Origin of the sequence: Methylobacterium platani, from assembly GCF_001653715.1 — a bacterium.
Lineage (GTDB): Bacteria > Pseudomonadota > Alphaproteobacteria > Rhizobiales > Beijerinckiaceae > Methylobacterium > Methylobacterium platani.
Genome location: NZ_LWHQ01000028.1, coordinates 1 through 56536, shown reverse-complemented (window position 1 = coordinate 56536; position 56536 = coordinate 1). Strand labels below are relative to the sequence as shown.

Genomic DNA, 56536 nt, shown 5'->3' with positions numbered 1-56536 from the left:
AGATCAGCGTGGCCAGAAACACCACTGCATTATTTTGACGGTTCATCGAGAGACCTTCTAAAAACCCACTCTATCATGTTTTGGCATGAAAGGGTGGCGGCTGGATTCCGACGCCGTTGCGGGTTTTCGGCCCGTCGGGACCACGACGCCCAAATGCCTGCAACCACCGCGAATGCCGCGATGGGAGGGAGCGACCGGCCTATGCCCCTGCCGGGGGCCGGTTGTCGCTTCGATGATCGGGTTCCAGTCCGGCGAACGGAAAAGCTCTTTGTTCGTGCTGTACAGATCGCCCATTCGTGTCATGGATCGTTCGCGTGCAGCCACGTGAACCGGAGACGCGAGCCGACCCGCGTTCAGGGAGAGCGCGACCCTGCCGTCCCCCCGGAGACACGCGATGCGCATCCACGTCGGCTGTGAAATGACCTACGACTTCGTGCAGGACACGCCGGTCGTCACGATGCTCAACGTCCACGCGTCGCGGTTCTCCGATCTCGAGCGACCGGATTATCTGCTGACGGTGCCGGCCGTGCCCCTGGAGGGCTATCGGGACACGTTCGGGAATTGGTGCAACCGGCTCGTCGCGCCGGCCGGGCGTTTCACGCTCAAGACCGACACGGTCGTCCGCGATCACGGCAACGGGGACATGACCGACACGGCCGCACGACAGGAGGAGGTGCGCAGCCTGCCCGTCGACACGCTGCTCTACCTGCTCGGGAGCCGGTACTGCGAGACCGATCGCCTGTCGCAGACTGCCTGGGACCTGTTCGGCGCCATGGCACCGGGATGGGCGCGGGTGCAGGCGATCTGCGACTACGTTCACGATCGCATCGCCTTCGGCTACGAGCATTCCCGGCCCACCCGGACGGCGCTGGAGGCCTTCGAGGAACGTCGCGGTGTCTGTCGCGACTACGCCCATCTCGCGATCGCGTTCTGCCGCTGCCTCAACATCCCGGCTCGCTACTGCACCGGTTATGTCAGCGACATCGGTCTGCCGTTGCCGCATGCTCCGGGAGATTTCGCGGCCTGGATGGAGGTCTTCCTGGGCGGCCGCTGGCACACCTTCGATCCGCGCAACAACAGCTCGCGAATCGGCAGGATCCTAATCGCCTACGGACGCGACGCCGCCGACGTGCCCCTGACGCTCACGTTCGGGCCGAACACCCTCGTGGATTTCCGGGTGACGACCGAGGAGGCGACGCCGCTCACGGCATGAGACGATCCGGCCCGGCCCGTCGGCTCGCGGGCTCGCGCAGGTCGCCCCTTGGTCACGGGGCGGCTTGCAGGGCTGCGCTGCGTTTCGGGGCCGGATCAATCCTCCATCGCGGCGGGTTGACGCCGTGCCGCATCTGCCGCGGTGCGGAGCGAGACATGATCAACCTGTTGCTGTCCTCGATGATGCTCGCGATCGAAGCCCAGAAGGTCGTCGAGCTGCGAATGGTCCGGCTGGCCTGGGGCGGTCCCGAGGGGTGGGCCGAGGCTCAGTCCATGGTGACGGAGAAAGTCTCGGCGGCCGGCGAGGCGATGGTGACGCTCTCGTCCGGCGGGTCGCCCGAGATGGTGGTCGCCCGCTACCGCGAGCACGTGGCGGCGAACACCAAGCGGCTCGCGGCGCCATGACCGCCTCGGGAGTGTCCGCTTCAGGGGTGACCGCAACGAGCGTCGCGATGAACGCGCAGCGCCTGGTGGAGACCGAGCACCGACTGGCCCTCGCCGATCGCGCGTGGCGGGCCGAGGTGCAGCGGCTCCATGGGCCCGACGGCGTCCTGCTCCACGGCTACGGCCCCCTCGGCAGGGGTGAGCCAGGGACGCCGCAGCGTATGGTGTACGAGGCCCGACGAGCCGCCGTAGCGGCTTGGCGGCAGGTCAGGGCCCGCGGGATCTCCGCGGCATGATCGCCGGACGAACTCGTACACTCGCCCTTCCTCCGGCATCCGTCGCCGTGCGAACGAGCCTGGCAGGGTCGCTTGCAGACCCTCGGAGCGTCCGGACCTCGGGTGGTCGACCGCCGGACGGTCGTCCGTGGAATCTCCAGGGATGTATCCTGACACCCTCACTCGGCGTATGCCGCGTTCTCCGGTACTCCCGACATACCGTTCGCGAGCACCCACGAGGGACCGGAAGGACCGCCGCCGTGCCGGGCGGCGGTCTCCACCGGCCCCAAGGAACCTGGACCCTCCGCGATGACCGAACCCGCAACGCGCCGGACGCCCGGCAAGGAGCCCCGGATCTCGACCGGCGTCCCCGGTCTCGACGACGTTCTCTGCGGCGGCCTGACCCCGAGCCGGCTCTATCTGCTGGAGGGCACCCCGGGCACGGGCAAGACCACCATCGCGCTCCAGTTCCTCCGCGAGGGGGCGGCCCGCGGTGAACGGGCGCTCTACGTCACCTTGTCCGAGACCTCGGACGAACTCCGCGCCGCCGCCGCGACGCACGGATGGTCGCTCGACGGCATCGACGTCTACGAGCTCGTCGACGAGATGGGCCTCGATCCCGACAGCGAGCAATCGATCCTGCATCCCTCCGAACTCGAACTCGGCGAGACCGTCAAGGACGTCATTGCCCGCGTCGGCGAGACGAAGCCCGACAGGGTCGTGTTCGACAGTCTCTCGGAGCTGCGCCTGCTCGCTCAGAACCCGCTGCGCTACCGGCGTCAGATCCTGGCGCTCAAGCGGTTCTTCGCCAAGCGCGCCTGCACGGTGCTGCTTCTCGACGACAAAACCTCGGAGACGGGGGATGTCCAGCTGCACAGCATCGCGCACGGTGTGATCTCTCTGGACCAGATGGCGCGCGAATACGGGTCCGAGCGGCGACGGCTGCGGATCGTGAAGATGCGCGGCATCAAGTTCAGCGGCGGCCACCACGATTTCGCCCTGGAGACCGGCGGCATCCGGGTGTTCCCGCGCCTGATCGCGTCCCAGCACCACGCGGCCTTCGACCCGGTGGCCAAGTCCACCGGGTCTGCCGAACTCGACCTGCTGCTCGGCGGCGGCCTCGTGCCCGGAACCAACATGCTCCTGCTCGGGCCCTCCGGCGTCGGCAAGACCACGACCGCGGTCCGGTGCATGAAGGCGGCGCTGGAGCGCGGCGAGACGGCGACCTACTACCTGTTCGATGAGGGACTCGCGACCCTGATGACCCGGGCGGCCACGCTCGGCATGGATCTCAGACCGCATATCGAATCCGGGCGGCTGACCATCACCCAGATCGACCCCGCCGAGGTTTCGCCGGGCGAGTTCGCCACCATGGCCAGGGAGGCGGTCGAGAAGCGCGGGTCGTCGGTCGTCGTCATCGACAGCCTCAACGCCTACCTGCACGCGATGCCGGGCGAGGAATTCCTGGTCCTACAGATGCACGAGTTGCTGAGCTACCTCAACCAGCAGGGCATCACCACCCTGCTGGTCCTCGGCCAGCACGGCGTTGTCGGCGAAGTCCGAACGGATGTCGACATGAGCTATCTCAGCGACGGCATCCTGCTGTTCCGGTTCTTCGAGGCTCAGGGCATGGTTCGCACCGCCCTCTCGGTAATGAAGAGCCGGGTCAACGCGCATGAGCGCACCATCCGCGAGCTGAAGCTATCCGAGGGCGGCCTCGAGGTCGGCCAGGCGCTTGAGGACTTCGAAGGCGTGCTCACGGGCTTGCCGGCCTACCGGGGCAAGGTGGCGATGTTGACGGGCCAAGCCCCGGCGGGTGGCGAGGCGTGAGCATGCCGGTCGCGCACGAGGAGCGCATCCTGATCCTGGCGCCGCGGGGGCGCGATGCCGCAGTGATCGGGCAGGTGCTCGCCGGGACCGGCACGCCCGCACAAGCTTGTCCCGACCTGACGGGCTGGCTCGACGGCCTGCGGGCCGGCGCTGGTGCCGCCCTCGTCACCGAGGAGGCGCTGGAAGGTGACCTCACCGACCTGTTCGCGTGGCTCGATGCGCAACCGGCCTGGTCGGATTTCCCCTTCATCGTGCTGGCGACCCGCCAGGCCGGCCGCCGCTCCGAGCGTGCGTCGCAGCGGCTCGCCCGGCTCGCCAATGTCGTGCTGCTCGAGCGCCCGGTGAATGCCGAGACGCTCGTCAGCGCCGCGGCCTCCGCCCTTCGGGCGCGCCGCCGCCAGTACCAGGCTCGCGAGCATCTCCTGGAGCGCGAGCGGGCTCAAGCGCAGCTCCGGCTCGCCAACGAGGATCTCGAGCGGCGCGTGGCCGAGCGCACGCGGGAGGTCGAGACCGCTCACGAGACCCTCGCCTTCGCCCTCGACGCCGCCGGCATGGCGTCCTGGGACCTCGATGACCGCATCGGCGCGGCGCGGCGCTCGCCCCGCTTCGACGCCGTCTTCGGGTACGGCGAGGCGGGCCCGCACTGGGACAGAGAGAGCCTGATCGCGCACGTCGTCGAGGAGGACCGCGACATCGCCGAGCGCGCTTTCGCGGCGACCCGCGAGACCGGCACGCTCGACCTCGAGTGCCGCATCCGGCGCGCCGACGGACAGGTGCGCTGGATCGCGCTCAGGGGCCGAGTCCGCGACGAGGGCGATACGGCGACGCGGATCGCCGGCATCCTGATGGACCGCACCGACCAGCGCTCCACCGAGGAGGCTCTGCGCCAAGCCCAGAAAATGGAAGCGATCGGGCAGCTCACCGGCGGCGTGGCGCACGACTTCAACAACCTGCTCACCGTCATCGTCGGCGGGCTCGACATGATGCTGCGTCGGCCCGAGCAGGTCGAGCGCGTGAAGCGCCTGGCCGAGGCGGCCATGGGCGCGGCGAGGCGCGGCGAGCAGCTGACCCAGCAGCTTCTCGCCTTCTCCCGGCGCCAGATGCTGCGGCCGCAGACGCTCAACCCGAACCGGCTGCTCCTGGACTTCAAGCCACTCGCCGAGCGGGCGGCCGGCGGAGCCGTCGCGCTGGCCTTCGACCTCGATCCCGCGATCGATCCGATCCGCATCGATCCGGCCCAATTCGAAGCGGCGGTGCTCAACCTCGTCGTCAACGCGCGAGATGCGATGGAGGGACGGGACGGCCCCGCCCGCATCGCCGTGACGAGCCGGAACGTCCACCTCGGTACCTCGGCCGTCGCCGACAAGGGGGTGCCGCCCGGTCCCTACGTGACGGTGTCGGTCACCGACACCGGCAGCGGCATCCCGTCCGACGCGCTCGCGCGCGTGTTCGAGCCCTTCTTCACCACGAAGGAGGTCGGCAAGGGAACGGGGTTGGGCTTGAGCCAGGTCTACGGCTTCACGCGCAGCGCCAACGGCTTCGCACGCATCGAGTCCGAGGTCGGGCGGGGCACGACGGTCAGCCTGTGCTTCCCACGCTCGACCGATCCAGCCGGCGAGGAGCCTGGAACCGGGCCGGTCAGCGCCATTCCGCTCCGCCGAGCCGGCGCGGGCGAGACGGTGCTGCTCGTGGAAGACGACGAGCCGGTGCTCGCCATGGCCGTCGAGAGCCTGGAGGAGCTGCGCTACCGGGTGGTCGTCGCACGCAACGCCGCGGAGGCGCTGGAGCACCTCAGGGGGGTGGAGCGCATCGACATCCTGTTCTCGGACGTGGTGATGCCAGGCGGCATGAACGGCTCGCAGCTCGCCGTCGAGGCGCAACGGCTCCGTCCCGGCATCAAGGTCCTGCTCACTTCGGGCTATGTCGCCAATCTCGACGAGGGGCAGGTCATCGGGCGCGGCGAGCTGCCGGTGCTGAGCAAGCCCTATCGCCGCGACGAACTCGCCCGCTCGCTCCGGCTGGTGCTCGGCGGCGAAGGACGCTGAAGGCGTCGCCAACGGCGATCCGGTGCCAGCCTTCGGAGACGTTTTCACGGCCGCCATCCAATCATTTTCCGAAATATTATCCTATTCTGTGAAAACCGCAAAATAATCAATTTATTGGATGAAGCCATGGCCTGTCGACGAAGTCACTCTTAGAAATACCTCAAACAACAGCTAAAATATGACTGAATAAAGATCGGTTCGATCTCATCGCCGGTGTCCAATTGGTCATAAACAATCTACAGTCTCGACATTCCGATTGGCCTACGATCGTTAATACTGCATGATCGTGCCAGGATAGGTAGGAAATTTGGGTCTATCCTCATCATTGCCATTACAGCGCAATTCGACGCCGCCCGTTTCTTTCGATAGGCTACCGAGCTTGTATGACGACATCGATCGGCGGGGCGATCCGCCTCGGCGCGACAGGGCCCGACGAGGCAGGGGGGCCAATCCTGGCATCCTACGTTGAGGCGGACAGCTGCGCGATGAGGCCACCTTTGCAAGATTTCGTATGATAAACCGAACGCGCATAAAGTTTTTTTCCCTGCGCCCTTGCTAATTCGCGCGATCCGAACCATATGAGGAGAGTTGATCATTGGCCGGATTGCCGGGCTTTTCGTTCCGCTTACCCCGGACGTCCGCTCTGTTATTCTCGCAAGATCTGCCAATAGTCGGAGCTTTAGCGACGCTGTGGCGCGCTGAGTTCATGCAGGCACCTGGGAAATATGGAGATGGCGATGAGCGTCGGCACTGTGAAATGGTTCAACGTGCAAAAGGGTTTCGGCTTTATTCAGCCGGATGATGGCACCAAGGATGTCTTTGTCCACATCTCGGCAGTCGAGCGGGCTGGCATGCAGACCCTGACCGATGGACAGAAACTCTCCTATGAAATGGAAACCGATCGCCGCAGCGGCAAGCAGTCTGCCGGGAATCTGCAGTCAGCATAAAATTCACTATATTGCGGTGAGGGCATATTTGTCCTCACTTTCATTGCTTAAAGTTAAGGCGTGGGTAGATTTTTAAGCAAAAAAGCGACTAAAATTTTGATAAAATCTATAATTCTTTCTCTGCGTTGTAGCAATCAAGCTGTCGCCGCTTCTCGGCAATCGATACTCGCAATAGTTTGGCGACCAGCATCGCGGCGTCAACTATCCGATCGCACCTACTGCGATCACTCGGTCCACGAACCGCACTGACACGCCTCAAGCCGGTTTTTGTCCCCAATCCGATCCCTCGTCAGAAACCGAGCCTGAGCCATGGGCAAATGCAATGAAGCGCCTCTGGGTGAAAGGCTGGGTTCCGCCTCCGCGGCACGTCAGGCCTTGCAAGCCTGGTTTCAGGCGGGGAGCGCCGAGAACGACCTGGCCTCTGCGGCCAGGCAAGCCGAACGGCGGGCAATCTTCGCAGCGAGAGCTATTCGTCTGGCCGAGCGAGAGACAGAACGAGCCGCTTGAAAAGCAACTCGGATTATCCAGGAGGCTGGAGCAGAAGCCCAGCAAGTGCGTGAGCGCGAGCTTGCGGCGGCTGGGAAAATGCGGCGTGCTTCCGATGCCGCAGTCGCTAAAGTTAAGCTGTGTGCCGAACAGAAATCCGCGCGAGATGCCCGCGAAGCGCAAGCTCGGATGTGGCTGCAATGCATTTTGGCGGAACTAGCTGATCTTCCCGATCATGAACAAAGGATCAAGCCACGTGTCCCATAAATTCAAGCTGCGCCAACAAGTCCGCATGGTTCAAGGTGGCTTCTCTGACAGGTTGACGAGCAGCGGAGATACTTTCGAAATCGTGCAGCTCATGCCAGAGGATCGGAGTGGGGAAGCGTCGTACCGTATCCGATCTCGCATGGGAGATCGCGCTGTCAGAGAAAGTGAGATTGCCGCTATTTTCTAGTGAATCAAGCCGGCAATGCGGTAGATCATAGCGTTTATAATATATAACTTATCAGGAGAAAATTGTCATGGCAAAGAATTTTATCACTGGTTCAGCGCGCAGTCCTTCCAATGAAGAATTTCGTCGGCGCATTGAAAAATTAACGGAAATGCCGTCATACGCTGGGCTTCCGGCAAATAAGCATAGAAAAAAATCCTGGAAAAAGCCATTTGCATGGCAGCCGCGGGAGCGTCCTTTGGACGGCACCGGATAACCAATTTAACATATCCTGAAAAATGGATGGCTTATTTGTCCTTCTACCCTGCAAGCGCCGTGGTGAAGCTCACCATGCTCTGAAAGTATTCCCATGCCCACTCAGCGCGTCGATGCCTCCCCTGTCGCAACAGGGGCACTCGGCCTCGACACCATTCTGGGGGGCGGCTTCGCGGCCAACCGTGCCCATCTGGTCGAGGGGCGGCCGGGCTCAGGCAAGACCACGCTCGCGCTGCAATTCCTCCGCGACGGGGCGCGGCTCGGCGAGCGCTGCCTCTACATCACGCTCTCGGAGAGCCGGCGCGAGCTCGCCTCCGTCGCCTCCCGCCACGGCTGGTCGCTCGACGGCATCGAGATCTTCGAGCTGGTGCCGCCCGAGTTCTGCATCGACAAGCGCCAGCAGCAAAGCCTCGTCCATTCCTCCGACCTCGAACTCGGCGAGACCGTGCGGCTCGCCATCGCGGAGATCGACCGGATCAAGCCGCAACGGGTGGTGTTCGACAGCCTGTCGGAGATCCGCCTGCTCTCGCAGAGCTCCCTACGCTACCGCCGCCAAGTCCTTGCGTTGCGCAGCTATCTCCTCATCCACGACACCACTGCGCTCCTCCTCGACGACCTCACCGTCGACCAGTACGACCTCAATTTGCACAATCTCTGCCACGCGGTGATCCAGCTCGAACAGCTTGTCCCCCTCTACGGCGGTGAGCGCCGGCGCCTGCGGGTGATCAAGATGCGCGGTACGCATTTCCGCGGCGGCTACCACGACTTCGTCATCCGCCGCGGCGGCCTCTCGGTGTTCCCGCGCTTGGTCGCGGTCGAGCACGGCCATCCCTATGAGGTCGACCGCCTCAGCAGCGGTAATGGCGCCCTCGACGCGCTGCTCGGCGGCGGGCTCGACCGGGGCACCAGCACGATGCTTCTCGGCCCCTCCGGCGTCGGCAAGTCCTCGACCGCGCTCGCCTACGTAACGGCGGGGCTGGCGCGCGGCGAGCGCGGGCTGATCCTGAGCTTCGACGAGCCGACCGGGATCCTGATGCGCCGGGCTGCCGGTCTCGGTATGGATATCACGGCAGCGGTCGCGGAGGGGCGCCTGCGGGTCGAGCAGATCGACCCGGCGGAGGTTTCGCCGGGCGAGCTCGCCGCCATGGTGAGCGACGCTGTCGAGCGCGAGGGCGTGCGGCTCGTGCTGATCGACTCGCTCACCGGCTATCAGAACGCGATGCCGGGCGAGCAGTACCTACTGCCTCAGATGCACGAAATCCTGACCTATCTGAACCAGCAGATGGTGACGACGCTACTCGTGTTGGTCCAGCACGGCTTGGTGGGACAGATTTCGGCCGCGATTGATCCTACCTACCTTGCTGACACCCTACTTTTGTTTCGGTTCTTCGAGGCGGATGGGCACTTGCGCCGGGCGGTGTCGGTGATCAAGAAGAGGATCGGACCGCACGACGACACCATCCGGGAATTCTGGATTGATGCTGATGGACTTCACGTCGGCAGACAACTCATAGATGCATTGTGGCAGTGAGCGTATGTTCGTTGTCGCTTCTCTAGAGTTTTATTTATTAATATATAAAATATATATATTGCTTCGATGATAAATTAAGATGTCGAAATCATACAACCGATGCCTAGGGCTAATATATCGCCTAATGATCCTATTTAATTGATTTAAGCTGCCAAATTTGCCTGAAAGATACAACATTCAGTTATTGAATATTTTTATGCGCAAATGAATGTCTGGTAAAAATGGACACCGGACGTTCCCATACCGAAAGCGAATGTCTGCTTGGGGTCAGCAGTACGCGCACCGTTGGTTCGGCTATGCGCCAGAGGCAGCAGTTCACAACATCGATGCGCCCGAGCGATCCGGCTGGGCCGCACGCATCAGGCCAGCCACTCCGGCGCAGTGACCGGTGCCCGGCCCGAGACGAGTGCATCGGCACAGTCGGTCAGCGTACCGAGGCGCACCGCGCAGCCCGAAAGTCCGGGACCGTAATGGGCATATTTGCCCGAGGTCGTGATCACCGTCCTGGCATGGGCCGGGAACACGGGCCGCAAGATCGAGCACTAGCAGAGGTCGGGGATCATCTCGACGCCCGAGGCCGCAAGGCGCGACCGCGTGCCGTCAGCTTCGGCGGCTGCGAGGACCTGCCGCCCCACCGTGACGATCCCGGCGACGCGGGGATCGCGGCGTCGGCCGCCGCGCGCCTCGACGAGCGCCCGGCACTCGTCGAGCGAGGCATGGGGGCTGCCGATCGCCACGAGGTCGACCTCCTCGGTGGAACTGGGACATGCCCTCAAAGGTCGTGTCGCGGCGGCCACCCTTACTCCCGCAGATCGTTATTCCGCAGATCGATGCTACGCCCGTCGCGCTATCGATCACAACCGTCACGGTGACCGTTCCGATCCTCTGTCCCAGACGTCCCGGCCATATAGCTCGGGACAGCGGGACACCATCGACCCTATGGTCCACGGCTGATGCAGCACGTAGGAGCCCTCGTACGTTCGTACTCGGCCTTCGAGTTGTAGGGCACCATATCGCTGATCCCGTGCTGCCGGTATAGATCAGCATTTTTTATGCCCGCGTCATGCTCGCGGAGCACTGCAATGTTCTGCTTCTCGATAAACCGGCTCTTACGCATGATCCATTGCTATAGTGATGGACGCATTTTACGGATGGCAGGAAATCAGGGGAGCAAGACAGACGATTCGCAGTTTCATGGAGCAAAAGCAGAAATTGGTTCCGCGATTTCGACTTTAGCTGATCGTTTCGGCGCCTCTTGCTGCGAGGCTTGCTCCACCGCGAGCAATTAATTCCGTACCATCAACGAGGAATGGTGAAATTGTTATTCGATGTCACTCGAGCAGTCAATCCTAGTGCACTGACGCCTTCAAAACGTACATAGCTCGTTGCGATTTCTGATGCCTCTGCAAGCAGTTGGCGAGAGCGGGCGTGGTGTGTTCGTCCGCGTCAGTGCACTAGCAACCCTCATCATTGCTCTAAAACGCGGGATTTGTCTCTGAACCCTACGCGTAGCAGGACGTGTGCGCTCTGGTAACTGATCCAGGCGTCATACAGCCCGCAAGCTCGGCGCAGGCAGCGGGAGCCCCATTGCGCCTCCCCTGTAAGCGGGAGTGGCTCTCCCTACCCCCGCCAAGCTTCCCGGTTACCCAATGCTCACGCTTGCACGCTCGATCTGAAAAAGGGGCTTGAAAGCGCACCGGCCACTGACGGATTTCCTGTTGCCGTTTAGAATTTATGATCACGATCGGCAAAAGGCTTGCGAGCGTACAATTTTTATGACATTGGTCCGACCTAACGACGCAATGGCGTTCATGAGCACGGAGAGTGCAACGTGGCAGTATCGCTCGCAAAACCCCTTCCCCTATCAGCAGAAGAGCTGAAGGAAATAGCAACAACTATAGACGGAAAACTAGAATTGCCAGGATGGCAGACTCGACTTGCACGTATTTTAGATGCTAATTCAGAACGATCTGTAATACCTTCACAAATAAGTTTATGGACAAATCCATTAAGTGATCGAAAGCCTCCCTGGTGGGCGACTGGTCCATGCTACCTTGCACTTATAAATACTAGTATTGAATTGCACGATAGAGGCAATCAATGTTTAAAAATTGCGGAGAAGATCAGATTGAATCAACTAAGCAGGATAAAATTTGGGGATATATAGAAGTTATCGGTAAACTTTGTGGAATTTCGCTTTTGAATCCGATGGAGCACGCTTTTCAGATGGTCACAAAAACTGAGCTCGACATGGAACCGGAACGTAAGGATTGTGACTCGGGAGGGATCACTTCGCATCATATGATAAATATTAATCAGGAAGATCTAATGTTACACTTAGAAGAGTGGCATATTTTCAATAATTTTAAATTAGAAAATATCTCAGAATGCCGATCAATTGATTTTGTTGATTTATCTATAACGTATCCGGTCGATGTAGAACAATCAGCTGAGCTACCGAATGAAAAAAACATAGATCAATTTTTAGAACGGTAGAATTAAATGACTTGATTGATGAAGATCTTCCGAAACGCGATTTCGTGCTTCACCCGCTTTTGCCGGAACGTGGTCTCGCAATGCTGTACGCCGGCCGAGGGGTAGGGAAAACGCACGTAGCGCTTGGTAACAGCTACGCGGTTTCCGCAGGAGCCGCGTTCTTGCGGTGGCAAGCCCCGACGGCACGGAGAGTACTCTACGTAGACGGCGAAATGCCACAGCAGACGTTGCAGGAACGGGCAAGGGCTCTTAGAGCGGCCTGCAGTCTAGACATGCCAATAAATCCCCATTTTACGATTCTGTCGATGGATAGACAGAATTTAGGTCAGGATATTAATCTTTCGAACACAGTACATCAAGAGGAAGTGGAATTGTTATTAAATGATGGCGATCTATTGGTAATCGACAATCTTTCTACTTTGGTTAAAGGAGGGAGAGAGAATGATGCGGCAAGCTGGGATGTTATGCAAACTTGGCTTTTAAAGCTTCGCAGGCGAGGTATAAGCGTTTTGTTGGTTCATCATACTGGTAGAGGAGATCAAGCAAGAGGAACATCAAAAAGGGAGGACGTGCTCGACACCATCGTCATGCTAAAACGTCCTGACAACTACAAAATGGAAGAAGGTGCGAGATTTCAAGTCCATCTAACTAAGGCTCGCGGTATAGCCGGAGCAGATGCAGAACCTTTCGAGGCTCAACTACAGATGGCGGAAGGTAAAGCATTATGGACTTGTAGCAATATTGATGATGAAAATGCGTTAAAGATAATCGAACATACGCAGTTAGGAGCCAGTGTCCGCGAGATCGCCGCCTGTCTCGGTTTGAGTAAGTCAGCGGTGCAGCGCGCGCAGGCCGAATTGCGCGCCAACGGAAAGTTGTAAAGGCCCAAAAACAGCTCTCTATCACAAGATGCATGTTTGAGGAACGACATGAAGAGAATAGCAAAAAATTAATTAAAACGTCATCAGACTTACGTGTGTGAGCTGAAGCGGGTTGAGCCTATCCTGCATAAATTCGTTCTACGAGATAACTTATTCGGAGTTTTGAGATATAGAGTATGTAACGGCTATGAACTATTAAATATCGATGGGGTGCCGTACGAAGGTCTTATTCTAGAGTTATACAGCAACGACAAATATACATGCTACCAAACTCAAGGCTGGAATCGCCCCAAATTTCAGTATCGGAATCCTAGAGGTTGGCTAGCGGTATGTAGCAAGGGCTACGTGGTAGGTGATAAAGCTAACGCATCTTACGAAACTATGGCGGCAGCACTATGGGAATTATGCAACTTCAATATAACGTGCAAGCATTAGTTATCGACCTATCAATGATAGGCTGTAAAATATATCTTTAATACAATCGTGAATAATAATAATTCGCGAAAAATTCGTCGTAGGTTGGACTCTGCGTCGCCTTGACGAAAGCGTCTCTTCTCTAGTTGGCATTCAGGCTGTCGGCTGATCGTCTGCCGGGATGAGGTGCCGTAACCTGGAGCGCCTGAGTAAAAAATGATCGATTTTTTTCGATGTTGGTGGCCAGACAAGTCTGTATAGACGCTAAAATTACTGCCCATTGAAACCCCGATATAAAGTTATGATTCGATGCAACCCTGGAGTACACAATGCACGAGAACGACATCACCATGCTCAGCAGCGACCAAATCGCCGCCGAGGTCGCCAGGGCCAACGCGACGATGGAGGCCCTGAGAGCCTCCGGCCAGAACCACAGCGCCTGGATGCGCTCGGCGTTCCAGGGCGCTGACATCGTTTTCGGCTATTGGCAGGACCAGATGGCGCCACGGGGTGGTGTCCGGAGGGCTCTGCTGAAGGGACGGGATCGCCTTCTGCTTATCTCTCAGGGGATGGAGGCAATCCCGCAGCGCATGCTTTACGTCCACTCGTCTTGAGAAGAACTTACCGCTATGTCCCAAATCTGGGGCGACGACCGTACTGGTGCACTGCTTCCGGACACCCACAAAATCTCGTAGCTCTGCTGGCCGAGCCTTCGCCATCCCGCTGGGTGTAGAAGGCGTCGCGGTGGGCAATCTCTCGTGAATGGGGGCATCCGGTACGATTCCGTTGTATCAAAAATCAATGAACCGGAGTTTTAAAAATGAGAACCCGACTTGAATTCACTGTCAGATTCGACAACGGCGGCCGTGGCGAGACGGTTTTTGCTGAAAGCCACCAAGACGCCGCTGAGAGTTTCCTCAGAAGAATTGCTCGACGCGATTTAAATTCTAGAGGATATAGACCGCATGTCCTGCGTGATGGCGTATCAGATAGCGGGGTACACTGGTGGAGGGGTGAGCTATGGCGCCGTGCGCGCGACGGCAATGGCTGGATATCGGACGATTATCGCGCTAATTTCACGACACGAGAGCACACCTCATAATTGGTAAGGAAAGCCAGGGGTGTTACACTTGGCTCAACCGGACCAGGGTCGACCAGAAGAAGTCCTTCAACGACCTCTGCGTTTTCACACAAGCTCAGTAGTCAGCAGCGGTTCGCCGGATGGATGCCGAGCCGCCGGATTGCGCCACATGCCGACATCAATCTCGCGAACTTCGAAGGTCTGGTTCGATTTCGAGAACGGACATAGGCGCGGTGACTGCGGACGCCTCGGAGGTAGCCCGCCGGCACGGTCTGCACTCCAGCTTGCTGTTCCGATAGCGGCGCGTCGTGCTGGCCGAGCACCGGACCTCGGCTGCGGCTGCCCCATCGAACTACATCCCGCTCGCCCTGCCACCTCCAGCTACGGCGACAGCCGAGGTGCCGGCCGGGTCGGGTCTGGTCGAGATCGAGTTGGCCGGCGGGCATCGGGTGCGGGCCGCAACCGGGGCGGACCTGACGCTCCTCAGTGCGCGATCGCCGCGCTGCCTCGGTCGATGATCCCCGTCCCGTCCGGCTCGGGCGTCTGGCTGGCCACCGGGCACACCGACATGCACAAGGGCTTCGACGGGCTGGCCGCCCTCGTTCAGGACCATCTGGCGCGCGATCCCTTCTAGGGCCAGGCCTTGTTCCGCGGCCGGCAGGGCCGCCTGATCACCGATGCTCTCAAAGTCGCAGAGACGACGCGACCAGGAACGAGGCGACAGAGGACGTCGTTCGGCTACCAATGGACATCTACATCGTCGTCGTCGCCGGGTTCGGCGTCATGGTGCTGCTGACGGCGTGGCTGCCGATGGTGCTGCGCCGGTTGCCTCTCTCGCTCCCCATCTGCTGTGTCGGCATCGGTGCCGCCCTGTCGGCCGTTCCGACGCTCTACGACCTGACGCCCCATCCGAGCCTGCACCTCAAGCTCATCGAGCACGCCACCGAGGCCGTGGTGGTCATCTCGCTGATGGGCGCCGGCCTGAAGATCGACCGCATGATCGGCTGGAAGCGCTGGGCCGTGACATGGCGCCTGCTCGCGGTCGGCATGCCTCTCACCATCCTGGCGCTCGCTCTCCTGGGATCGGCCCTGCTCGGGCTCGGAGGCGTCGCGGCCCTGCTCCTCGCCTCGTCGCTGGCCCCGACCGATCCGGTGCTCGCCTCGGACGTTCAGGTGGGTCACCCGGCCGAGGAGCACGAGGACGAGCCGCGCTTCGCACTGACCTCCGAGGCGGGCCTCAACGACGGGCTTGCCTTTCCGTTCGTGAACCTCGCCATCGCCATGGCGGGAACCGGAGGCCTCGCCGGCCTGTCCTGGTCGCATTGGCTGGCGGTCGACGTGGTGTGGAAGATCGTCGTCGGCTTCGTGCTCGGCGCAGTTATCGGCCGGGGGCTCGGCTGGCTGACCTTCCATCTTCCGAACGTCTCGAAGCTGTCCCGCACCGGCGACGGCTTCGTGGCGCTCGGCATCACCTGCATCGCCTATGGCGGCGTCCAGGCAGTCGACGGCTACGGCTTCATCGGCGTGTTCGCCGCCGCCCTCGCCCTTCGTGCCTCGAACCGGGGGCACGACTACCACCGCACGATGCACGACTATGCCGAGGAACTTGAGCGCATCCTGATGATGGTGCTGCTGGTCGGGTTCGGCGCCGTCCTCGTCGGCGGGGGGCTCCTGCACGCCCTGACCTGGCCGGCCGTCGCGTTCGCCCTGCTGGCGCTCCTAGTCGTCCGTCCGCTGAGCGGCTGGATCAGCCTGCTGGGCAGCGCCCGGCGCAGCGAGGAGCGGGCGGTCGTCAGCTTCTTCGGAATCCGCGGGCTGGGCACGGTCTACTACCTGTCCTTCGCCATCGGCCATGCCCCGTTCGAGCAAACGGACCTGCTCTGGGCGACGGCCGGCCTGACCGTGCTGATCTCCATCCTGATGCACGGCATCATGGTCACCCCGGTCCTGTTCGCCCTCGACCGGAAGATGGGACGCCCGGCCGGGCTCCCCTCCCCGGCCGATCCCGCCGCTTCCAGGCCGGCGCAGGCCGATCGATCGAGGGTTTCGTGACGAAATCGAAGGTTTCGTGACGAATGAGACGGACCAGGACCATCAGCTCCGGGATCGTCGCGGCCGATACGAGATTGTGCAGCGCAACCATGTACTTACACCTAAACTATGGATTTTGATGCTTTTTACCGACAAAAATGGCAGTTTAATTATGATGCGCCGCACTTGAAGCTGGCGAATTCGCACCGATATGGATGCAGTGCAGCAAAATACCATCGAAGTTCGCAGCCCCCAGCCGATGCGCCGGGCGGGTGCGGTGGTGCTTCCGGTGCACCTCCACGAAACAACGAGGAAATTCCCATGGGCATCAATCAGAGCGCCACGTCGAACAAGCACGCTGAGCAGACCGACAAGCTCACCGACGCCGTCAAGGCAAGCATGAGCAAGACCAGCGAGCAGGGCACTCAATTCACCGAGGCGGCTCGGGACGGCATGAGCAAGATGGCCGATCTCGGCGCAAAAGCGTCCGACGATGCCAAGCAGATCGTGCAGAAGAACGTCGACACCGCATCCCAGCAGGCCCGGGAGGCTGCCGATCGGTTCACGCGCGTCCTCGGCTTCACCGGGCAGGACAGCGAGCGCCTTGCCCGTCAGTCCCAGCAGAACATCGAGGCGGTCACGCGGTGCGGCACGGTCCTGACCCAGGCGGTGCAGGACGCGTCCCGCAGCTGGTTCGAACTGGGCCAGAAGCAGTGGCAGCGCAACATCGACGGCTTGACCCGTCTGACGCGCGCGTCGTCGGTGCAGGATTTCACGGCGATCCAGAGCGAGCTGGTCCGCGAGGGGTTGCAGCACATGGTGCAGGACAGCCGGGTCATCGCCGAGGGCTCGGTCCGGGCGATCGAGGAGGCCGGTAAGGCGTTCTCCGGCCTGGACCAGACCCCTTCGGTCGTCCGCTGAGAGGTGCCGGAGCCCGGGCGAGACGCCCCGGGATCCTGCCGATCCAGCGAAGGGCCGCCTGACGGCGGCCCTTCTTTTGACACAGCAGTTCACGCCGGGCGGTGCGGAGTTCGCCCTGGGAGGACGCCCACTCCTTCGCTCCTCGGCCTCGCGATGCGCGCTGTCGCCGGCCAGGCCGTCACTCAAGCTTCGGCTCACCGGGGTCGAGACGGTTCAGTAAGTCGGCATCTTGGGCAGTCGCCATGAGGATATTTTTGATTTGATCTAGCATATTTTTGCCAAAGTCGCGATTTTAGCAAAAATCCCCCATCATTTCAGTTCCATTTCTGCTCAATCTGGCTTTGTTCCGATATCGTGTGTCGCATAGACACATAACAGCATAGACATTTTCTGTAAGATAATCTTATCGACGTGGACGATAGCTCACTGGATCGTCCGCGCTTTGGACCAAGGAACATCACAAGACATGAAAATCACTATCGCTTCATTCGCCGTGGCGCTCGTCCTCGGCATTGCCTCGCTCTCATCCGCCATGGCGTTCGAGTCGAGCTCCCCCTCGGACCCGTTCTGGAGCGACGACGTCGTGACGACGGGTTCGATCGGCGGCCGTACCAATACCAGCGTGCCCTTCTACGGCGCCTGCCCGATGAGCTCGGCTTCGGAGGGCAACGCCAACCAGCAGAACTTCCCGGTCAAGCAGTATGGTCAGACCTCGGGCGGGTATCGCTGTTGATTGGGCCGGATGGAATCCAGGCCATGCTCTTGCGTGCCGTCTCCTACGCGATGATCGGGGTACTGGTCGGAGGACTCGTCATGACGGTCGCCGGTACCACCGGTGCCCTGTTGGGCCTGTAACGACGGCAGGGAGGTGCCGCCCGATGGGGCGGCCTTCTCATGTCCGACGGGGAGAAGGGCCGATCCGGCGAAGTTCGGCTGGCGATCGACGTCGAGAAGATAGACCTCTCCACCGACACGGCCGTGCCGCTGGGAGCGCTGCCGCCCTCTCCGTAGGCAAACGGGCGGGTCACAGCCCCTCAAGGCTCTCACGAGTCCGCTCCAGGCTCGCCCAGATCCGCGGCGAGCGTCGCTCCAGATCTGCAAGACCCGTCCCGATTCCTGCTGCCGGCCAGACGACGATGCCGCCGGACCGGAGGTGATCGGCGAGTCGGCGACACGGGGGTTCAGCAGCCCTGCGGAACGTCTCAATATCAGCGTCCGTGAAGTAGGCGGCCGGGTCCATGGCCGGCAACGGCTTGGTCGCGATGCCGACGGCGTTCGGTTCGCCACGCATCTCTGCCGCCTGGCCGCCCAGGCTCTTGCCGATCAGCGTGTCGCCGAACACCCAGAGCGTGTCGGGCTCATCTCGGAGCATCTGGCGGGTGATCTGGTGCTCCCGGCGGATCGGCATGCGCTACTTCCCGTGTTTCCGTTCTGCCATGCCTCGGGGCCGAGGCTCGCGCGACATCGGGCCGAGTTGGCCGAGTGTCCGGCGCGAGGCAGAGCCATGTCGCTCGAGGACAGCGAAACCCGTGCGCGGCCTGGCATTTCTCACGGATAGCGCACGCCTTTGTCCGGCGTGTCGCCCGAAGCGCGAGGGCCGGCGACCGGCTCATTGCCCGTCGAGGCGATGCTGGATCCACGCCTGCGCTTCATCAAGATCGGCGAAGGTGGGCTGGCCCTGGTCATCCACCCGGCCGAAGCCCGCCTCGAGAAACCACCTTCCCTCATCCACCCCGTGATCCTCGGAGAGGCGGACCAGCACAGCGACCAGGAAGCCGTCGGCGGAGACGAGCCGGCTTTCCGCGTCGCGGCTGCCCGTTGCGATCGGGACAGGCTGAAGGTGGAGGCTCATGCTGTCAGTCGGTCCACGTGGAGGTACAAGGGATCAAACTCGCCGATCTTGGCGAGTTCCGGCCAGTTTGAAATATTGAGCCAGCCATTCCTAAGCGCGAGCAAATTTTCCTCGCGCAACTGGCGTAAAACACGATTGATGTGCACGTTCGACAGACCGAGCGCGTCGGCGATGTCGACTTGCATGACGGGCAGCCTGTAGCGATGATTCTCGGCCAGCCCGACGGCCTCGAGTTTGACATACATCTCGCAAAACAGGTGCGCGACCGCCTGGTATGCCGACCGACGGCCCATCCCGACCATCCACTCTCGGAAGATGGCACCGTCGACCAAGGTATCACGCCAGAGCGTCGCCGCGATGCCGGGATACCCGGTCGTCAGGTCGCGAATCGCCTCGTGGGGGACGAACGCCAGCGTGACGGGCGTCAAGGCGCACAGGCTGTGGTCCATGACACGCAGGTGCAAGCTCTGCAGGTCGGGAATGTCGCCCGGAACATGGAACGAGAAGATCTGGCGCCTGCCCTCGGCTAACAACTGGTAGCGGCTCGCCCAGCCATCCAGAATCAGGCAGCACTGCATGGGACGGTCGTGCTCGCATACGATATCATGCCCGCCAGGCAACGGCCTGATCGTCATGGGCAGGCGCATGACGGCGCGGCGCTCTTCGTCGGAGAGGCGCGCAATGCTGCCCAGCTTGCGAACGAGCATGTCTGCCGGGTGGCTCGATGTGGGGACCAAGGCGGCCCTCCCTTCACTTTGCAGGTGGAAGCGCACACCTCTCCCAGCCATCAGCACCTGTAAGAAACAACCGATGACGAGCTTGGAATACAACACAAATTAATCACCAAATACAACATACCACCGTTTTCTTCGATTTTTTCCGGATAATATCTGGTCAGGGTTGCAGCGTAAGGCCGCCTCTCCGAGCGCGAAAGACGATCCCTGCGTGAGATCGTTCAAGCGAGGTCTGTTGCACAGACCGGACGTCACCTGCACCCGCCCCCCTCGGTCTCGCGCGCGCAAGGAGTGCATCCGTTGGCATCGAAGGAGAAGCACCGAATGTCGGATGAGCCGAGACGCATCTGGGTGATCGAAGGCCGGAGCGGCGTCGAGATCTTTTTCAGGAGCACGATCGGCTTCGAGCTCGCGACGGAGGTCGACATCATTGCGATGCTTCAGCGCCTGGCTTGCCGGCACCTGGCGCCCCACGAGGTCCTGAACGCGTCCCTGCGGGACAACGATCGGTCCTACAACTCCCTGCTCGCCATCAGCAAGGACACCGGCGAGGGCCGCGATCTGCTCACGACTCAGCTCGATCCGCACTACACGGCGCGGTCGGAAACCGATCGGGACCTGCCGGACCTCGACGAGGCTCGCCCCCTTCCGCGCGGATGAGGCCGAGGACCGAGGCACGGTCGGCGGCGCCCCTCGCGGGTGGGTTCGACCGCCGCCGGATTCATCGGTGGTGCCGGTCCCCGGACTGGAGCGAGGATACGGCCGGCGGACAGCCAGCGCCTGTGCGGCGAGCCCCGCCGCGCGAGCGCCGATCACCCATGGGGACGCCCCCCGCCCGCGGCCCCGGACACGATCCTTGCGAATGCCGCCGCCGTCGCCGCTATCGGCCGACAGTGACATGCCGGCCACCGGTCGATGTCGCGGAATAGCCGCCCCACCCCTCGGTTGAGACGGGTGTCACGGATTGCCGCTGCGCGACGCGGGTTGCGGGTAGGCCGGGTTGCCGGCGGGCACGCCAGTGGAAGTCGCCGACGTCGCTGCGTTCGACGGCCCGCTCGCCGAACCCGTGCCTTGCTGTCGCGATGCGGTCTGGCTCACGTCTGTCGGCGCATTCGCGCCTTGCCAGGTCAGCAGGGCGACGAACGAGACCAAGGCCAAGCCGAAGCTGGCGATCAAGACATAGAGCACGGGCTTGCCAGGCTTGCCTTGGCGGCTGTCCTGGCCCGATGTGTTTTCCGTCATGTGCATGCTCCGCTAGCGATTTTGCGAGTCGTATGAACGACAACTTGCCGAATATCAGGATGGTTCAGCCACGTGACATTGAAATAATTCGCACCTATAAGGGGATTGTGCGAAAATATCATTTGAATGTCATAGAATTTATTATCGCGAGGCCTGCGCGGAGCCGCTGCCCGGACAATCGCCCGATCATGGTGCGATCGGACGTAGCTCTGGAATCCTTTGATCCGGCCCCCCTTCCGCTGCGGCCCCGGCGGGGATAGGGCTTGATCGTGACGCTCGGCCATGCCGGATCTCCGTTGAAGGTTGATCGATTCCTGGATGCGCTAGGGGCGGCGGACGGGCACCACACACCGGGTCGAATCGCCGACGAGCCTGCGGGCTTCGGTGTCGGCGCTCCCGGATATCGGCCGTTCCGCCGGCGCCGACACCCCGCGAGACGGCATGCGCCCATGCCCGGCAACGCTCGGATACTTATGTCGCTCCCTTAATCGCAGGAGGGGGTATTATCGAAAATCCGACCTGGACACCATTGAATAGCGCCGATTTATATTATTTCATCATATGATCGGGTGCGTCTTTCTCGGGTATGCCAATATCAAGGCGTCGGACATGTGAAGAAACATGGTCGGTGCGATTGCTCCGCCGAGGGGTCGACGGGGCCGCCCGACGCCGCCCGGCACGAGGAATGGGGATCGTCACGCCGTACGGATGCGTGCCTTGCAGAATCCCGTCCCTGGTTTCAACAACCGCCGACGGCCCGTGACGGACCAGTCGGTGCCTCCATCCGCGTGGCGACGTATTTTTCGGTCCTAGTGACGATCTCTTCCGTGCCGATTATCATCCAATGATGATTGTCTCGAATAAGACATACATATGTTATTCGTATATTTCGGCTCGTCCGCCGACTTATCTTCAATAAATCCCTAAAATATTTGGAACTTATGCCACGGACAGATATTTAATAATCGTACCCTCTGCGAAGGTACGGATGGCCATGGCGGCGGGGCCGATCCATCCGATGCCGTAGGCATCCGCCGCTCGATCATGCGGTGCCCTGCAAGCAGGCCAACGGCCTGACGGTCGGCAAGGCCGAAGCCACGGCCGCATTCGACACCCGTCATGTCCACGCGCCCGATGTGGACCTCGCCATTGGATGCGTTCCATCGCCCGTCGCGCGTTCGCGCCGGGACCCGCCGCCTGCCGCAAGCTGGAGCCAACCCATGTCTTTCCTCGCCTGGATCGTCCTCGGCCTGATCGCCGGATTCATCGGCAGCAGGATCGTCAACAGCACCGGCCAGGGGCTGATCGTCGACATCGCACTCGGAATCGTGGGCGCCGTCGTCGGCGGCTTCCTGTTCCATCAGTTCGGCGAGCCCGGCGTCTCGGGACTCAACCTCTACAGCCTGCTCGTCGCCACCGTTGGAGCGGTGGTCGTGCTGTGGCTCTACCACGCCCTCGTGGGCCGCCGGGTCGTCTGATCCGCCGCCCGTCCCATCCCGACATCCAGGAATCCCCAATGCCCACCATCAGCGAAGCCACGCCCGTCGCCCCGGGCCGCCAGCCCGGCCTCGATCCGGCCCCCTCCCAGACGAATGCCGTCGCGCCGGCCGAGGAGGTGCGCACGATGATGCTGAACTCGGTCTCGTGGAGCGCAGTCTTCGCGGGCGCCACGGTCGGGCTCATCGCCCAGGTCATCCTGAACATGCTCGGCCTCGGCATCGGCCTCTCGACGGTCGACCCCCTGGGCGACGGCACCCCGGCGGCGAGTTCGCTCGGCATCGGCGCCGGCCTCTGGTTCGTCCTCTCCGGGATCCTCGCCGCGGGGGCCGGCGGATACTTCGCCGGCCGGCTCTCGGGCAAGCCGTCGCCCGCCACGGCAGGGCATCACGGCCTGCTCGCCTGGGCGGTCTCGACCCTCGTCGTTCTGTACATGCTGTCGTCGGCAGCCAGCGGCATCGTCAGTGGCGCCCTCGGCACGGCCACCTCGGCCATCGGCGGGGTCGGCAACGCGATGGGCGGATCGGTCTCGACCCTGGCGCAGGCGGCGGCGCCGTCCCTGAGCAAGGTCACGGACCCGTTCTCAGGGATCGAGGCCGGAATCCGGGGCGGATCCGGATCCGATCCGGCCGCGCTGAAGGACACCGCGGTGACCGCCATGCGGGCCGCCGTCTCGGGCGACGGAGCCCAGCAGGCCGCCGCGCAGGACAAGGCCGCCCAGGCCCTGGCGAAGGCCCAGAACATCCCCGTCGAGCAGGCCCGGACCCAGGTCGCCCAATACGTGCAGCAGTTCAAGGAGACCCTCGCCTCGGCCAAGGAGCAGTCGAAGGAGGTTGCCGACGCCGCTGCCCGTCGGGTGTCCCAGGGAGCCCTCTCCGGGGCGCTGGCCCTGATCTTCGGTGCGCTCGCCGCCTTCTTCGCCGGTCGCAGCGCGGCCGTCGCGCCGGTCGTCACCCGCATCTCCTCCCACGCACCGGCGCCGCGCCGCGTGTGACGTCCTTGCGGGCCGCGCCTGCGAGCCCCGCATCACTCCGGGCCTCCTCGGCTCTCCTCCCGTGAAAGGCCGGTGCCGTGATCCAGCTTCTCGTCCTGTTCGCGATCGCAGCATCGGCCATGCCCTCCCGCCACGCGGGCGGCGGAAGATCGGTCCCGTGAGGCGCTGCGGCCGTTCCGGCAACGGCCGCAGCGAAGCCCGCGACGCGCCGCCGGGCATGACGGAGCGGGCCGAGGCGTCGGACGACCGTCCGGAAACCCGGCGGTTGGGGCCGACCGACGACGACCCCACCAACCCGACGACCGGCCGACCCGGACGGGCCTTCATGCGGGTGGCACGGCGGACGGGCGGACCAGCCGGTTCCGCCCGGCGGCGGCCCCCGACCCGACGACGACAGGAGAACGAGATGGACGAGAACAGCATCGCCGGCGCCGCCAGGGAGTTCGGCGGCAAGGTCCAGGGCGCGGCCGGCACCGTAGCCGGGAACGACGAGACCAGGGCGGAGGGCAAGCGGGACGAGGTCGGAGGCGCCACCGAGACCCGCGTCGGGCAGGCAAGCGACACCGTGCGCGACGTGGCGGGCGAGGCCGGCGACCTCGCCGACCGGGCGATCGACACGGGTCGCGACGTCCTTCCGGAGGCCGGAGCCGCCCCCCGACGGGGCGGCGACACGCTCACCCAGTATGCCAAGGAATTCCCGCTCGCGTTCGCCGCGATGGCCGGTGCCCTCGGCTACCTCCTCGCCGTGGCGATCCGCAGACGCCGCTGATGGGAACGCCACGGACCAACTCCGATCGGGCTTTTTCGCCCCTGCATCGCCCACCGCCGGACCCACGACGGCGTCGGAGGATGGCGCGAAGCGGCGGCGCTCCTGCCCGGTCCCAAGCCGCTTCCGGGCAAGGATCGCCCCGGGATCCGACCCGTTTCCTCCACGCTCACGAGACCACCATGGCCATCGATCCCCGTTCGGAACGCCGCGGGCCGCTTCCGTTCCGCCTCGCGATGGCGGACGCTTTCCTGGACCGGCCCGTCGTCTGCACCCAAGTGAGAACCGGCGCCACGGGACCCAGCGTCGAGGGACCCGTCGCCGCGCCGAGGTCCGGGCCGGTGACGCAGGCTCCTCTCCGCCGCCTCGGACCGTCGCTGCTCGCCGTCGTCGGGATCCTGTGCCTCGGCGCGGTCGCGCTGTCGTGGCGCAGGCGACGGGACGCGGTCCCCGCACAGAGGCGATCATTCGGAGCCGCCGATCCCGCCGACCGACCCGGGACCGGCCTGCCTCCTCGCCCCGACACCGGACCCGATCCGATGACCGCACCGACCGACCTCGCACCGCACCGCGCACCTCGCACCCTCTCGCTGGCACTCCAGGGCGGCGGCTCGTTCGGCGCCTTCACCTGGGGCGTCCTCGACCGGCTGCTGGAGGAGGACGATCTCGTCATCGACGCCGTCAGCAGCACGAATGCCGGGTCGGTCAACGCCGTCGTGATGGCGGCCGGCCTGATCGCCGGTGGCCGGCCGGAGGCGCGGCGCCACCTCGACCGCTTCTGGAAGCGCATCAGCGAGACCGCGCCGCCTCAGCTCGGGCCCGCCGTGACCGTCTTCACCGACATCACGTCCCGCTGGCTCTCGCCCTACCAGTCGAATCCCTTCAACCACGATGCCCTCGACCGGCTGCTCGCCGACGCGGTCGATTTCGACGCCCTTCGCGCCGCGCCTCCGTTCAAGCTCCTGGTCGCCGCGACCGCGGTCCCGGATGGCGCGACCCGGATCTTTCGCGAGACCGAACTCGTGCGCAAGATGGTCCTCGCCTCGGGCTGCATCCCCCTGAAGTCCCAGGCGGTCGAGATCGAGGGCCGGCGCTACTGGGACGGGGGCTACTCGGCCAACCCGCCGTTGATCCGCCTCATCGAGGCGTCCGACGCCCCGGCGATCCTGCTGGTTCAGATCGTGCCAAGTCTCGGCCAGGGGGCGCCCTGCAGCGCGCCCGACATCGTCCGGCGACTGGAGCAGATCACCTTCGATGGCGTGCTCCAGCGCGAGCTGTCCGCGTTGCGCACGATGGTGGACCTGTCGTGGTCCGGCGGGGGCCGCAGCGCCCTGGCGGCGAAGCTCCGCGCCCTGGCGCTGCACCGCGTCTCGGCGGAGGACCACCACCCGGCGCTCCAGGACGAGAGCAGCACCGATCTCGGCTGGCGTTTCCTGCTGCGGCTGCGCGCGGCCGGGCGCAGCGCGGCGGAGGCCTGGCTCGCCGAAGGCACCCGCCTACCAGCCGGGCGCGCCCCGCCCCTGCGGTCAATCGGATGACCGCGCGCCCCGGACGTGGCCGGCGCGACGGATCGGCCCGGCCGGCGGGTGCTCCGACGAACCAAGGATGACCGCATGACCAACCCACTGCACGACCTCGCGGCGAACGGGGTCGCCGTCTGGCTCGACGACCTGAGCCGCCCCTGCATCGAATCCGGCAACGCGCCGGCGGCGGCCCCCGACACGTCCCGCACAGGAGCCGCCGCATGAGCATGCCCGCGCCAGTCCCGCCCATCGATCCGGCCGACGACATCCGGTCGAAGGCCGTCCAGGCCAAGGCGATCGCGCTCGGCAAGCTCGCGATTCGGGCCACCACCTCGGCCGGGAGCGGGCACCCCACCACCGCGCTGTCGCTCGCCCACCTCGTCACGGTGCTGATGTACGGGGTGATGCGCTGGGACCCGGCCCGACCCGACGCCCCCGGTTCCGACCGCCTCGTCCTCTCCGAGGGCCATGCGGTGCCCATCGTCTACGCGGCCTGCACCGATCTCGGCGTGACGGTCCGCCCCGGCGGCGCGGCGCGGCCGATGACGCTGGACGATCTCCTCGCCCTGCGCAGCATCGACAGCTTCGTCGACGGCCACCCCAACCCGATGCTCGGGTTTCCGTTCTTCGACGCGGCGACCGGGTCGCTCGGACAGGGGCTCTCCGTCGCGGCGGGGCTTGCCGCGGCCGCCCGGATCGATGGCAGCGCGAAGGCGATCTACTGCATCATCGGCGACGGCGAGGCGCGAGAGGGCCAGATCTGGGAGGCGATGGACTTCATCGCCGATCACGGGCTCTCGTCCGTCGTCGCCCTCTTCAACTGCAACGCCCTCGGGCAGAGCGACCGGGTCTCCCCGGCCCAGGACTGGCAGTCCCTGGCACGCAAGGCGGAGGCGTTCGGCTGGGAGGCGGTCGTGGTCGACGGCCACGATCCCGTCGCGATCGAGCAGGTCCTGCGGGCGCGGCCGACCTCGCGGGAGGCGAGGCCCCTCTGCGTGATCGCCCTGACCGTCAAGGGCTGGGGCGTGCCCGACCTCGGCGGCATGGGTCATCACGGCACCCCCGTCACGGCAGGCGGGCTCGACGCCGCCCTCGCCGCCCTCGATGCGCGCGCCCGGGCGCTAGGCGTCGCCGGCATCGACCCCGGCGCGAGCGCGGCGGTCCTCACGATCGCGCCGCCTCCCGCGCCGCCGGCCTCGACGCCTGCGACCGAGCCGGTCGGGTTCATGGCGGCGGTCGGCCGCAACCCGACGGTCGCCGCAGCTGTGAAGGAGACGCGCGCCCTCTCGCCGCGCCGGGCCTACGGGCTCGCCTTGGAGGCTCTCGGCGCCGCGAATCCCGCCGTCGTGGCGCTCGATGCCGACGTGAAGAACTCGACCTACGCCGACGGCTTCGCGAAGGCCTTTCCCGAGCGCTACTTCGAGGCGCGCATCGCCGAGCAGAACATGGTCTCGGCGGCCGCGGGCCTCGCGAGCGGCGGCAAGATCCCGTTCGCCAGCACCTTCGGGCGCTTCCTGGAGCGCGCCTTCGACCAGATCGAGATGGCGGTCATCGGCGGCGCCGGCCTCAAGCTCGTCGGCACCCATGCCGGCGCGACCCTGGCCTCGGACGGGCCGAGCCAGATGGCGCTCGCCGACGTCGCCTTCATGCGCGCCTTCTCGCATGTCGAGGACAAGGCCGGCCGCCCGGCGGTCACGGTGCTGACCCCGAGCGACGCCGTGGGCGCCTACGCGATGGTGCTCGCCATGGCGTACTCCCCGGGCGCCTTCTACCTGCGGGCGGTGCGGGCGGACCTGCCGATCCTCTACGCGGAGGACGAGCGCTTCCCGTTCGGCGGCCACAAGGTCCTGCGCTGCTCGCCGAACGACGGGCCGCGGATGGTCCTGGTCGCCTCCGGCTACATGGTCCATGGCTGCCTGGAGGCGGTGGAGGTTCTGGCCAAGGCCGGGCACTCGGTGGCGGTGGTCGACGCCTATTCCCTGCCGATGGACACCGCGCCGGTCCTGGCACTCGCCGGCCGCGGCGGCGTGGTCATGACGGTCGAGGACAACTACGTCGGCGGGATCGGCAGCGAACTGGCGGAGGCCGCGGCGGAGGCCGTCGACGCGCCGAGGGTGCACGCCCTCGCGGTCCGGACCATGCCGAAGAGCGGCCGTACGCCTAACGACGTGCTCGCCTATGTCCGTCTCGGGGTGGCCGACATCGTCTCCGCCGTCGAGGCGGCGGCCCGGAATGTCGCCTGAGGCCCGTCTCCCTGTGAGGCCGGACGGGAATGCGGCGGCGATTGCCCCCTCCCCCGTCCCGGCCGACCGGCGCAGGACCGCCGCCCGCCGATGCAAGGCTTGACCCCATGAATACCCAGACGACGCCTCCCGCAGGAATCGCGGCGCGCGACATCGCCCGCCATTGCGCGGCCTACCGGGAGCCGGACGTGCGCAGCGCCCTCGGCCAGATTGCCAATACCGGTCTGCCCTACCTCGTCCTGTGCGCCGCCATGGTCGCCGCGGCGGCGACCGGGCATGGCTGGGTCGTGCCGCTCCTCGCCGTCCCGGCCGGCGGCCTCCTCGTCCGCCTCTTCATCATCCAGCACGATTGCGGGCACGGATCGTTCCTGCCCTCCCGCACCGCCAACGACGGCATCGGCCGCGCCCTCAGCCTGCTGACGCTGACGCCCTACGACAGCTGGAAGCGGGCGCACGCTCTGCACCACGCCTCGACCGGAGACCTGAGCCGACGCGGCACCGGCGACGTCGCGACCCTCACGGTGCGGGAGTACCTCGCCTTGTCGCGCCTGGGCCGGCTCCGGTACCGGCTCTACCGCAATCCGTTCCTGCTGATTGGGCTCGGCTCGCCGCTCAACTTCATGCTGCTCCAGCGCATGCCGTTCGGCATCGGCTTGCCCTGGCGCACCGCTTGGCGCGACGTGCTCGCGCTCGACGCGGCTCTCGCCGTGCTCGTCGGCCTGCTGGCTGTCGCGGCGGGCGGGGTGATGCCGGTGCTCGTCGCGCTCGTTCCGACGACGTGCGTGGCGGCCTGGATCGGCGGATGGCTGTTCTACGTCCAGCACCAGTACGAGGCCACGGTCTGGGACGGTCCCGAGACCTGGGACTTCCACACCGCCGCTCTCGGTGGAAGCTCGCACTACGTGCTGCCGGCGGTGCTGCAATGGTTCACCGGCAATGTCGGCCTGCACCACGTCCATCACCTCAACAGCCGTATCCCGAACTACCGCCTCCAGGAATGCATGGACGACCACGCGATGCTCGGGCAGGTGGGCCGCCTGACGCTGCGCGACAGCCTCCGCTGCCTCGGTCTGGCGCTTTGGGACGAGGATGCCCGCAGGCTGGTCGGGTTCTCGCGCGTGCGGACGCTCGAGGCGGCCTGAAGGACGGCCGGAACGCCACGGCCCCGCCTCACGCCTCGCGATCGGGAGCCGGCGCCGTCCCGAGGCCGGCAATCGGTTCCGACGAGGCAGGCCTGGCCGGCTTTTCATGCTGCAATGCAACATCGCCGAGGCCGGAGGGTTGTCGGAAGGGCGCAGCCGCGCGGACCCGTGCCGACGGCATCGGTCGTTCCTTCGTCCGGCAAGGCCGTCCCGCCCCGTGCCCATCCGGCCCTCACCGTGCGGCGGGCGGGTTCCGGCACGGCCCGCCGGTCGGCCATGGGCGGTGACGAGACCGGCGTCATCCGGAAAGGCGACGAATTCCAGCGTGGCTTGTCGGCGCATCCGCGAGGGCGCGATGCCCACGAACCGCGGCCGCGATCCGGTGGTGCTCCAGGCAAATCCGCACACGAAAGTTCAGCGATGACCATGAATTTCAGGATCGACCAGACCGGAGCCTCGGGGCTGTCGATCGACCGGCCCCGGGCGCTCGAGTGCCGGTTCCGCAACTCTGCCGGAAGCCGGGCCTACGACCTGTTCGTGCCGTCCGGCCCCGGGGACGGCCCCCGACCGCTGGTGGTGATGCTGCACGGCAGCTCGCAATCGGCGCGCGACTTCGCCATCGGCACGAACATGGATCGCCTGGCGGAGGAGCAGGGCTTCCTCGTCGCCTATCCGGATCAGCCGCGGTCGGCCAACATCACCAAGAGCTGGAACTGGTTCCGGGACGCGGATCAGCAGCGCGAGCGGGGCGAGCCGTCGATCCTGGCCGGCCTCACGCGGGAGATCATGGGACGCTTCGTCGTCGATCCGGCACGGGTCTACATCGCGGGCTTCTCGTCGGGCGGCGCCGCCGCCGCCGTCATGGCGATGACGTATCCGGACCTCTACGCGGCCGTCGGCATCCATTCCGGCCTCGCCTGCGGTTCGGCCGGCTCGATGCTCCTGGCCCTGCCCACGATGTATCGGGGTGCCCTGCTGCCGCAGCGGCAGGCGACGAATCCGGTGCCGACCATCGTCTTCCACGGCGACCGGGATACGACCGTCGCCCCCATCAACGGCGACCAGGCCGTCGCCCAGGCACGACCCGATTCGGACCTGATCGTCACTACCGTCGAGGGGCGCTCCAGCGGCGGGACCGCGTTTACCCGCACTTTCCTCACCGAACCGGCCGGCACCTGGACGTCGGAACAGTGGATTCTGCACGGCGCGGGGCATGCCTGGGCCGGCGGCCATCCGGCCGGTTCCCACACCGATCCGGCGGGCCCCGACGCCAGCCGCGAGATGCTGCGGTTCTTCATGGCGAACCCGCGCCGGTGATGCCGCGCCGGGCGCACGGCAAGGGCGAGAGCGGGACGACGATCAGGGCGCCTCGCGAGCGTGGCTTACCGGGAGACCGGGCGTCCTTCGACGAGAAGGCGCTCGTACTCGCCCTCCGGACCGCCGTAGCAGGCTCCGGCCTTCGCGAGCAGCGCGGCCCGGTCGCGGATCGTGATGGTGCCGCGCTCGGTCCGGATCATGCCGGCCTGCTCGAACACCGACAGTGCGGTCGTCAGTCCCGGACGGTTGATGCCGAGCATCAGCGACAGGAAGCGATGCGTCGTCGGCAATTCGTCGCCCGTGGTGCGGTCGTGGCACATCAGGAGCCAGCGTGCGAGACGCTGGTCCACCTTGTAGCGCGTGTTGGCGAGCGCGGTGCCGGCGATCTGGACGGTCACGGAATAGGCGTAGCGCAGCAGGAAGGCATGCAGGTCGGGGCTGGTCCCGAGGATCTCACGCATGGCGTCCGCCTCCAGGCACCAGGCGTAGCCGCTCGCCTGCACCCGTCCCTCATGCACGCTCCGGTCCGTGCCCATGAGGACCGGCAGCCCGACGAGGCCTTCCCGGCCGATCAATGCCAGCTCGATCTGCCGGTCGTCCGACGCCGTCGCGATCACCGAGAGGATGCCATCCTCCACGAAGAGGACGTGCCGGATCGGCGTGCCGGGCGCCATGAGCACCTCCCCGATCCTGAGCGGCACCGTCATCAGGTGGGGTTGAAGCCGGGCAAAATCCGCTGGCGGAAGTGCCGCAAGCAGACGGTTGTGGCACGCTCTCTGGACGGACACGATCCCGACCTCGTTGGGGGCGGGAGCCAACAATCCTCACCGCTTGCGCCGGGTTGCATGTGCAAGCGACGGCGCACTGTATGATCTTAATCGTCCTCAGCCGCAAGAAAACAATCATAGGACTGTGCGGAGGTCAGATTTACGACATACATTGTCGCATCTTTCTGACTGATGTAGCTGATGCAGGACGCACTGATCCGAAAGCTTGAGAGCTTCGAGGAACTGACCGAGGCAGATCGCAAGGCATTGAGTGCCTTGACGCTCCGCATTCGCAGAGTGCCCGCGCGCACCGACCTGATCAGCGAGGGCGATCCGCCGAACAGCGTTCATCTGATCCTCGATGGCTACGCATGCCGCTACAAGGTGCTGCCGGACGGGCAGCGCCAGATCATGGCCTATCTCGTGCCCGGCGACTTCTGCGACCTGAATGTCTTCATTCTCGATCAGATGGATCATAATATCGGCACGATCACAGCCTGCCAAGTCGTGGATATCCCGAGACAGGCCATCGTCGAGATCACGAACGACCATCCTCGGGTCACGCAGGCATTGATGTGGTGCGCCCTCGTCGACGAAGCCGTTCTGCGGGAATGGCTCGTCAATGTCGGAGGCCGCCCGGCCAACCTGCGGATCGCCCATCTCATCTGCGAGCTCCTGCTGCGGCTGGAGGCCGTGGGCCGTGTGACGGGCAACAGTTTCAGCTTCCCGTTCACCCAGATCGACATCGCCGACACCATGGGCCTGTCGAACGTGCATGTGCATCGCACGCTACGCGACCTTCGCGCGCTCGGCTTGATCGCGCTCAAGCGCCGGACCCTGACCATTCTGGACGTGACGCGGTTGAAAGCCTTGTGCGGCTACAACCCGAACTACCTGCACCTGAAGAACACGCGGTGGGGTGTGCGCCGCAACATTCCATGGCCGAGCACTGGCCGACGAAGCTCATGATGAAGCCGCCGCACAACGTCGAGACGCTTGTTGTGCTTCAGCCGATCGGCGTCGACACGGACAGCGATGATCGTCAGGGGTTGCTCGTGATGGCCAACGGGTTGCTGGTCGGCGTGCTCGTGCGCCTCGATACGCCCGGTCACGAACAGCTCCGCGGCTGGTTCCTCGAGGCCGGCTTCGGCCGCCTGGCAGGACTGCGTGCCCCCACCTTCGACACGCCGGAGGCGGCGGCCCGATGGCTCCGGCAACGGTTGAAACGATGAGCCGGACGGCACCGCCGCGAACAGGGAGTTAATCGTGACCGAACCATCGCAGCGGCCGGTCCCGACGGACGCCGCGGACGTCCCGCTGCCCGACTCCCATGCCTTGATCGCCAAGCTCGAACGCAGCGTCGGTTTGACGGATGAAGATCGAGGGACGCTGATGGGGGTGATGAGCCAGAGGAGGAGGGTTTCCTCCCAGGTCGACTTGATCCGAGAAGGCGATCGCCCCGAGAGCGTGTTTCTCGTGACCCGGGGCTTCGCCTGCCGCTACAAGATCCTGGTTGACGGTCAGCGCCACATCCTCGGCCTGCTCGTACCGGGAGACACGTGCGACCTGCACGTCGCCATCCTGAACCGCATGGACCACTCCATCGCTGCCCTGACAGCCTGTGAGATCGTGGAGATTCCGCGGAGCACGATTGTCGATCTGACCAGCAACCATCCCCGCATTGCGCAGGCGCTCTGCTGGGCGACGCTGGTGGAACAAGGAATCCTGCGCGAGTGGTTGACGAACCTCGGGCAACGTGGGGCGGATCAGCGGATGGCTCATCTCTTCTGTGAGCTTCTGCTGCGTTTGCAGGTCGTCGGATTGGCGGGAGAAACGGGTTGTTTTCTACCTCTGACACAAGTCCATCTGGCCGACATCCTAGGCTTCTCGATTGTGCACGCCAACCGTACGCTACAACATTTGCGCTTCTTAGGTCTGGTCGATCTAAAGCACAGACACTTGAAAGTTCCAAACTTGGCTCGTCTACGAAATTTTTGCAGCTTCAATCCTGAGTACCTGCACCTTTCTCGACGCGTCTAGAGCATTTTTCAACAAAATAAATATCGGCCGTAATAGAAATGAGACAAAATAAAAGAAATGGATAGCTTCACGATTGCAGCATGATCGTGAATTTATTTAATCAAACAGTCTCAGAAAAACCCGAAGCGACTCATTTTATACGCTGGTAGGCGCCACGTACAGGCGGCTTAAGCTTCGTCGGCATCCTGCTCATCATCCTGTTGTGCTTCTGCTCACAGGTTGGACACGCTGGCACTCTCTCTGGGAAGTTCGTGCAAGCCCTTCGTTTAAAGCGGGGCGAGATCAAGCGGCCGTGTAAATATTAATTCAATATTGTAATGCAATATTATCAGCTTATCATCATTCCAATAATTATGAGACTAGCAGTATAGACCGGACGACGATCGTTATCGGTGACGATAACTGTGATCGCGTGACGATCATCGTCTTGCGATATATTGTCAAGCGCTATCGCAGGCAGAGCGCGCTTCGCGTGTCGACAAGCCTCCGCGATATTTTCACATTCAACCCCCACGTCATCGTAAATCCACTTTCCATCATGGATGTCGAAGAAAAATGTAGGCATCGCACGATCCAAATAAGTCGCCCGCGAGCATGCACACCCCATACTCGTTGGTGTCAACATATAAATCAAAAATCACAACCTAAAAAGTAGCGATTCAATCTATTTTGAGAATATTTAGTCTGTTTCTGACATATAATGTCGTATTTCCTACATTATATGACTGGCGATTCCTGCCATTGAAAGAGAGGCATCACCACACCAGTTCGTTGATAGCTTCGCAGCCAGGCGCAATCTGGGCAATGACATACAAGATACTCAAAAGTGAACTGGCGTTGAGCCAACGAGCCGCCGATCCAGGTAGCGTCGGGAAAATCTGGAAGAGGCCTGGAGGCGCTATGACTCGCACCGCCTACCCCGCTTCCATATCCCCTCTGGTGCTGGCTTGCGGGACGGGCGCGGTGCTAGGCCTAAAGCAGCTGGCTCGGCGCATCCGAGTCCGACGGATTTGCCCTGCGGGAGCGTCGACAACCCGCCCTCCTGCCCATTCTATGCAACTTGCTGTTATTGCCCGCAAGCTACACGAGCATACCCGCCGGCGCATCGAGTGCTTCCCTACCTGGGACGATCTAGATGCGAGCGATCCGTGGCACGCATGCATGACCCGGATGGCCTATAGGCGGGCTCAAGGCTTTATCGCAAAATAGGACTCAGAGCACCTATCTAAATCTCCTTTGCTCTTGTAATGTCAGACACTGAGCAGGTATAAGAGCGAGTTCTGTTAGGGGCTCTTGGTCATATCAGCATTGTACATAAGGAAATCAAATGACATGCCAGCATGTGTCGTGTCACCCGGCGTCACGACAAAGCGATCTACAACTGGCCGTTTGACGTGAAAGCGCGGATGCTTTCGACGATGCCGGCGTGGTTGAACGGCTTGTCGTGAAACACACCTCGAGCCGGAATGTTCGCCAGTTCCGGCTTCACGGCCCCCGTCAGGATGAGTTCCATCGGCGGCCACCGGTCCCGAATCAAGGCAGCCAGCTTCAGTCCCATTGCCGACCCGCGCATGTCCAGATCCGCCACCACCACGCGGATGTCCATGCGGGCCTCCAGGATGCGGATCGCCTTGACGGTCGTCGTCGCCTCGACGACCGCGCAGCCCGCTTCCTCGATGAGGTCCGACAGGGCCATCATCAGGATCGGCTCGTCTTCAATGAGAAGCACAATTGGCCGGCGCTCGGTGCCTTCAATTGTCATGGATTCCCCCCGGAGAGAACCCGTCACCGCCCGGATCACGACGCAACCACCTGCGAGCTAGGAGCGCGAAACTCAGCGTCAAAGCCCAACGTGGTATAACTCAGCTGCGCTTCGCGGGTTCCCACCAGCCCGATCTGGATCAGCCGCGCTCCGAAGCCGTGTCGCGTCGGTACCTGTGCCGGTGGGCCACCGCGCTCCTGCCAAGTGAGAACGACCGTTCGCTCTTCGTCATCCTCGACCCACCACGCCACGCTGACCGTTCCCGCCTCGTTTGAGAGCGCACCGTACTTGACTGCATTGGTGGTCAACTCGTGCAATAGCAGAGACAGCGACAGTGTCGCCTGCGGGGAAAGCGCTAGGTTCGGCCCCACGATCCGGAAGCGGTCCAGGGGGGACTGTAGGGATAGCACACGCTCGACAACGCTATGGATCGGCGCAGCCGCCCAGCTGTCCTGCAGGAGTACGTCATGTGCCCGCGATAATGCGATGAGACGCTGCGAGAACGCCTGCACCGGGGCCTGATCCGGGACACTGCGCAGCGTCTGGCCGGCGATGCCCTGCACCATCGACAAGGTGTTCTTGAGCCGGTGGGACAGTTCGCCGTTCAGCAGCGCCTGCTGCGCCTCTGCCTGCACCCGTGCGACGGCGACCTGAACCCTGTCGGCCACAGCCCTCACGAAGGCCAGCTCCTCGGTTGAGAAGGCGCGGGAACGATCGGAGTGGATGAAGCCGATCCCAACGAGACGCCCGCGTTCCATCACGGGCACGTTGATCAGTGCCCGAACACCGATCGCGAGCAGTGTCGCGGCGCTCTCTCGAGTGCGGGGGTCGCGTTCTACATCCTCGATCAGGACGGCTGCACCGTGCCGTAGATCCTCGATGTAGGAGCCGTAGTCGCGAAAGTCGTGCTGGCCAGCGACAGAGGCGATCCCCGGTGCGCACCAGTCGGTTGGAACGTCGACACTCGCGCGCGCGGCATCAACCAGTCCGTAACCGGCGCGCGTCGCGCCGAGCACCTGTGCGACGATCCCGGCCGCCGCGTGGACAATGTCGGGTATGCTACCGAGGTCGCGCAACTGGTCGCCCACCGTGACCAGGGCCGCCTGCCGTGCCTCGGCGGTTCGACGGGGGGTCACATCGCTCGCCGCCCCGAACCACTCGGCAATCTCGCCATGCTCTTCGAAGAGAGGCACGGCGCGCGAGAGCGTCCAGCCAAAGCTTCCATCGGCCCGCCGTACCCGATGCTCAAGCTCGAACGTGCCCTTGCGCTGGATCGCATCCTCAATCGCTGCCATCACTTCCGGGCGGTCGGCGGGATCGATGTAGGAGTCGAGCCAGCGCATGCTCGGCGCTACCGTGTCGGCAAGGAAGCCATGCCCGTCGAGCTGGCGCATCTCCTGCCAGTCCGGGCTCATCCGGTAGACCGACTGTGCGCCGGCGGTCACGAGCGCTCTCAATCGGCTCTCGCTCGCGGTCAGCGCGGCCTGGGCAGCGCGTCGCTCCTCGATGTCGAGCAGGACGCCGGGGAAGCTCAGCGGTGTGCCATCCTCCGCCCTGTCGACCCGGCCGTTGGCCTCGATCCAGTAGTACCGCCCGTCTGCGCGGCGCACCCGGTACTGGTGGGCGTAGGCGCCGCCCCGCAAAATCGCGGTGGTGATGGCGGCCGATAGCCCGGCCTGGTCGTCGGGATGCACGGTCGCGACGATCTGAGCGAGTGGGATGCCCTCGCGGCCTAGAACCGGATCGAGCCCAAAAGTCTGGGCGAAGGCCTCGTCGATGGTGAAGCAGTCCGAGGGGATGTCCCAGTTCCAGGTGCCGATGATCGCCCCGGCTGCGAGCGCTAGCTGGACCCGCTGGATGTTCTCCTGTGCCAACGCCTCACTGGCGCGTAGGGCATCCTGCACCGCACGGCGCTCGGTCACGTCGCGCACGGTGCCGAACATGGCGACGACAGCTCCACTCTCATCGCGCATGAAGGTTGCCCGCCGCGCGATCCAGCGAAGCTCGCCATCATCCGCCCGGCGGATGCGGTATTCGATGTCCAGTACCGCGCTGCCATCCTCGCGGCTCGCGTCGCTGGAGCGCACGCCCGCGTCCTCGGGCAGCACCAGCGCCTCGAAGGTTGCGGCCGAGTAGAGGGGCGCGACCGGCACACCGTAGAGGCGGCAGAATTCTGTTGACACCTGCATCATGCTGGAGGCGACGGCGAGTTCGTAGGTGCCGACGCCCCCGGCCTCCTGGGCGAAACGCGAGCGTTGGTCGCTGATGCGCAGGGAGACGTTCTGCGCCTCGCTTACTGCAGCGCGCGCGAGTGCGGAGGCCTGTGCCTCCCCCTTCTCGAGAGCTTCGGCCCTGTCGCGGGCCATAGATCGGCGCGCCTCAAGCAGGAGGACCACCTGACGACCCAAGGCGCGCAGGTCATCGCTCTGCTCCAGGGTCAACCCTGCGGGTCGGGGGACGGTATCGATGACACACAGCGAGCCCACGACCGCGCCGCCCGTCAGGCGCAAAGGTGCTCCGGCGTAGAAGCGAATGTGCGGCTCCCCCGTGACAAGGGGGTTTGATGCCGTGCGCGGATCAGCGGCGAGGTCCGAAATGATAAGGAGGTCGGGCTCGGCAAGCGCGAACTTGCAAACCGAACTCTCAAGGTCGGTTTCGCACCGCGGAAATCCGACGTTAGCCTTGAACCACTGGCGGTCGGCGGCAACGAGGCTGACGAGAGCGACAGGCGCCGCACAAAGACGCATTGCGAGGCGCACCACATCGTCGAAACCCGACTCGGTCGGGGTATCGAGGACGTCGAATGCATCCAGAGCCGCGAGGCGCGCTGGATCGGAAACGAGAAACGGGTCAGGCAACCTGATTTGCATCGGCTTCGGCTGGGGCGAGGTGCAGGTCACCTGCGCGCCCAGCCATCTTATCGGTCCTGGTCGTTTTTGCCACGCTGGAAAGAGAAAGAGGCGGCAGCCCAGCACCCGTGAGGGGGCGGAACGCGGCACTAGGCTGCCGCCGAGCCGGGACAGGCCGAAGGGGCCTGCGAGCGTGCCGAAGGTCTAGCTTTGGGCGGGGCCTACGGGATGTGCGAGGGCGCACTGCCCGGTAGTGGTAGCTCGCCCTCCTCAGACAGCAGGATACCTGTCTGAGGGGTAAGACATTGGCGGGCGGCGGTGCCTGACAGAACGCAAGCTATCAGCCGTGTCCGGAATGGTCGCCAGACTACTGGCTGCTGCCACCACCGCTATTGCTGCTGCCCTGAGGGACAGCTCGGGACGGCTGGCCCGCGTTCCCACCCGCCGCAGAGTCGGTCTGGATGGTCGAAGCCCCCGTGCCTCCCGGAGCGACTGTAACGTTGGGATTGGACCCAGTGTTGCCCGGGGACGGCGCTACGGTGCCGGTCACTCCCGGAGCTATTGGGGCGGCAGGAGTGGCGGGGGTCTGGGCAGCAGCCGAGCCAGCAAAAGCCAGAACCGAGGTAAGGCCTAAAATTATCGAGCGCATGTCAGTCTCCGTTGCGTGTTCCTGAGAACCAACGCGGGTGATAGCACGAGGTTCAATCTATATTTTTCATAAACATCGCGGATGAATTTGAGAGCTTGGCTTGCGATGTCTGTCCGATTGGGAGTTCTAGTCGTCGTACCGCGTGATCCACCTGGACTAATACGTCCAATGCACGCCAGGGCTTCGGGAGGAAGACCACATCAGTCGGCATATCGCCCACCCGGCCACCACCCTGGCCGGAAGTCACGACAAGGTGGACACCGGGCCAGAGGCTACGTACGGCCCGTGCGAGGTCCACCCCATCCATCCACCCCTCAAGTCGCACGTCCGTAAAGACCATGGCGATATTCCCGCCTTGCGCCTTGAGCAGTTCCACAGCCTCATCGCCGCTCTCACAGGCAATCACGTCCAAGACCGTCTCCTCTAGGAGCGCTATGGCGAGATCGCGTATCGCAGGATCGTCCTCAACTACGAGCACAAGCTTGGTGGGAGCTGCATTCGCCTCGCGGCTCTCTGCGTTGCCTAAAGCGTCTCGCTCGATCAACAGGTTTGCGAGTTCCTGAAGCCGATCCGGTAACGCATACTCGTTGGGAAGAGAAAGGGTCTCCAACAAGCCCCTGGCGACGCCGGAGATTACAGGCTTTGCCGCTGCATCCTCTCTGCCCTGGAAGAAAAAGTTGGCAGACCTCATGAGTCCTCCCGGAGAATGGTAAAGCCACGCTCCAGGATTGCATTTAATCCAGCTTGCGTACGTGGTGGGCTAATAGGAGACAGAGGTTTTGGTTCCAAGCAAAAAGCAAAACCCTTCTCAGGATTGCCATACATCCTGGCTTCGATCTGCACCAGGTTTTTGAGGCAAACCTGCGTCCATCATCCGGCTGCTGGCTTCGAGGCGTCTGACGGATTGGCGAAAAAGCTGGCCTGTTCTTGCTGAACCGCTCCAGGTTTGTCGGCGGCAGTTTCGGCTTCATCGGTAGGGACGTTGCCGATTGACGCGAGCAGGCGGCGGAGGTTGTACCAGGCGACCCACCCCAGGGTGGCGTACTCGACCGCCTCGAAGGAGCGCCACTGTCCGCGTCGATGGATGACCTCCGCCTTAAACAGGCCATGGGATCGTCCCCGTCAAGGCGTTGTCGTAGCTGTCGCCGACGCTGCCGACTGACGGCTCGATCCCTGCTCCGATTAGACGCTAGGTGGATGGCAATTTTTCCTTCAAGGCTTGCCAGCTGGCCCCGCATTGCGAGCGGGATGCTGAAGGTCATTAGGATGGTACGGTGGTGCCCCTGATCCGCAGGATCGTCTGTGGTGTGATTAGGCGTGGAATAAGGGGTCTGACGCGCTCTCGGTACATGTGGGTTGATAGATCGTGGCTTTGGCTGTTGGAGATCCTGCCAGGGCTCGCACCCTGCAACCCGATGTGATTGTCCCGCCCGGCCTCCTGGTCGATCACGTGGAGCTGGCCGACCGCATCACCATCATCGCTCAGCCCATGGCCGCATCGGCCCGCTGTCCTGGCTGCGATCAGCCCTCATCCCGCGTCCACAGCCGCTACACGCGAACCCTGGCGGACTTGCCCGTCGCCGGCATGCGGGCCATCATCGAGGTCGGCATCCGCCGCTTCCACTATACCGCAAGTAGCTGGTCGACCAGGATCTTCGCCGAACGGCTGGGTCCGGATCTCGCCCCCCCATGCCAGGCGTACTGCCCGGCTCGAGAACATCGTGCATCACCTCGGCCGCGTGTCTACGTCCGCCCGACCCCGGCTCAGGTCGCCCAGCTCGTCGATTCGCGCGGCGCCGACGCTGCGTCCGCGAGGTGGCACTGGATGGGAGACCGGACGCTCAACGCCCTGGCCCGCCAGGGGCGCGCCGCTCTCGGGCTCGCCCCGAAGGTCAAGTACGCGCGCCGGCGGTCCTACACGGACGAGCAGGCAGCCATAGACGTCGAGGCCGCCTTCGTCCTTGGCTCCCTGGGACGGGCGGAGCGCGCCGCCGGGATGCGCCACAACACGGCCAAGTCGGCCTTCGAGACTCGGGGCTTGGCGTGGCGCACGATCTCGCCCGAGGATCGCGGCGTCGCGACCGCCATCGGCCGTGGCGCGAGCGACGGCGACGCCACGGCCATCGCGGCGCTTGAAGCGCGGCGCGCTTTCGAGGACGCCGTCGCCTCCGTCCACCGCCGGGCCCTGGCCCTCGTAGCGGAGCAACCCGAGACCGGCCGCTATCAGCTCCCGCAGCAGGACGCCGCGCTCGCCGAGGTGCTCCGGGACGAGGACCCGGCCGCGATCAGCGCGGTGTTCCCCGACCTTCGCCTTCTTTCCTCAGAGCCCCCCGGCCCGGAGCCCGACGTGATACAGACACCCTCCGCCGAAATCGTCCCCGCCGTCGAGGCCGCGTCGCCCACCTCCCGGGGCCGCCTGCCCGACGTCGAGACGCTGCGCGCCCTACACGCTGAGGGGCTGTCCTGCGGCACCGTCGCCGGCCGCTACGGCGTTACCGCGACGGCCGTGCACTCACGCTGGTCCCGCCTCCTCCTAGATACTCGGGGGCGGTGCGGCGGCATGCCGAAGGCTCCGGCCCCGCAGGTCGATGCGGGAGGCGGCGCGGCGGCTCCCGCGCCACCGCCTTCCGAGACGGCCGCCACGGCGGGGCCGAGCCCGCGCCGGTGGCAACCCGGGACGGATTACGCCGACGTCGTCGTCGTCCCCGGGCGCCCCGGGGAGCGCCTGGCCGTCGAGGACCTGGCGGTGGCGGTCGACCTGATGCGCCTGCGACCGCTGTCGCCCGAGGCGGCCGTTGCCCTCGTCCGGGCCGATGTGGCCGCCACCCAGGACGCTACTACGGAGACGACGCGCAACGGCGTGCCCGAGAGCGCGATTTTCGCGTGGCTCGACGCCTGGGCGAACGAACGCCCGCTGCCCGAGCTCAGCCCCGGGGGGCATCCCCGTGGCTGACGTCCTCGCTCGCCTCGCCAACCGGGCGCCCTCGAACACCGAGCATCTCCCGGGCCAACTCGACCTAGAGGATGCCATCGCCGATAGGGTCACCGCCGACGCGGCAGCTGCAGCCCGCCTCGCCCTCGGCGGGAACGGCGGCCCCAGCCTCGACGAGAGGCCCATCGACGTCATCGCCCGGATCGGACGCGCCCAATTTGGCGACAGATGGATTGGCAAACTGGGCGAGGATATCGGCGTGGATCACCGCCAGATGCGCCGTTGGCTTGCAGGGCGGGGTGAGCCGCCCCCCAAAGTGATGTCCTGCGTCCGGCTGCAAGCGCGCGGCCACGCGGCTCGCATCCTGAGAGCACTGGAGGAGTAGGCCGTGACCGATTCCCCCTTTGAGGTCCCGGGCGTCGTCCTCCTGCAGGGCGTCGACGCCGCCGTCGAGGCAGACCGCATCCGCGCCGGCGAGCCCTGGCACGACGGGAGTGTCGCGGGGCTGCAGTTCTACGGCTACGGCGAGAGGGGCCTCAACGGTGAGCCAATCCGACCCCGTCTCGGCCAGCGCCTCGCACTCGTCCGCGCGCCCGACAACGCCTTCGACGGTTACGCGGTCGAGGTCTGGCTGGGCAACGGCGTGATGCTCGGCCATCTGCCGGCGGACGTGGCCGGCTGGGTCGCCGGCCCGCTCGATGCTGGGCGGCCGCTCCGAGCTTACTGCTCGCACCCGGGCGACTGGACGCCGTGGAGCCTACGCGCCCTCCTCGTTGGCGAGGCCCTCGTCGAACCGAACGAGCCGCCCCCAGACGAGCCATGCCGTTTGCCTGCCGTGGTAGTGGCGGCGGATGACGACATCCCCTTCTGACGTCCCGGGACCGCCGGCCTCGCCATGGGACGCCACGACAAAACAGGCGCCCTGAACTGCAGAGCGCCCCGTTACAACTAGACGATGTAACGAATGTTCAGCCGGACGCCAAAGCCGGCCCCGGCGTATCCCGGCCGAGCAGGCGCTCGGCGACGGCCCGGCTCGCGGCCTCCTTCGAGCAGGCCCGGGCCCTCAGTTCGAGGATGGCGTGCCGCAGGATAGCCTCGCCGTCGACGACCATTCCCCTCGCGGAGCCCCGGGCCCGGACGCGCGACGCAGCCTTCCCCTCGCGGAGGACCTGCGCGAGGGCAGCGCTCACGGCACCGTCGACGGTGCGGCGGTCGGGCAGGCCTGCGGCGCGGCGTTCGGCGCGTTCGATGCGCTTGCGCTCCGCCTCGACGCGCCGGTGGGCGGCCGCCTCGGCCGACGCGGACAGGGGGGGGGCCGCCACCGGGGCGGCTTCGTCGGCCACGGGCTCCGGGACGGTCTCGTCCTCCCCGGCGGGCTCCGGCTCCGGCTCGGAAGCCTTGGGCTCGGGCTCGGGCGGGTCGTAAGCGTCCATAGCGATCTCCTTCAGGAACTCCTGGATGAAGGGGTCCTGCTCGCCGTCGTCGTGGTCGTCGTGGTGGTAGCCCATGAGTGCCTCCGTTGCCTACGGAGGGAGTGTCCGCCTCGTCCCTGCAAGTCACCAGGCATCCGGATGCCAGGCGTCCGGATGCCTGGGTCCAGGGCTTGCTTTACCCCGTTCACAGGCATCCGCGCGGCGACTCTTGGCACCGATTCGGCGAGCTGCGATCTCTGATGCACACGCACCGACGGAGGCCGCCCTGATGACCCCCTACCACACGAACGCCCGTCAGGTCGGCGATGCCTCCGAGAGCGCCGCTTATGCCTTCGCTGGCGGCCTCGCCTCCGCCCTCATCGCCGGCCGGGCCGCCCGTGCCGAGCGGGATGCGGAGACCGCGGATGCCTGGCGCGCCGTCGCCGCCCACGTCCGCGCCGGACGTGTCGCTGCGGCCCGTACCCGACAGGAGGACGCGTCCCGCGCCGAGGCTGCCCGGCAAGCCGACGACGAGCACCGCCGCCGCATCCTCTTGCTCCGGGCGCGCACCGCCGCGGCATGACGAGATGCCACCGTGGCATCCCGTGATGCCAGCGCGTGTGCTGGGGGAAAGTGTCAAGTCGAACAAGTAAGACAGGCGGCGTTATCCACAAATAAATGAGCCTGCCTCGGTCCCCCGGGGCGGGCTCGCTTGCGTCGGAGCCGTCTGATCAGGCGATGGCGAAGGCTCGTGCCGGCCGGTGGGACGCCTCGCGGCGCCCGCGCTGGGGCTCTGCGTCCGGACGCAGGCGGGACCCGGCCGCTGCGGCCAAGCGCTCCTTCTCCTCGGCCTGCCATTCCGCCACCGTGAGCGGCCGGGGCAGGCCGCCGAGACGCCGGTCGCCGAGCAGATGCGCGCCGATGTGGCGGGCCTCCAGCGAGGCCAGCTTGAGGGCCTGCTCCGGAGAGAGGCGGTCGAGGTAGCGCTTCGCCGCCTCGTCGAGGCAGGCCGTCGCGGCGGGGACCTGCCCGGGCAGCGGTGCCAGATGCGCGACGGCGGCGCGCCCCCATGCTTCGTGGACGGCGGCCGGCGTCAAGGCCGGCTTGACCTGGGCGGCAGCGTCCTCCCGCGCGGCGGCCTCGATCTCCGACATGGCCTCCGCCTGGGCGGCCGCGACGGCCGGGGGTGGAGCCGTGACGGCGCGGGCGACCCAACGGGCGCCGTCCCATACCAAGCGGGGGGCGGCGGCCATGGCGGCCATGGCGGCCTTCATCATGAGGGCGACGAAACGGACGACGGAACGCACTGGGGACCTCCTGATGGGTGACCCCGGCATGGTGCGCTCGGACGTCGAAAGCCACACGGCCCGGGGGTCCTCGACCTCCTGGCGCGGGAGGCGTCCGGACTGGAGGGGCAGGCCCTAGCCCTGCGCCGGGCGGCCGCCGCCATCGCGGAAACGAAATAGTGAAGGACCCCGGGTAGCGTCCCGGGGGCCTCTTTGTTTCAGGCCTCGCCGGCCTCCCGTTCGGCCTTCGCTGCTTCCTCCGCGATCCGACACTCCTCGTCGGTCTCGGGCGTCTCCGCCATGCGCTCGCGGATCTCGGTCAAGCCGACCGGGCGGTAGCCCCAGGCGTCCACGCCGACGTCGAGGGAGCGGGACGTGCCCACCAGCTTGCCGTGCGAGTGCCCGTAAAGGTGGAGCGCGCCGCGCCACGTGCCGTTCCACGTCCGGAGCCCGTAGTGGCACATGACGATGGCGACGCCGTCGACATGAACGGTCCGCAGGTCCGCCGGCTCGCTCGCCCAGCCCAGCGACAGGTGCCTGTCCTTGTCGTGGTTGCCGATGATCAAATGCTTCTTGCCGTTGAGCCGCGCGAACACCTCCTGGCATCTGGCGGCGCTGGAGTTCATGGCGAAGTCGCCGAGGAGGAAGACGTCGTGCTGGGGCCGGACGCGGCTGTTCCAGGCGTGGATCAGACTGTCGTCGTGCTCCTCGATGGTGGCGAACGGACGCCCCTCCATCTTGAGGATGCCGCGGTGGCCGAAGTGCGTGTCGGCCGAGAACCAGGTCGTGGTCCCGTTGAAGTGGTCGCGCTTGGTCTTGGTCATGAAGACAGCCTCCTGTCGGAAGGAGGCTGCGCACGCGGCGTCACGCCCCCGGGGGTGTCGTCGGTTTGTCAGTGGGGGCTATTCGGCGTTTCACGGCGCTCTCCGTGCGTCGGTGTGGGCCAGGGATCGCAGCTCCAGATTCCCTGCGTCAAGCGCGGTCGTGCGGCGTGGTTAACGGAAATCCGGGCGGCAATTGTCACTTTCCGCTCCAGGGTGGCCGGGTGGAGTGGAAACGGACAATCAGGCCCCCGGGACGTCGCGGTCCGGAGGGCGCCGGCCACCGAGATCCGCGAACCGCTCCCGGCACCAGGGCAAGTATTTCCCCGGGCGCCGGACGTGCCACGCCTTCGGCCACCGGCAACCGGTGACGAGGGCAGCCAGGACGTCCTCCAGGCTCGCCCGCGGCCCGAGGCGCGCGATTAGCCGCTCGGTGCAGTAGTCCCCCCGACCGCTCCCGGCACCAGGGGCAGACGATGACGACCCGCCGGTACGGGAACTCGCCCAAGCACCGCGGCGCCTCCATCCGTCCCTCCCCCTCCGCCCCGCCGGCCTATCCGTTGAACGGCGCGACCCGTTCCCTATTTGTTCTCAAGAGGGAGACGGTAAATGCCGAACCTTGACGACGTGGCGGCTGCGGCCGCCGGCGAGGAGCGGGACGCCATGTGGCGGTCCCTCGCGGAGGAGATGGAGGCGTTCGCCGCGGCGCGGCGGGACGGGCCGGGGTTCGCCAGGGCCGCGACGCCGGCCGACTTGGCGCAGGTACTGGGGCGGGACCGCCGGGCGCGGTTGTCCACAGGAACCTGCCGGGGCGGGGGTCGGGCGGCCGGCCGGGCATAGACGAGGCGACCTCCCGCCCCAGTTCCGCCCCAGAAACGCGAAAGCCCCGGCGCCCTGGCCGGGGCTTTTCACATAAGTCGTTAAAGTATTTGGTAGCGGAGGAGGGATTTGAACCCCCGACACAAGGATTATGATTCCTCTGCTCTGACCAACTGAGCTACTCCGCCGCGCGGTGGCCGGTTCGTGTCCGGCTCTGCGGTGGCGCGGATATAGGGGGAGGCGGCGGGGGCTGTCAAGGAACCGTCGCAGCCCTTTTTGCGCCTCGCCCAGATCGCCGGCCAAGTCCGACTCCCAGCAAGTCCGGCTCCCGGGCGAGGCGCGGAGGACGTCAGAGCGCGTCGCCCAGGATCTCGGCGACCTGGGGGATGTCCTTGTCGCCGCGGCCCGAGAGGTTGACGACCATCAGGTGGTCGCGCGGCAGGCTCGGGGCGAGCTCCTTGACCTTGGCGAGCGCGTGGGCGGGCTCGAGGGCCGGGATGATGCCCTCCATCAGCGAGCAGAGCCGGAACGCCTCCAGGGTCTCGCCATCGGTCGCCGACAGGTAGGTGACGCGGCCCATCTCGTGCAGCCAAGCGTGCTCCGGGCCGATGCCCGGATAGTCGAGGCCGGCGGAGATCGAGTGCGCGTCGGCGATCTGGCCGTCGCCGTCCATCAGCAGGTAGGTGCGGTTGCCGTGCAGCACGCCCGGCTTGCCGCCGGTGAGCGAGGCGGCGTGAAGGCCGCTCGACACGCCGTGGCCGGCCGCCTCGACGCCGTAGATCGCGACCTCGCGGTCGTCGAGGAACGGGTGGAACAGCCCCATGGCGTTCGAGCCGCCGCCGATGCAGGCGACGAGCGAGTCGGGCAGCCGGCCCTCCTGCTCCAGCATCTGCGCTTTGGTCTCGATGCCGATGACCGACTGGAAGTCGCGCACCATCGCCGGATAGGGATGCGGCCCGGCCACCGTGCCGATGCAGTAGAAGGTGTCGGCGACGTTGGTGACCCAGTCGCGCAGGGCCTCGTTCATCGCGTCCTTGAGGGTGCGGGTCCCGGATTCCACCGGCACCACCTCGGCGCCGAGCATCTTCATCCGGAAGACGTTCGGCTTCTGCCGCTCGACGTCGACGGCGCCCATGTAGACGACGCATTTGAGGCCGAAGCGGGCGCAGAGCGTCGCGGTGGCGACGCCGTGCTGGCCCGCTCCCGTCTCGGCGATGATCCGCGGCTTGCCCATGCGCCGGGCGAGCAGGATCTGGCCCAGCACGTTGTTCACCTTGTGCGAGCCGGTGTGGTTCAGCTCCTCGCGCTTGAAGTAGATCTTCGCGCCGCCGAGGTGCTCGGACAGCCGCTCGGCGTAGTAGAGCGGGCTCGGCCGTCCGACGTAATGGGTGAGATAGCTCGTCATCTCGGCCTGGAAGGCCGGATCCGCCTTGGCCTCGGCGTAGGCCTTCTCCAGGGCGAGGATGTTGGGCATCAGGGTCTCGGCCACGAAGCGGCCGCCGAAGATGCCGAAGCGGCCGCGCTCGTCGGGGCCGGTGCGGAACGAGTTCGGGTTCTGGGGAGCGGTCACGGCGGGAGCTCTTATCTTCTGGAAGGGGTCGCGGAATCCTCGTCGGCGGGGCTTACGCCCTTCGCGCCGCAGGGGCAATTTGCGCTTCGGACGCAGCCGGCGCGACGGGCTCGACCGTCGATACGGCGGCTTTGGTCGTGCCTGCAACGGCTTTGGCCGTGCCCGCGGCGGCTTTGGCCGCCGCCACGAAGGCGGCGATGCGCGCGGGATCCTTGCGGCCGGGGCCGCTCTCGACGCCCGACGACACGTCGACGGCCCGCGCGGCGGTGATCGCCACCGCCTCGGCGACGGTCTCCGCGGTCAGGCCGCCGGAGAGCATGAACGGGTCGTGGCGCCCGGCGCCGGCCAGCAGCGACCAGTCGAAGGCGTGCCCGTTGCCGCCCGGCAGGGCCGCGCCGGGGGCGGGCTTGGCGTCGTAGAGCAGCCGGTCGGCGCTTCCGGCGTAGCGGGCGGCGCGGCCGAGGTCGTCGGCGGTGGCGATGCCGAGGGCCTTCATCACCCGGAGCCCGGTGCGGGCGCGCAGGGCCGCCACCCGGTCGGGCGTCTCGCGGCCGTGGAGCTGCAGCCAGTCCGGAGCCAGCGCGGCGACGACCGCTTCGACGAGGGCGTCGTCCGGGTCGACCAGCAGGGCGACCGTCTCCACCCTCCCCCGCGCCTGACGCGACAGGGCGGCGCCGCGGGCGAGGTCGACGTGGCGCGGGCTTCTCGGAAAATGCACGAGGCCGATCTGATCGGCGCCGGCGGCGATGGCCGCCTCCAGCGTCTCCGGCGTGCCGAGGCCGCAGATCTTGACGAGGCAGGGTTGTGCGAGAGCGGGCGACATCCACTCCATATAGGCCGATCCGCGCGCGCCCGCACGTGCCGGGGAAAGCGAGGCGGGCCGCCCCGGCCTCCCGGCTCAGGGCCGTCGCGTCAGGCTCTCCCACACGGCGGCCGCCGCGGCGAGGTCCTCGATCGCGGCGCCGACCGACTTGAACACCGTGATCGCGTCCGCGCTCCGCCGCCCCGGCGCCTCGCCGCGGCACAGGGCGGTCAGGTCGCCCGCCACCGCCTCGGGCGCGAGCGCGCCGGACTGGATCGCCACCGCCACGTCGCCGCCCTTCTTCAGCGCGTCGGGCGTGTCGACGTAGACCGGCCCGCGCAGCAGGGCCGCATCGTCGGCCTCGCGCATCGTCGGCGTGAAGGCGCCGACGAGGTCGAGATGGGTGCCGGGCCGCAGCCAGGCACCGCGCACCAGCGGCTCGGTCGAGAGGGTGGCGCAGGAGACGAGGTCCGCCTCCCCGACCGCGGCGGCGAGGTCGGCGACCGGGTGGGCGGCGATGCCCTCGGCGCGCAGGGTCCCGGCCAGGCGCGCGGCGCCCTCGGGGCGGCGGTTCCAGATCGCGACGTCGCGGATCGGCCGGACCGCCGCGTGGGCCCGCACCAGGTAGGGGGCGAGCGCACCGGCACCCACCATCACCATCCGGGCGGCATCCGGGCGAGCGAGGTGGCGGGCAGCGAGCGCCGAGGCGGCGGCGGTGCGCCACAGGGTCAGGCGGGCGCCGTCGAGGAGCGCCAGCGGCCGGCCGTCGCGCCCGTCGCAGAGCAGCACCCCGCCCTGGATCGTGTCGAGGCCCCGCGCCGGGTTGCCCGGGAACAGGGTGAGGATCTTGACCCCGACGTAATCCGGGGTCCAGGCCGGCATCACCAGCAGGGAGGCCCCGTCCGGCGCGGTCTCGATCGCGTGGTGGTGCCGCGTCGGCGCCGTGGCGCCGGCCCGGAAGGCCGTGTCCAGCGCGTCGGCCATGCGGATCGGCGTCAGCGCGGCATCGATCTCGGCCTCGCCGATCAGGCGCATCGTCAGGCGCGGCTGACCGGGGCCGGGAGCGCGGTGCGGCCGGTGGCCGGGCCGGTCGCGGCGGCGGTCTGGCGCAGGCGCTCGGTCTCGTTGCGCAGGCGGTGGAGCTCGCGGCCCTTGGCGCGGCGGTCGCGGCGGGTGTCGCCCTGGCCGAGCCAGGAGCCGACGCCGCCGACGACGACGCCGAGCGCCACCGCGGCGAAGATCAGCGCGTAGAGCGGCAGCTGCATGCTGAAGGCCGGGGTCCCGTCGGTGAACGGATCGAAGGACAGCATCACCGGCTGGCGGTTGGCCACGGCCAGCAGCACGACCACGATCGCGATGGGCAGCAGGATCAGGCCCTTGAGGAAGCGGATCATCGGGAAACCCGGTCTTTCGTCGGTGATGCGGAGGGAATCGGGACCGCCGGATGGTGACCCGCGGGCAGAGTTGTAAGGCGCGGGCGCGCGAGCGCCAGGGGCGGCCGGTCGTCGGCGGCCCCGCGTCAGCTCGCTGCGGCCTCGGCCCGGCTCGGCTCGTCGGCGCCGATCCCGGCGGCGTTCAGGCGCAGGCGCATCTCCTTGCCGGTCTTGAAGACCGGGATCGCCTTCTCGGCCACCGCCACGGCGGCGCCGGTGCGCGGGTTGCGGCCGCGCCGCGCCTCCCGCCGCTTGACCGAGAAGGCGCCGAAGCCGCGCAGCTCGACCCGGTCGCCCCGCGCCAGCGCGTCCGCGATCGTGTCCAGGATGGCGTTGACGATGTTCTCGACGTCGCGCTGATACAGGTGCGGGTTCTGCTCGGCGATCTTGAGCACCAGCTCGGACTTGATCATGGGCGGTACGGTCTCGGATGAGGCGGGGCTTGCTGGACGGACCATGCCGGGGAAGGCGCCGGCGCGGTCGAGGCTCACGGACGCCAGACCGCCAGCAGGCCGCCCTGGGTCAGGCTGGCGGTCTCGGACCCGGCCTGCCGCAGCCGCGCGGCGAGGTCGTCGTAGCCGAGGAGGCCCGCGCCGACGGCGGCGGCCGAGAACAGCCCGAAGCGGTTGTCGGAGCGCGGCTTCCAGTCCCGCACCGGCAGGTTCTTCGCCACGCCCTTCTCGCGCTCGAGCCAGGCGACGGCCTGGCGCTCGGAGCCGGTCTCGTCGATCAGGCCGAGCGGCACGCTCTGGCGGCCGCTGAACACCCGGCCGTCCGCCACCGTCTTGAGCTGGTCGGGACTCATCTTGCGGCGCTCGGCCACCAGGTCCTTGAACCAGCCGTAGGTGTCGCCGACGATCGCCTGCAGGGCGGCGCGGGCCTCCGGCGGGGTCGGGTGGAAGCCGCTCGGCTCGGCCTTGAGCGGCGAGGACTTCACCTCGTCGACCTTCACCCCGACCTTGTCGAGGAGGCCGGACACCTCCGGATACTGGAACAGCACGCCGATCGAGCCGACGAGCGAGGTCTCGCGGGCGACGATGTGGTCGGCGGCGATCGCCGTGATGTAGGCGCCGGACGCCGCGGTACCGTCGACGAAGGCGACGATCGGCTTCTTCTCGGCGAGAAGGCGCAGGTTGCGGAACAGCTCCTCCGACCCCGTCGTGGTGCCGCCCGGCGAGTTGATCGAGACCACGACGCCCGAGACCGCGCTCGAGTCGCCGACGCGCTTCATCAGCTCGCGGGTCTTGTCGCTGCCGGCGATGAAGCCGTCGATGCTGATGCGGGCGATCTGCGGCGTGACGGCGGAGAGCCCCCTGCCCCCGGCCGCCCGCCAGCCGACGGCCCCGGCGGCGACGATCAGCGCCCCGACCCCGATCGCGCGCCAGACGGACAGCTTCCGGCGCAAGGAACGCCGGTCGAGGAGAAGTTCGGCATCGATGGCCATGCGGCGCCCGTATCCTGGTCTGACTCCCGAGGCGCCTTCCGTCGCAGGCATCAAGCCTGCAAGTCATTGGCGCATCTCGCTCCCGGGGTGTTCTACCCCCGGCCGTCGCGCAGCGGCAAGAGCGAGATCGGGCTCATTCCCTCCCCGATCGGGCTAGCGTGTTCATACATCTCGGTCTGAGTGACCTCACGCTCCGCAGGTAGCGCGCCTCCACAAGGGGTTGGGGGGAGCCGGACACGGAAACGCCCGCGCGGGGGTGTCCCGCGCGGGCGTCCGGATCGCATCAGGGTGTCCGGGCCCGCAAGGGTCCCTTACTTCTTGTCGGCCTGACGGGCCTTGAGGGCCGCGCCGAGGATGTCGCCGAGCGAGGCGCCCGAATCGGCGGAGCCGAACTGGGCGATCGCCTCCTTCTCCTCGGCCATCTCGAGGGCCTTGATGGAGAGCTGGACGCGGCGGGCCTTGCGGTCGAACTGCGTCACGCGGGCATCGAGCTTCTCGCCGGCGGCGAAGCGCTCGGGGCGCTGGTCGTTGCGCTCGCGGGCGAGGTCGGCGCGGCGGATGAAGGCCTGGAGGTCGGAATCGACGATCTTGACCTCGATGCCCGAGTCCTTGACCTCGAGCACCTCGCAGGTGACGACCTGGTTCTTGCGGATGCCGTCACCGGCATCGGCGAAGGGGTCGCCGGCGAGCTGCTTGATGCCGAGCGAGATGCGCTCCTTCTCGACGTCGACGTCGAGAACCTGGGCACGCACCACGTCGCCCTTCTTGAACTCGTCGATGACCTGCTCGCCCGGACGGTTCCAGTCGAGGTCCGAGAGGTGGACCATGCCGTCGACGTCGCCCTCGAGGCCGATGAACAGACCGAACTCGGTCTTGTTCTTGACCTCGCCCTCGACCTCGGTGCCGGCCGGGTGCTTCTCGGAGAAGGCCTCCCACGGGTTCTGCAGGGTCTGCTTGAGACCGAGCGAGATGCGGCGCTTGACCGGATCGACCTCCAGGATCTGGACCTCGACCTCCTGGGAGGTGGAGACGATCTTGCCCGGATGGACGTTCTTCTTGGTCCAGCTCATCTCCGAGACGTGGATCAGGCCCTCGATCCCCGGCTCCAGCTCCACGAAGGCGCCGTAGTCGGTGATGTTGGTCACGCGGCCCTTGAGCTTGGCGTTGACCGGGTAGCGGGCGGCGATGCCCTCCCACGGGTCGGCCAGGAGCTGCTTGATGCCGAGCGAGATGCGGTGCGTCTCGTGGTTGATCTTGATGATCTTGACCTTGACGGTCTGGCCGATGTTGACCACCTCGGACGGGTGGTTGACGCGGCGCCACGCCATGTCGGTGACGTGCAGCAGGCCGTCGATGCCGCCGAGGTCGACGAACGCACCGTACTCGGTGATGTTCTTGACCACGCCGTCGATGACCTGACCCTCCTCGAGGTTGGCCACCAGCTCGGAGCGCTGCTCGGCCCGGCTCTCCTCGAGCACGGTGCGGCGCGACACCACGATGTTGCCGCGGCGGCGATCCATCTTGAGGATCTGGAACGGCTGCGGCGTGCCCATCAGCGGGGTGACGTCGCGGACCGGGCGGATATCGACCTGCGAGCGCGGCAGGAACGCCACGGCGCCGTCGAGGTCGACGGTGTAGCCGCCCTTGACCTGGTTGAAGATCGTGCCGGAGACGCGCTCGTTGTTCTCGAACGCCTTCTCGAGCTTGACCCAGCTCTCCTCGCGGCGCGCCTTGTCGCGCGAGATGACGGCTTCGCCGAGCGCGTTCTCGATGCGGTCGACGTAGACCTCGACCTCGTCGCCGACGCCGATCGGCTGATCACGGCCGGGGCCGGTGAACTCCTTGAGGGCGACGCGGCCCTCGGTCTTGGCGCCGATGTCGATGACGGCGACGTCTTTCTCGATCGCCACCACGCGGCCCTTGACCACGGAACCTTCCGTGATCTCGTGCTCCCGGAACGACTCTTCCAGGAGGGCGGCGAAATCCTCGCGGCTCGACGCGGCGCCTTGCAAACCTGCGGACATCTATGCTCCCTTTCGTCCCGCCCTATCCGGGGGGGACGGCGCCGGCGGCTCGTATCAACGGGCCGCTTCCGCCCGCCGGAGTTCCGAGATCCCTCGGAACCGCCGCTCCCCGAAACGGGGCGCGGGCCGGCGCATGATCGACGGGCAGAAACGTGTTTTTCCGGACGGCCCGGCCGGAGCGCGATGCGGCGGGCTCGTCGCCCCCGCATGAGGCATCCCGGCATCGGACCACCGGAGGTTGGGCCGATACAGGAAAACCGACCGGCCGGCAAGGTGTTGCCGGCGGCCCGGACGCGGCAACCTGACGGCGACTGCCCGTCTTGCCCACACGCGCGAGTCCGGGTTACCCATCCGTAGCCTGAAACCATTCTGATCTTCGGGCGAGGCGTCCCGGCCTGTTTCGCGAGGCCGGGCGCCCAAGCAAGCAAGACGTCACGCCGCGCGGCGTGGGGCAAGCAAGACGGCACGCCGTGCGTGCCGTGGGGGGAGGAGCGAGGCGCGGGCCCCCGGGGGGCGGCGCCTTCGGATGTGATCGAACGAGAGGGAGGCCGGGCGCCGCGACCGGAACCGTGTCCGCGGGGCGCCCGACATACCTCCCGAAGCCGGAGGGCGACGATGATCAAGCTCAACGTGAACGGTGAGGAGCGCCGCTTCGACGGCGATCCCGAGATGCCGCTGCTGTGGTACCTGCGGGACGAGCTCGGCCTGACGGGCACGAAGTTCGGCTGCGGCGTCGCGGCCTGCGGCGCCTGCACCATCCATGTCGGCGGCACCGCCATGCGGGCCTGCCAGACCGCGGTCTCGGCCGCCGACGGCCAGCCGATCGTGACCATCGAGGGCCTGTCGCCGGACGGCAACCACCCGGTCCAGGCGGCCTGGCGCGAGCTGAACGTGGCGCAGTGCGGCTACTGCCAGACCGGGCAGATCATGCAGGCGGCGGCCCTCCTCAAGGAGACCCCGAAGCCGACCGACGCCGACATCGACGCCACGATGAGCGGCAACCTGTGCCGCTGCGGCACCTATCCGCGCATCCGCGCCGCCATCAAGCAGGCGGCGGGGCTGACCCCGAAGGCCGGCCAGGGAGATCGCCTGTGATTCACGACCTCTCCTCCTTCCTCAAGCGCGCTCCGGCCGAGGAGCCGGATTCCGTCGTCGCCAAGGCCTCGCCCGGGCAGCTCAGCCGCCGCGGGCTCATCGCCGGTGCCGGCGCCCTGGTGCTCGCCCTGTCGCTGAAGCCCCAGGGCGCGACGGCCGCCGAGAAAGGCTTCGGCGCCGACGGCATGCCGCACGGCTGGCGCGACGACCCGACCCTGTTCGTGGCGATCGCGCCGGACGGCACCGTGACGGTGACCTGCACCCGCTCGGAGATGGGCCAGGGCGTGCGCACCTCGGTGGCGCTCGTCGTCGCCGACGAGCTCGACGCCGACTGGGCCAAGGTCAAGGTCGCCCAGGCCCACGGCGACGAGGAGCGCTTCGGCAACCAGGACACCGACGGCTCGCGCTCGCTCCGGCACTTCTTCATGCCGCTGCGCCGCGCCGGTGCGGCCGCCCGCACGATGCTGATCGAGGCCGCCGCCAAGCAGTGGAACGTGCCGGCCGGCGAGGTCACGGCGGAGAACCACGCCCTCGTCCACGCCAAGTCGGGGCGCCGGATCGGCTTCGGCGAGGTGGCGCAGGCTGCAGCCTCCGTGCCGGTGCCGGACCGCGCGGGCGTCAAGCTCAAGGACCCGTCGGCCTTCCGCTACATCGGCAAGGGCCGCATCGGCCTCATCGACAACGTCGGCATCACCACCGGCAAGGCGCAGTACGGCCTCGATACCCGCGTCGAGGGCATGCTCTACGCCGTGGTCGCCCGTCCGCCGGTCTTCGGCGGCAAGGTCAAGACCTTCGACGAGGCCGCCGCCATGAAGGTGCCGGGCGTCGTCAAGGTCGTGACCATCGATCCGCCGGCCCCGCCCTACGAGTTCATGCCGACCGGCGGCGTCGCGGTCATCGCCCGCAACACCTGGGCGGCGATCAAGGGCCGCGAGGCGCTCAACCCCACCTTCGACGACGGCCCGAACGCCTCCTACGATTCGGACGCCTACCGGGCCACCCTGGAACAGGCCGTGCGCAAGCCCGGCAAGGTGGTACGCCAGGAAGGCGACGTCGACGCGGCGATGAAGAAGGCGGCCAAGCGCCTCGAGGCCGAGTACTACATCCCCCACCTCGTCCAGGCCCCGATGGAGCCGCCCGCCGCCACCGTGCGCGTGGGCAAGGACGGCAAGGTCGAGGCGTGGGGCTGCGTGCAGTCGCCCCAGGCCGCCCGCGACCGCATCGCCAAGCGCCTCAACCTCGATCCGAAGAACGTCACCGTCAACGTGACGCTGCTCGGCGGCGGCTTCGGCCGCAAGTCGAAGCCGGACTACTTCGTCGAGGCGGCGCTCTGCTCGCAGGCGGTGGACGGCGCCCCGGTCAAGATGACCTGGACCCGCGAGGACGACCTCCACAACGGCTACTACCACACCGTCTCGGTGGAGCGGCTGGAGGCCGGCCTCGACGACAAGGGCATGCCGATCGCCTGGCTGCACCGCAGCGCCGCCCCGACCATCGGCTCGACCTTCGTCGCCGGCGCCAACGAGCAGATCCCGATCGAGCTCGGGATGGGCCTCGTCAACGTGCCCTTCGCCATCCCCAACATGCGGATGGAGAACCCGCCCGCCGACGCGCATGTGCGCATCGGCTGGTTCCGCTCGGTGTCGAACATCCCGCGGGCCTTCGCGGTGCAGTCCTTCCTCGCCGAGCTCGCCCACATGGCCGGCCGCGACCCGAAGGACTACCTCCTCGACGTGATCGGCCCGGCGCGGCTGATCGATCCGGTCAAGATGGGCGATGCCTGGAACTACGGCGAGGACCCCTCGCGCTACCCCTACGACACCGGGCGCCTGCGCAACGTGATCGAGGCGGTGGCGCAAGGCTCCGGCTGGGGCCGCAAGGTCGACAAGGGCCGCGGCCTCGGCATCGCGGCGCATTACAGCTTCGTGACCTACACGGCGGTCGTCGCCGAGGTCGAGGTCGGGCCGAAGGGCGAGGTCACCGTCCAGCGGGTCGACATCGCCATCGACAGCGGCCAGCAGGTCAACCCGGAGCGGGTGCGCTCGCAGCTCGAGGGCGCGGTGGTGATGGGCATGGGCCTCGCGCTCACCGCGCAGATCACCTTCAAGAACGGCCGCGCCGTCCAGGACAACTACGACACCTACGAGCTGACCCGGATCAACGAGGCGCCCAAGATCATCAACGTGCACCTCGTGCAGGGCGGCTCCTGGGACAAGCCGCTCGGCGGCGTCGGCGAGCCCGGCGTGCCGCCGGTAGCCCCCGCCATCGCCAACGCGATCTT

General features: G+C 66.0%; 54 protein-coding genes, 1 tRNA gene and 2 pseudogenes (1 of these 57 cut by a window edge). 33 read left to right on the top strand and 24 right to left on the bottom strand.

Translation table 11 applies throughout. The features are described from left to right. Positions 1 to 46, bottom strand: partial view of a hypothetical protein gene (locus A5481_RS33575; RefSeq protein ID WP_156311940.1) — the start only. The gene continues 299 nt to the left of window position 1, outside the view; 46 of the gene's 345 nt are visible here — the first part of the coding sequence; it begins with the start codon at positions 44 to 46; its stop codon lies off the left edge, out of view. A 348-nt stretch (positions 47 to 394) separates the two neighbouring features. On the opposite strand from A5481_RS33575, the gene A5481_RS15920 reads away from it, so the two are divergent. The 8 genes from A5481_RS15920 to A5481_RS15890 all read left to right on the top strand — a co-directional run bounded on the left by A5481_RS15920 (position 395) and on the right by A5481_RS15890 (position 9416). Then, complete coding sequence (locus A5481_RS15920; RefSeq protein ID WP_048435259.1) at positions 395 to 1213, top strand: transglutaminase-like domain-containing protein; 819 nt, start codon at positions 395 to 397, stop codon at positions 1211 to 1213. A gap of 155 nt (positions 1214 to 1368) precedes the next feature. After that, a complete protein-coding gene (locus A5481_RS15915) occupies positions 1369 to 1617 on the top strand; it encodes a hypothetical protein (protein WP_048435260.1) in 249 nt (82 codons plus the stop codon). A gap of 563 nt (positions 1618 to 2180) precedes the next feature. Further along, entirely contained in the window at positions 2181 to 3701 is a 1521-nt protein-coding gene (locus A5481_RS15905; RefSeq protein WP_048435262.1) for an ATPase domain-containing protein, read from the top strand. A 2-nt stretch (positions 3702 to 3703) separates the two neighbouring features. Continuing rightward, the gene (locus tag A5481_RS15900; RefSeq protein WP_197514194.1) at positions 3704 to 5746 is read left to right on the top strand and encodes an ATP-binding protein; all 2043 of its coding nucleotides are present in this window, start codon (positions 3704 to 3706) and stop codon (positions 5744 to 5746) included. Positions 5747 to 6483: 737 nt separating this feature from the next. Beyond that, positions 6484 to 6693, top strand: a complete 210-nt coding sequence (locus A5481_RS15895; RefSeq protein WP_048435290.1) for a cold-shock protein — start codon at positions 6484 to 6486, stop codon at positions 6691 to 6693. A 309-nt stretch (positions 6694 to 7002) separates the two neighbouring features. Then, positions 7003 to 7200 (top strand): DUF6481 family protein, encoded by a 198-nt coding sequence (locus A5481_RS35270; protein WP_245238969.1) that lies wholly within the window; start codon positions 7003 to 7005, stop codon positions 7198 to 7200. Between the two features lie 500 nt (positions 7201 to 7700). Beyond that, the gene (locus A5481_RS33570) at positions 7701 to 7886 is read left to right on the top strand and encodes a hypothetical protein (RefSeq protein WP_156311941.1); all 186 of its coding nucleotides are present in this window, start codon (positions 7701 to 7703) and stop codon (positions 7884 to 7886) included. Positions 7887 to 7979: 93 nt separating this feature from the next. Beyond that, positions 7980 to 9416 carry an ATPase domain-containing protein gene (locus tag A5481_RS15890; protein WP_048435264.1) on the top strand — a complete coding sequence of 479 codons (1437 nt, stop codon included), beginning with the start codon at positions 7980 to 7982 and terminating at the stop codon, positions 9414 to 9416. 359 nt (positions 9417 to 9775) lie between these two features. Here A5481_RS15890 and A5481_RS32495 read toward each other — a convergent pair. Continuing rightward, positions 9776 to 10213: pseudogene (locus A5481_RS32495) on the bottom strand (aconitase X). 1303 nt (positions 10214 to 11516) lie between these two features. On the opposite strand from A5481_RS32495, the gene A5481_RS33565 reads away from it, so the two are divergent. The 7 genes from A5481_RS33565 (at position 11517) to A5481_RS15865 (ending at position 17973) form a co-directional block, all read left to right on the top strand. Then, positions 11517 to 11912, top strand: coding sequence for a hypothetical protein (locus A5481_RS33565; RefSeq protein WP_156311942.1), 396 nt, complete (start codon positions 11517 to 11519; stop codon positions 11910 to 11912). An 11-nt stretch (positions 11913 to 11923) separates the two neighbouring features. Then, positions 11924 to 12793: an AAA family ATPase gene (locus A5481_RS32490; protein WP_167350079.1), complete on the top strand. Its 870-nt coding sequence runs from the start codon at positions 11924 to 11926 to the stop codon at positions 12791 to 12793. A 743-nt stretch (positions 12794 to 13536) separates the two neighbouring features. Further along, the gene (locus A5481_RS15880; RefSeq protein WP_048435266.1) at positions 13537 to 13821 is read left to right on the top strand and encodes a hypothetical protein; all 285 of its coding nucleotides are present in this window, start codon (positions 13537 to 13539) and stop codon (positions 13819 to 13821) included. 981 nt (positions 13822 to 14802) lie between these two features. After that, complete coding sequence (tnpB, locus tag A5481_RS33560) at positions 14803 to 14922, top strand: IS66 family insertion sequence element accessory protein TnpB (RefSeq protein ID WP_156311943.1); 120 nt, start codon at positions 14803 to 14805, stop codon at positions 14920 to 14922. Between the two features lie 110 nt (positions 14923 to 15032). Then, positions 15033 to 16340, top strand: coding sequence for a cation:proton antiporter (locus A5481_RS15875; RefSeq protein ID WP_048435267.1), 1308 nt, complete (start codon positions 15033 to 15035; stop codon positions 16338 to 16340). A gap of 300 nt (positions 16341 to 16640) precedes the next feature. Beyond that, positions 16641 to 17240, top strand: coding sequence for a phasin family protein (locus A5481_RS15870; RefSeq protein ID WP_048435268.1), 600 nt, complete (start codon positions 16641 to 16643; stop codon positions 17238 to 17240). Between the two features lie 466 nt (positions 17241 to 17706). After that, complete coding sequence (locus A5481_RS15865; protein WP_048435269.1) at positions 17707 to 17973, top strand: hypothetical protein; 267 nt, start codon at positions 17707 to 17709, stop codon at positions 17971 to 17973. Between the two features lie 291 nt (positions 17974 to 18264). Here A5481_RS15865 and A5481_RS15860 read toward each other — a convergent pair whose 3' ends face one another. The 3 genes from A5481_RS15860 to A5481_RS15850 all read right to left on the bottom strand — a co-directional run bounded on the left by A5481_RS15860 (position 18265) and on the right by A5481_RS15850 (position 19922). After that, positions 18265 to 18648: a DUF7831 domain-containing protein gene (locus A5481_RS15860; RefSeq protein ID WP_048435270.1), complete on the bottom strand. Its 384-nt coding sequence runs from the start codon at positions 18646 to 18648 to the stop codon at positions 18265 to 18267. A gap of 201 nt (positions 18649 to 18849) precedes the next feature. Next, positions 18850 to 19092 (bottom strand): hypothetical protein, encoded by a 243-nt coding sequence (locus A5481_RS15855; RefSeq protein WP_048435271.1) that lies wholly within the window; start codon positions 19090 to 19092, stop codon positions 18850 to 18852. Further along, the gene (locus A5481_RS15850; RefSeq protein WP_245238971.1) at positions 19089 to 19922 is read right to left on the bottom strand and encodes a Crp/Fnr family transcriptional regulator; all 834 of its coding nucleotides are present in this window, start codon (positions 19920 to 19922) and stop codon (positions 19089 to 19091) included. The genes A5481_RS15855 and A5481_RS15850 overlap by 4 nt, the downstream gene beginning before the upstream one ends. A 228-nt stretch (positions 19923 to 20150) precedes the next feature. Between A5481_RS15850 and A5481_RS15845 the strand changes: the two genes are divergently transcribed. Then, positions 20151 to 20486 (top strand): hypothetical protein, encoded by a 336-nt coding sequence (locus A5481_RS15845; protein ID WP_048435272.1) that lies wholly within the window; start codon positions 20151 to 20153, stop codon positions 20484 to 20486. Positions 20487 to 20783: 297 nt separating this feature from the next. Here the strand turns inward: A5481_RS15845 and A5481_RS32485 are convergent, their stop codons facing one another. Next, the gene (locus tag A5481_RS32485) at positions 20784 to 21068 is read right to left on the bottom strand and encodes a hypothetical protein (RefSeq protein WP_093570992.1); all 285 of its coding nucleotides are present in this window, start codon (positions 21066 to 21068) and stop codon (positions 20784 to 20786) included. 1220 nt (positions 21069 to 22288) lie between these two features. Between A5481_RS32485 and A5481_RS15840 the strand changes: the two genes are divergently transcribed. From A5481_RS15840 to A5481_RS15810, 8 genes are all read left to right on the top strand, one after another. After that, the gene (locus tag A5481_RS15840) at positions 22289 to 22546 is read left to right on the top strand and encodes a GlsB/YeaQ/YmgE family stress response membrane protein (protein ID WP_048435273.1); all 258 of its coding nucleotides are present in this window, start codon (positions 22289 to 22291) and stop codon (positions 22544 to 22546) included. 38 nt (positions 22547 to 22584) lie between these two features. Next, positions 22585 to 23559: a hypothetical protein gene (locus A5481_RS15835; protein ID WP_048435274.1), complete on the top strand. Its 975-nt coding sequence runs from the start codon at positions 22585 to 22587 to the stop codon at positions 23557 to 23559. A 406-nt stretch (positions 23560 to 23965) separates the two neighbouring features. Then, positions 23966 to 24328: a CsbD family protein gene (locus A5481_RS34655; RefSeq protein ID WP_048435275.1), complete on the top strand. Its 363-nt coding sequence runs from the start codon at positions 23966 to 23968 to the stop codon at positions 24326 to 24328. 536 nt (positions 24329 to 24864) lie between these two features. Further along, a complete protein-coding gene (locus A5481_RS15825; RefSeq protein WP_048435276.1) occupies positions 24865 to 25863 on the top strand; it encodes a patatin-like phospholipase family protein in 999 nt (332 codons plus the stop codon). Positions 25864 to 25938: 75 nt separating this feature from the next. Then, complete coding sequence (locus A5481_RS35725) at positions 25939 to 26073, top strand: hypothetical protein (RefSeq protein ID WP_280818885.1); 135 nt, start codon at positions 25939 to 25941, stop codon at positions 26071 to 26073. Further along, positions 26070 to 28091, top strand: coding sequence for a transketolase (locus tag A5481_RS15820; RefSeq protein WP_053082449.1), 2022 nt, complete (start codon positions 26070 to 26072; stop codon positions 28089 to 28091). Before A5481_RS35725 ends, A5481_RS15820 begins: the two co-directional genes overlap by 4 nt. Before the next feature lie 107 nt (positions 28092 to 28198). Beyond that, positions 28199 to 29233 carry a fatty acid desaturase gene (locus A5481_RS15815; protein WP_048435277.1) on the top strand — a complete coding sequence of 345 codons (1035 nt, stop codon included), beginning with the start codon at positions 28199 to 28201 and terminating at the stop codon, positions 29231 to 29233. A gap of 276 nt (positions 29234 to 29509) precedes the next feature. Further along, the gene (locus tag A5481_RS15810; protein ID WP_245238973.1) at positions 29510 to 30550 is read left to right on the top strand and encodes an extracellular catalytic domain type 1 short-chain-length polyhydroxyalkanoate depolymerase; all 1041 of its coding nucleotides are present in this window, start codon (positions 29510 to 29512) and stop codon (positions 30548 to 30550) included. A 65-nt stretch (positions 30551 to 30615) separates the two neighbouring features. On the opposite strand, the gene A5481_RS15805 is transcribed toward A5481_RS15810, so the two are convergent. Next, a complete protein-coding gene (locus A5481_RS15805) occupies positions 30616 to 31368 on the bottom strand; it encodes a Crp/Fnr family transcriptional regulator (protein ID WP_245238975.1) in 753 nt (250 codons plus the stop codon). A gap of 150 nt (positions 31369 to 31518) precedes the next feature. Here A5481_RS15805 and A5481_RS15800 point away from each other — a divergent pair, with 150 nt between their 5' ends. The 3 genes from A5481_RS15800 to A5481_RS15790 are packed head-to-tail and all read left to right on the top strand — an operon-like array spanning position 31519 to position 33357. Then, on the top strand, positions 31519 to 32286 hold the full coding sequence (locus tag A5481_RS15800) for a Crp/Fnr family transcriptional regulator (protein ID WP_048435279.1): 768 nt from the start codon (positions 31519 to 31521) through the stop codon (positions 32284 to 32286). After that, positions 32256 to 32549, top strand: a complete 294-nt coding sequence (locus A5481_RS15795; RefSeq protein WP_245238977.1) for a hypothetical protein — start codon at positions 32256 to 32258, stop codon at positions 32547 to 32549. Before A5481_RS15800 ends, A5481_RS15795 begins: the two co-directional genes overlap by 31 nt. A gap of 34 nt (positions 32550 to 32583) precedes the next feature. Then, the gene (locus A5481_RS15790) at positions 32584 to 33357 is read left to right on the top strand and encodes a Crp/Fnr family transcriptional regulator (protein WP_245238978.1); all 774 of its coding nucleotides are present in this window, start codon (positions 32584 to 32586) and stop codon (positions 33355 to 33357) included. 328 nt (positions 33358 to 33685) lie between these two features. Here the strand turns inward: A5481_RS15790 and A5481_RS35930 are convergent, their stop codons facing one another. The 5 genes and pseudogenes from A5481_RS35930 to A5481_RS32465 form a co-directional block, all read right to left on the bottom strand. Beyond that, complete coding sequence (locus A5481_RS35930; protein ID WP_082173250.1) at positions 33686 to 33922, bottom strand: DUF6894 family protein; 237 nt, start codon at positions 33920 to 33922, stop codon at positions 33686 to 33688. Positions 33923 to 34732: 810 nt separating this feature from the next. Continuing rightward, on the bottom strand, positions 34733 to 35119 hold the full coding sequence (locus A5481_RS15785) for a response regulator (protein ID WP_048435281.1): 387 nt from the start codon (positions 35117 to 35119) through the stop codon (positions 34733 to 34735). Between the two features lie 35 nt (positions 35120 to 35154). Then, on the bottom strand, positions 35155 to 38019 hold the full coding sequence (locus A5481_RS15780; RefSeq protein WP_156311946.1) for a PAS domain-containing protein: 2865 nt from the start codon (positions 38017 to 38019) through the stop codon (positions 35155 to 35157). A 650-nt stretch (positions 38020 to 38669) separates the two neighbouring features. Further along, complete coding sequence (locus A5481_RS32470) at positions 38670 to 39308, bottom strand: response regulator (protein ID WP_082173252.1); 639 nt, start codon at positions 39306 to 39308, stop codon at positions 38670 to 38672. A gap of 179 nt (positions 39309 to 39487) precedes the next feature. Then, a pseudogene (locus A5481_RS32465) lies at positions 39488 to 39806 on the bottom strand (integrase core domain-containing protein); the annotation flags it as partial. A 261-nt stretch (positions 39807 to 40067) separates the two neighbouring features. On the opposite strand from A5481_RS32465, the gene A5481_RS15775 reads away from it, so the two are divergent. Further along, complete coding sequence (locus A5481_RS15775) at positions 40068 to 41570, top strand: transposase family protein (RefSeq protein ID WP_156311947.1); 1503 nt, start codon at positions 40068 to 40070, stop codon at positions 41568 to 41570. Positions 41571 to 41634: 64 nt separating this feature from the next. Here the strand turns inward: A5481_RS15775 and A5481_RS33550 are convergent, their stop codons facing one another. Continuing rightward, the gene (locus A5481_RS33550) at positions 41635 to 41901 is read right to left on the bottom strand and encodes a hypothetical protein (RefSeq protein WP_156311948.1); all 267 of its coding nucleotides are present in this window, start codon (positions 41899 to 41901) and stop codon (positions 41635 to 41637) included. Positions 41902 to 41937: 36 nt separating this feature from the next. Here A5481_RS33550 and A5481_RS15765 point away from each other — a divergent pair, with 36 nt between their 5' ends. Next, positions 41938 to 42420 (top strand): HIRAN domain-containing protein, encoded by a 483-nt coding sequence (locus tag A5481_RS15765; RefSeq protein ID WP_048435282.1) that lies wholly within the window; start codon positions 41938 to 41940, stop codon positions 42418 to 42420. A gap of 97 nt (positions 42421 to 42517) precedes the next feature. Here A5481_RS15765 and A5481_RS15760 read toward each other — a convergent pair whose 3' ends face one another. Further along, positions 42518 to 43057 (bottom strand): hypothetical protein, encoded by a 540-nt coding sequence (locus tag A5481_RS15760; protein ID WP_048435283.1) that lies wholly within the window; start codon positions 43055 to 43057, stop codon positions 42518 to 42520. Positions 43058 to 43250: 193 nt separating this feature from the next. Here A5481_RS15760 and A5481_RS15755 point away from each other — a divergent pair, with 193 nt between their 5' ends. After that, complete coding sequence (locus A5481_RS15755; protein ID WP_048435284.1) at positions 43251 to 43544, top strand: hypothetical protein; 294 nt, start codon at positions 43251 to 43253, stop codon at positions 43542 to 43544. A gap of 148 nt (positions 43545 to 43692) precedes the next feature. Here the strand turns inward: A5481_RS15755 and A5481_RS15750 are convergent, their stop codons facing one another. Beyond that, positions 43693 to 44268, bottom strand: a complete 576-nt coding sequence (locus A5481_RS15750; protein WP_082173253.1) for a hypothetical protein — start codon at positions 44266 to 44268, stop codon at positions 43693 to 43695. Between the two features lie 197 nt (positions 44269 to 44465). Next, entirely contained in the window at positions 44466 to 45071 is a 606-nt protein-coding gene (locus tag A5481_RS15740; protein WP_048435287.1) for a metallophosphoesterase, read from the bottom strand. Positions 45072 to 45677: 606 nt separating this feature from the next. Here A5481_RS15740 and A5481_RS15735 point away from each other — a divergent pair. After that, the gene (locus tag A5481_RS15735; protein WP_064504032.1) at positions 45678 to 45908 is read left to right on the top strand and encodes a hypothetical protein; all 231 of its coding nucleotides are present in this window, start codon (positions 45678 to 45680) and stop codon (positions 45906 to 45908) included. A 90-nt stretch (positions 45909 to 45998) separates the two neighbouring features. Here the strand turns inward: A5481_RS15735 and A5481_RS15730 are convergent. From A5481_RS15730 to rpsA, 8 genes are all read right to left on the bottom strand, one after another. Beyond that, positions 45999 to 46075: transfer RNA gene (locus A5481_RS15730), tRNA-Met, on the bottom strand. 161 nt (positions 46076 to 46236) lie between these two features. Next, the gene (trpB, locus tag A5481_RS15725; RefSeq protein WP_048433055.1) at positions 46237 to 47457 is read right to left on the bottom strand and encodes a tryptophan synthase subunit beta; all 1221 of its coding nucleotides are present in this window, start codon (positions 47455 to 47457) and stop codon (positions 46237 to 46239) included. 52 nt (positions 47458 to 47509) lie between these two features. Then, the gene (locus A5481_RS15720; protein ID WP_082173017.1) at positions 47510 to 48280 is read right to left on the bottom strand and encodes a phosphoribosylanthranilate isomerase; all 771 of its coding nucleotides are present in this window, start codon (positions 48278 to 48280) and stop codon (positions 47510 to 47512) included. Positions 48281 to 48355: 75 nt separating this feature from the next. Further along, on the bottom strand, positions 48356 to 49294 hold the full coding sequence (gene lhpI, locus A5481_RS15715; protein WP_048433054.1) for a bifunctional Delta(1)-pyrroline-2-carboxylate/Delta(1)-piperideine-2-carboxylate reductase: 939 nt from the start codon (positions 49292 to 49294) through the stop codon (positions 48356 to 48358). A 2-nt stretch (positions 49295 to 49296) separates the two neighbouring features. After that, on the bottom strand, positions 49297 to 49653 hold the full coding sequence (locus A5481_RS15710) for a lipopolysaccharide assembly protein LapA domain-containing protein (protein WP_048433053.1): 357 nt from the start codon (positions 49651 to 49653) through the stop codon (positions 49297 to 49299). Between the two features lie 125 nt (positions 49654 to 49778). Further along, positions 49779 to 50105, bottom strand: coding sequence for an integration host factor subunit beta (gene ihfB / locus A5481_RS15705; protein ID WP_048433052.1), 327 nt, complete (start codon positions 50103 to 50105; stop codon positions 49779 to 49781). Between the two features lie 74 nt (positions 50106 to 50179). Further along, complete coding sequence (gene sppA, locus A5481_RS15700) at positions 50180 to 51136, bottom strand: signal peptide peptidase SppA (RefSeq protein ID WP_048433051.1); 957 nt, start codon at positions 51134 to 51136, stop codon at positions 50180 to 50182. 311 nt (positions 51137 to 51447) lie between these two features. Continuing rightward, entirely contained in the window at positions 51448 to 53160 is a 1713-nt protein-coding gene (gene rpsA, locus A5481_RS15695) for a 30S ribosomal protein S1 (RefSeq protein ID WP_048433050.1), read from the bottom strand. 615 nt (positions 53161 to 53775) lie between these two features. Here rpsA and A5481_RS15690 point away from each other — a divergent pair. Next, entirely contained in the window at positions 53776 to 54255 is a 480-nt protein-coding gene (locus tag A5481_RS15690) for a (2Fe-2S)-binding protein (RefSeq protein ID WP_048433049.1), read from the top strand. Further along, the coding region (locus tag A5481_RS15685; RefSeq protein ID WP_245298642.1) for a xanthine dehydrogenase family protein molybdopterin-binding subunit at positions 54252 to 56536 on the top strand (2285 nt) is incomplete at its 3' end. The genes A5481_RS15690 and A5481_RS15685, both read left to right, overlap by 4 nt.

Bases quoted from the DNA above. Each gene is read 5' to 3' on its own strand.
- A5481_RS15920 (WP_048435259.1), top strand. From the start codon at position 395: ATGCGCATCCACGTCGGCTGTGAAATGACCTACGACTTCGTGCAGGAC.
- A5481_RS15915 (WP_048435260.1), top strand. From the start codon at position 1,369: ATGATCAACCTGTTGCTGTCCTCGATGATGCTCGCGATCGAAGCCCAG.
- A5481_RS15905 (WP_048435262.1), top strand. From the start codon at position 2,181: ATGACCGAACCCGCAACGCGCCGGACGCCCGGCAAGGAGCCCCGGATC.
- A5481_RS15900 (WP_197514194.1), top strand. From the start codon at position 3,704: ATGCCGGTCGCGCACGAGGAGCGCATCCTGATCCTGGCGCCGCGGGGG.
- A5481_RS15895 (WP_048435290.1), top strand. From the start codon at position 6,484: ATGAGCGTCGGCACTGTGAAATGGTTCAACGTGCAAAAGGGTTTCGGC.
- A5481_RS35270 (WP_245238969.1), top strand. From the start codon at position 7,003: ATGGGCAAATGCAATGAAGCGCCTCTGGGTGAAAGGCTGGGTTCCGCC.
- A5481_RS33570 (WP_156311941.1), top strand. From the start codon at position 7,701: ATGGCAAAGAATTTTATCACTGGTTCAGCGCGCAGTCCTTCCAATGAA.
- A5481_RS15890 (WP_048435264.1), top strand. From the start codon at position 7,980: ATGCCCACTCAGCGCGTCGATGCCTCCCCTGTCGCAACAGGGGCACTC.
- A5481_RS33565 (WP_156311942.1), top strand. From the start codon at position 11,517: ATGTTTAAAAATTGCGGAGAAGATCAGATTGAATCAACTAAGCAGGAT.
- A5481_RS15880 (WP_048435266.1), top strand. From the start codon at position 13,537: ATGCACGAGAACGACATCACCATGCTCAGCAGCGACCAAATCGCCGCC.
- tnpB (WP_156311943.1), top strand. From the start codon at position 14,803: ATGATCCCCGTCCCGTCCGGCTCGGGCGTCTGGCTGGCCACCGGGCAC.
- A5481_RS15875 (WP_048435267.1), top strand. From the start codon at position 15,033: ATGGACATCTACATCGTCGTCGTCGCCGGGTTCGGCGTCATGGTGCTG.
- A5481_RS15870 (WP_048435268.1), top strand. From the start codon at position 16,641: ATGGGCATCAATCAGAGCGCCACGTCGAACAAGCACGCTGAGCAGACC.
- A5481_RS15865 (WP_048435269.1), top strand. From the start codon at position 17,707: ATGAAAATCACTATCGCTTCATTCGCCGTGGCGCTCGTCCTCGGCATT.
- A5481_RS15860 (WP_048435270.1), bottom strand. From the start codon at position 18,648: ATGCCGATCCGCCGGGAGCACCAGATCACCCGCCAGATGCTCCGAGAT.
- A5481_RS15855 (WP_048435271.1), bottom strand. From the start codon at position 19,092: ATGAGCCTCCACCTTCAGCCTGTCCCGATCGCAACGGGCAGCCGCGAC.
- A5481_RS15845 (WP_048435272.1), top strand. From the start codon at position 20,151: ATGTCGGATGAGCCGAGACGCATCTGGGTGATCGAAGGCCGGAGCGGC.
- A5481_RS32485 (WP_093570992.1), bottom strand. From the start codon at position 21,068: ATGACGGAAAACACATCGGGCCAGGACAGCCGCCAAGGCAAGCCTGGC.
- A5481_RS15840 (WP_048435273.1), top strand. From the start codon at position 22,289: ATGTCTTTCCTCGCCTGGATCGTCCTCGGCCTGATCGCCGGATTCATC.
- A5481_RS15835 (WP_048435274.1), top strand. From the start codon at position 22,585: ATGCCCACCATCAGCGAAGCCACGCCCGTCGCCCCGGGCCGCCAGCCC.
- A5481_RS34655 (WP_048435275.1), top strand. From the start codon at position 23,966: ATGGACGAGAACAGCATCGCCGGCGCCGCCAGGGAGTTCGGCGGCAAG.
- A5481_RS15825 (WP_048435276.1), top strand. From the start codon at position 24,865: ATGACCGCACCGACCGACCTCGCACCGCACCGCGCACCTCGCACCCTC.
- A5481_RS35725 (WP_280818885.1), top strand. From the start codon at position 25,939: ATGACCAACCCACTGCACGACCTCGCGGCGAACGGGGTCGCCGTCTGG.
- A5481_RS15820 (WP_053082449.1), top strand. From the start codon at position 26,070: ATGAGCATGCCCGCGCCAGTCCCGCCCATCGATCCGGCCGACGACATC.
- A5481_RS15815 (WP_048435277.1), top strand. From the start codon at position 28,199: ATGAATACCCAGACGACGCCTCCCGCAGGAATCGCGGCGCGCGACATC.
- A5481_RS15810 (WP_245238973.1), top strand. From the start codon at position 29,510: ATGGGCGGTGACGAGACCGGCGTCATCCGGAAAGGCGACGAATTCCAG.
- A5481_RS15800 (WP_048435279.1), top strand. From the start codon at position 31,519: ATGCAGGACGCACTGATCCGAAAGCTTGAGAGCTTCGAGGAACTGACC.
- A5481_RS15795 (WP_245238977.1), top strand. From the start codon at position 32,256: ATGGCCGAGCACTGGCCGACGAAGCTCATGATGAAGCCGCCGCACAAC.
- A5481_RS35930 (WP_082173250.1), bottom strand. From the start codon at position 33,922: ATGCCTACATTTTTCTTCGACATCCATGATGGAAAGTGGATTTACGAT.
- A5481_RS15785 (WP_048435281.1), bottom strand. From the start codon at position 35,119: ATGACAATTGAAGGCACCGAGCGCCGGCCAATTGTGCTTCTCATTGAA.
- A5481_RS32470 (WP_082173252.1), bottom strand. From the start codon at position 39,308: ATGAGGTCTGCCAACTTTTTCTTCCAGGGCAGAGAGGATGCAGCGGCA.
- A5481_RS15760 (WP_048435283.1), bottom strand. From the start codon at position 43,057: ATGGGCTACCACCACGACGACCACGACGACGGCGAGCAGGACCCCTTC.
- A5481_RS15755 (WP_048435284.1), top strand. From the start codon at position 43,251: ATGACCCCCTACCACACGAACGCCCGTCAGGTCGGCGATGCCTCCGAG.
- A5481_RS15740 (WP_048435287.1), bottom strand. From the start codon at position 45,071: ATGACCAAGACCAAGCGCGACCACTTCAACGGGACCACGACCTGGTTC.
- A5481_RS15735 (WP_064504032.1), top strand. From the start codon at position 45,678: ATGCCGAACCTTGACGACGTGGCGGCTGCGGCCGCCGGCGAGGAGCGG.
- A5481_RS15720 (WP_082173017.1), bottom strand. From the start codon at position 48,280: ATGTCGCCCGCTCTCGCACAACCCTGCCTCGTCAAGATCTGCGGCCTC.
- lhpI (WP_048433054.1), bottom strand. From the start codon at position 49,294: ATGCGCCTGATCGGCGAGGCCGAGATCGATGCCGCGCTGACGCCGATC.
- A5481_RS15710 (WP_048433053.1), bottom strand. From the start codon at position 49,653: ATGATCCGCTTCCTCAAGGGCCTGATCCTGCTGCCCATCGCGATCGTG.
- ihfB (WP_048433052.1), bottom strand. From the start codon at position 50,105: ATGATCAAGTCCGAGCTGGTGCTCAAGATCGCCGAGCAGAACCCGCAC.
- sppA (WP_048433051.1), bottom strand. From the start codon at position 51,136: ATGGCCATCGATGCCGAACTTCTCCTCGACCGGCGTTCCTTGCGCCGG.
- rpsA (WP_048433050.1), bottom strand. From the start codon at position 53,160: ATGTCCGCAGGTTTGCAAGGCGCCGCGTCGAGCCGCGAGGATTTCGCC.
- A5481_RS15690 (WP_048433049.1), top strand. From the start codon at position 53,776: ATGATCAAGCTCAACGTGAACGGTGAGGAGCGCCGCTTCGACGGCGAT.